At 35.1% G+C, this 57,671-nt stretch carries 53 protein-coding genes and 1 tRNA gene (2 of these 54 cut by a window edge); 35 read left to right on the forward strand and 19 right to left on the reverse strand.

All coding sequences use genetic code 11. The annotated features are described in order from the left end of the window. The 5 genes from BBI01_RS21105 to BBI01_RS21125 all read right to left on the reverse strand — a co-directional run. Nucleotides 1–739, reverse strand: partial view of a TatD family hydrolase gene (locus BBI01_RS21105; RefSeq protein ID WP_065396616.1) — the 5' portion only. It extends 47 nt beyond the left edge of the window; 739 of the gene's 786 nt are visible here — the first part of the coding sequence; it begins with the start codon at nucleotides 737–739; the stop codon falls past the left edge of the window. Between the two features lie 16 nt (nucleotides 740–755). After that, nucleotides 756–1,799 (reverse strand): hypothetical protein, encoded by a 1,044-nt coding sequence (locus BBI01_RS21110; RefSeq protein ID WP_065396617.1) that lies wholly within the window; start codon nucleotides 1,797–1,799, stop codon nucleotides 756–758. Nucleotides 1,800–1,848: 49 nt separating this feature from the next. Further along, nucleotides 1,849–2,676, reverse strand: a complete 828-nt coding sequence (locus BBI01_RS21115; protein WP_065396618.1) for an SIR2 family NAD-dependent protein deacylase — start codon at nucleotides 2,674–2,676, stop codon at nucleotides 1,849–1,851. Between the two features lie 100 nt (nucleotides 2,677–2,776). Next, nucleotides 2,777–3,427, reverse strand: coding sequence for a tRNase toxin domain-containing protein (locus BBI01_RS21120; protein ID WP_065396619.1), 651 nt, complete (start codon nucleotides 3,425–3,427; stop codon nucleotides 2,777–2,779). Beyond that, on the reverse strand, nucleotides 3,420–4,139 hold the full coding sequence (locus BBI01_RS21125) for a DUF434 domain-containing protein (protein WP_065396711.1): 720 nt from the start codon (nucleotides 4,137–4,139) through the stop codon (nucleotides 3,420–3,422). Before BBI01_RS21125 ends, BBI01_RS21120 begins: the two co-directional genes overlap by 8 nt. An 82-nt stretch (nucleotides 4,140–4,221) precedes the next feature. Here BBI01_RS21125 and BBI01_RS21130 point away from each other — a divergent pair, with 82 nt between their 5' ends. After that, nucleotides 4,222–5,079 carry a hypothetical protein gene (locus tag BBI01_RS21130; RefSeq protein ID WP_228394049.1) on the forward strand — a complete coding sequence of 286 codons (858 nt, stop codon included), beginning with the start codon at nucleotides 4,222–4,224 and terminating at the stop codon, nucleotides 5,077–5,079. Nucleotides 5,080–5,195: 116 nt separating this feature from the next. Further along, complete coding sequence (locus tag BBI01_RS22955; RefSeq protein ID WP_065396620.1) at nucleotides 5,196–6,059, forward strand: DUF4822 domain-containing protein; 864 nt, start codon at nucleotides 5,196–5,198, stop codon at nucleotides 6,057–6,059. A gap of 69 nt (nucleotides 6,060–6,128) precedes the next feature. Here the strand turns inward: BBI01_RS22955 and BBI01_RS21140 are convergent, their stop codons facing one another. From BBI01_RS21140 to mce, 9 genes are all read right to left on the reverse strand, one after another. Further along, the gene (locus tag BBI01_RS21140) at nucleotides 6,129–6,461 is read right to left on the reverse strand and encodes a 7(1) septoil knot domain-containing protein (protein WP_065396621.1); all 333 of its coding nucleotides are present in this window, start codon (nucleotides 6,459–6,461) and stop codon (nucleotides 6,129–6,131) included. Nucleotides 6,462–6,502: 41 nt separating this feature from the next. Further along, entirely contained in the window at nucleotides 6,503–7,549 is a 1,047-nt protein-coding gene (locus BBI01_RS21145; protein ID WP_065396622.1) for an MBL fold metallo-hydrolase, read from the reverse strand. Nucleotides 7,550–7,560: 11 nt separating this feature from the next. Continuing rightward, nucleotides 7,561–9,141: a Na+/H+ antiporter gene (locus BBI01_RS21150; RefSeq protein WP_065396623.1), complete on the reverse strand. Its 1,581-nt coding sequence runs from the start codon at nucleotides 9,139–9,141 to the stop codon at nucleotides 7,561–7,563. A 128-nt stretch (nucleotides 9,142–9,269) separates the two neighbouring features. Next, a complete protein-coding gene (locus BBI01_RS21155) occupies nucleotides 9,270–10,136 on the reverse strand; it encodes a helix-turn-helix domain-containing protein (RefSeq protein ID WP_065396624.1) in 867 nt (288 codons plus the stop codon). A 95-nt stretch (nucleotides 10,137–10,231) separates the two neighbouring features. Further along, the gene (locus tag BBI01_RS21160) at nucleotides 10,232–10,921 is read right to left on the reverse strand and encodes a hypothetical protein (protein WP_065396625.1); all 690 of its coding nucleotides are present in this window, start codon (nucleotides 10,919–10,921) and stop codon (nucleotides 10,232–10,234) included. A 97-nt stretch (nucleotides 10,922–11,018) separates the two neighbouring features. After that, nucleotides 11,019–12,767, reverse strand: coding sequence for an alkaline phosphatase D family protein (locus BBI01_RS21165; RefSeq protein WP_065396626.1), 1,749 nt, complete (start codon nucleotides 12,765–12,767; stop codon nucleotides 11,019–11,021). A gap of 163 nt (nucleotides 12,768–12,930) precedes the next feature. Continuing rightward, nucleotides 12,931–13,713 (reverse strand): DUF5694 domain-containing protein, encoded by a 783-nt coding sequence (locus BBI01_RS21170; protein ID WP_065396627.1) that lies wholly within the window; start codon nucleotides 13,711–13,713, stop codon nucleotides 12,931–12,933. A gap of 282 nt (nucleotides 13,714–13,995) precedes the next feature. After that, nucleotides 13,996–14,069, reverse strand: a tRNA-Ile gene (locus BBI01_RS21175). 62 nt (nucleotides 14,070–14,131) lie between these two features. After that, nucleotides 14,132–14,530 (reverse strand): methylmalonyl-CoA epimerase, encoded by a 399-nt coding sequence (gene mce / locus BBI01_RS21180; RefSeq protein WP_065396628.1) that lies wholly within the window; start codon nucleotides 14,528–14,530, stop codon nucleotides 14,132–14,134. Nucleotides 14,531–14,622: 92 nt separating this feature from the next. Here mce and rbfA point away from each other — a divergent pair, with 92 nt between their 5' ends. The 8 genes from rbfA (at nucleotide 14,623) to BBI01_RS21215 (ending at nucleotide 22,794) form a co-directional block, all read left to right on the forward strand. Then, nucleotides 14,623–14,982, forward strand: coding sequence for a 30S ribosome-binding factor RbfA (gene rbfA, locus BBI01_RS21185; RefSeq protein ID WP_065396629.1), 360 nt, complete (start codon nucleotides 14,623–14,625; stop codon nucleotides 14,980–14,982). A 3-nt stretch (nucleotides 14,983–14,985) separates the two neighbouring features. Beyond that, nucleotides 14,986–16,191 carry an ABC transporter permease gene (locus BBI01_RS21190; protein WP_065396630.1) on the forward strand — a complete coding sequence of 402 codons (1,206 nt, stop codon included), beginning with the start codon at nucleotides 14,986–14,988 and terminating at the stop codon, nucleotides 16,189–16,191. 80 nt (nucleotides 16,192–16,271) lie between these two features. Further along, nucleotides 16,272–18,065: an HNH endonuclease signature motif containing protein gene (locus BBI01_RS21195; protein ID WP_065396631.1), complete on the forward strand. Its 1,794-nt coding sequence runs from the start codon at nucleotides 16,272–16,274 to the stop codon at nucleotides 18,063–18,065. A 65-nt stretch (nucleotides 18,066–18,130) separates the two neighbouring features. Further along, on the forward strand, nucleotides 18,131–18,868 hold the full coding sequence (locus tag BBI01_RS21200) for a shikimate dehydrogenase family protein (protein WP_065396632.1): 738 nt from the start codon (nucleotides 18,131–18,133) through the stop codon (nucleotides 18,866–18,868). 77 nt (nucleotides 18,869–18,945) lie between these two features. Next, nucleotides 18,946–20,748: a DUF349 domain-containing protein gene (locus BBI01_RS21205; protein ID WP_065396633.1), complete on the forward strand. Its 1,803-nt coding sequence runs from the start codon at nucleotides 18,946–18,948 to the stop codon at nucleotides 20,746–20,748. Nucleotides 20,749–20,811: 63 nt separating this feature from the next. After that, entirely contained in the window at nucleotides 20,812–21,837 is a 1,026-nt protein-coding gene (gene ribD / locus BBI01_RS21210) for a bifunctional diaminohydroxyphosphoribosylaminopyrimidine deaminase/5-amino-6-(5-phosphoribosylamino)uracil reductase RibD (RefSeq protein ID WP_065396634.1), read from the forward strand. Nucleotides 21,838–21,899: 62 nt separating this feature from the next. Next, complete coding sequence (locus BBI01_RS23225) at nucleotides 21,900–22,067, forward strand: bacteriocin-like protein (protein ID WP_438830676.1); 168 nt, start codon at nucleotides 21,900–21,902, stop codon at nucleotides 22,065–22,067. A gap of 124 nt (nucleotides 22,068–22,191) precedes the next feature. Next, on the forward strand, nucleotides 22,192–22,794 hold the full coding sequence (locus BBI01_RS21215; RefSeq protein ID WP_065396635.1) for an IMPACT family protein: 603 nt from the start codon (nucleotides 22,192–22,194) through the stop codon (nucleotides 22,792–22,794). A gap of 72 nt (nucleotides 22,795–22,866) precedes the next feature. Here BBI01_RS21215 and BBI01_RS21220 read toward each other — a convergent pair whose 3' ends face one another. Beyond that, complete coding sequence (locus BBI01_RS21220; RefSeq protein WP_065396636.1) at nucleotides 22,867–23,577, reverse strand: zinc metallopeptidase; 711 nt, start codon at nucleotides 23,575–23,577, stop codon at nucleotides 22,867–22,869. Between the two features lie 105 nt (nucleotides 23,578–23,682). Between BBI01_RS21220 and BBI01_RS21225 the strand changes: the two genes are divergently transcribed. The 23 genes from BBI01_RS21225 (at nucleotide 23,683) to BBI01_RS21330 (ending at nucleotide 49,684) form a co-directional block, all read left to right on the forward strand. Then, a complete protein-coding gene (locus BBI01_RS21225) occupies nucleotides 23,683–24,816 on the forward strand; it encodes a GNAT family N-acetyltransferase (RefSeq protein WP_065396637.1) in 1,134 nt (377 codons plus the stop codon). Between the two features lie 66 nt (nucleotides 24,817–24,882). Beyond that, nucleotides 24,883–25,059, forward strand: coding sequence for a hypothetical protein (locus BBI01_RS22960; protein ID WP_165602285.1), 177 nt, complete (start codon nucleotides 24,883–24,885; stop codon nucleotides 25,057–25,059). A gap of 386 nt (nucleotides 25,060–25,445) precedes the next feature. Continuing rightward, a complete protein-coding gene (locus BBI01_RS21230) occupies nucleotides 25,446–25,817 on the forward strand; it encodes an NADH-quinone oxidoreductase subunit A (RefSeq protein ID WP_034693436.1) in 372 nt (123 codons plus the stop codon). A gap of 102 nt (nucleotides 25,818–25,919) precedes the next feature. Continuing rightward, entirely contained in the window at nucleotides 25,920–26,480 is a 561-nt protein-coding gene (locus tag BBI01_RS21235) for an NADH-quinone oxidoreductase subunit B (RefSeq protein ID WP_002983540.1), read from the forward strand. Between the two features lie 6 nt (nucleotides 26,481–26,486). Further along, the gene (locus tag BBI01_RS21240; RefSeq protein ID WP_065396638.1) at nucleotides 26,487–26,981 is read left to right on the forward strand and encodes an NADH-quinone oxidoreductase subunit C; all 495 of its coding nucleotides are present in this window, start codon (nucleotides 26,487–26,489) and stop codon (nucleotides 26,979–26,981) included. 73 nt (nucleotides 26,982–27,054) lie between these two features. Further along, nucleotides 27,055–28,278, forward strand: a complete 1,224-nt coding sequence (gene nuoD, locus BBI01_RS21245) for an NADH dehydrogenase (quinone) subunit D (protein ID WP_047096007.1) — start codon at nucleotides 27,055–27,057, stop codon at nucleotides 28,276–28,278. A gap of 105 nt (nucleotides 28,279–28,383) precedes the next feature. Next, nucleotides 28,384–28,893: an NADH-quinone oxidoreductase subunit NuoE family protein gene (locus BBI01_RS21250; protein ID WP_047096008.1), complete on the forward strand. Its 510-nt coding sequence runs from the start codon at nucleotides 28,384–28,386 to the stop codon at nucleotides 28,891–28,893. A 107-nt stretch (nucleotides 28,894–29,000) separates the two neighbouring features. Further along, a complete protein-coding gene (gene nuoF / locus BBI01_RS21255; RefSeq protein WP_027373522.1) occupies nucleotides 29,001–30,359 on the forward strand; it encodes an NADH-quinone oxidoreductase subunit NuoF in 1,359 nt (452 codons plus the stop codon). Nucleotide 30,360: 1 nt separating this feature from the next. Beyond that, nucleotides 30,361–31,272 carry a hypothetical protein gene (locus tag BBI01_RS21260; protein WP_065396713.1) on the forward strand — a complete coding sequence of 304 codons (912 nt, stop codon included), beginning with the start codon at nucleotides 30,361–30,363 and terminating at the stop codon, nucleotides 31,270–31,272. 41 nt (nucleotides 31,273–31,313) lie between these two features. Continuing rightward, complete coding sequence (locus tag BBI01_RS21265) at nucleotides 31,314–32,312, forward strand: NADH-quinone oxidoreductase subunit G (RefSeq protein WP_065396639.1); 999 nt, start codon at nucleotides 31,314–31,316, stop codon at nucleotides 32,310–32,312. Between the two features lie 98 nt (nucleotides 32,313–32,410). Then, nucleotides 32,411–33,475: an NADH-quinone oxidoreductase subunit NuoH gene (gene nuoH, locus BBI01_RS21270; RefSeq protein ID WP_065396640.1), complete on the forward strand. Its 1,065-nt coding sequence runs from the start codon at nucleotides 32,411–32,413 to the stop codon at nucleotides 33,473–33,475. A gap of 57 nt (nucleotides 33,476–33,532) precedes the next feature. After that, complete coding sequence (locus BBI01_RS21275) at nucleotides 33,533–34,090, forward strand: NuoI/complex I 23 kDa subunit family protein (protein WP_040996950.1); 558 nt, start codon at nucleotides 33,533–33,535, stop codon at nucleotides 34,088–34,090. After that, nucleotides 34,090–34,587, forward strand: a complete 498-nt coding sequence (locus tag BBI01_RS21280) for an NADH-quinone oxidoreductase subunit J family protein (RefSeq protein ID WP_065396641.1) — start codon at nucleotides 34,090–34,092, stop codon at nucleotides 34,585–34,587. Before BBI01_RS21275 ends, BBI01_RS21280 begins: the two co-directional genes overlap by 1 nt. Before the next feature lie 4 nt (nucleotides 34,588–34,591). Then, entirely contained in the window at nucleotides 34,592–34,921 is a 330-nt protein-coding gene (gene nuoK, locus BBI01_RS21285) for an NADH-quinone oxidoreductase subunit NuoK (RefSeq protein ID WP_065396642.1), read from the forward strand. A gap of 2 nt (nucleotides 34,922–34,923) precedes the next feature. After that, nucleotides 34,924–36,837, forward strand: a complete 1,914-nt coding sequence (gene nuoL, locus BBI01_RS21290; RefSeq protein WP_065396643.1) for an NADH-quinone oxidoreductase subunit L — start codon at nucleotides 34,924–34,926, stop codon at nucleotides 36,835–36,837. A 2-nt stretch (nucleotides 36,838–36,839) separates the two neighbouring features. After that, nucleotides 36,840–38,333: a complex I subunit 4 family protein gene (locus BBI01_RS21295; protein ID WP_065396644.1), complete on the forward strand. Its 1,494-nt coding sequence runs from the start codon at nucleotides 36,840–36,842 to the stop codon at nucleotides 38,331–38,333. A 151-nt stretch (nucleotides 38,334–38,484) separates the two neighbouring features. Continuing rightward, a complete protein-coding gene (locus tag BBI01_RS21300) occupies nucleotides 38,485–39,864 on the forward strand; it encodes an NADH-quinone oxidoreductase subunit N (RefSeq protein ID WP_065396645.1) in 1,380 nt (459 codons plus the stop codon). A 225-nt stretch (nucleotides 39,865–40,089) separates the two neighbouring features. After that, nucleotides 40,090–41,169: a hypothetical protein gene (locus BBI01_RS21305; RefSeq protein WP_065396646.1), complete on the forward strand. Its 1,080-nt coding sequence runs from the start codon at nucleotides 40,090–40,092 to the stop codon at nucleotides 41,167–41,169. A gap of 40 nt (nucleotides 41,170–41,209) precedes the next feature. Next, a complete protein-coding gene (locus tag BBI01_RS21310; RefSeq protein WP_065396647.1) occupies nucleotides 41,210–41,713 on the forward strand; it encodes a DUF4280 domain-containing protein in 504 nt (167 codons plus the stop codon). 17 nt (nucleotides 41,714–41,730) lie between these two features. Beyond that, nucleotides 41,731–44,844, forward strand: a complete 3,114-nt coding sequence (locus tag BBI01_RS21315; protein WP_065396648.1) for a peptidoglycan DD-metalloendopeptidase family protein — start codon at nucleotides 41,731–41,733, stop codon at nucleotides 44,842–44,844. Beyond that, nucleotides 44,841–45,848, forward strand: coding sequence for a hypothetical protein (locus BBI01_RS21320; RefSeq protein ID WP_123862196.1), 1,008 nt, complete (start codon nucleotides 44,841–44,843; stop codon nucleotides 45,846–45,848). Before BBI01_RS21315 ends, BBI01_RS21320 begins: the two co-directional genes overlap by 4 nt. Nucleotides 45,849–46,083: 235 nt before the next feature. Continuing rightward, on the forward strand, nucleotides 46,084–47,139 hold the full coding sequence (locus tag BBI01_RS21325) for a hypothetical protein (RefSeq protein WP_065396650.1): 1,056 nt from the start codon (nucleotides 46,084–46,086) through the stop codon (nucleotides 47,137–47,139). 232 nt (nucleotides 47,140–47,371) lie between these two features. Further along, the gene (locus tag BBI01_RS21330; protein WP_065396651.1) at nucleotides 47,372–49,684 is read left to right on the forward strand and encodes a GAF domain-containing protein; all 2,313 of its coding nucleotides are present in this window, start codon (nucleotides 47,372–47,374) and stop codon (nucleotides 49,682–49,684) included. Nucleotides 49,685–49,781: 97 nt separating this feature from the next. Here BBI01_RS21330 and BBI01_RS21335 read toward each other — a convergent pair whose 3' ends face one another. After that, complete coding sequence (locus tag BBI01_RS21335) at nucleotides 49,782–50,957, reverse strand: Pycsar system effector family protein (protein WP_065396652.1); 1,176 nt, start codon at nucleotides 50,955–50,957, stop codon at nucleotides 49,782–49,784. A gap of 26 nt (nucleotides 50,958–50,983) precedes the next feature. Here BBI01_RS21335 and BBI01_RS21340 point away from each other — a divergent pair, with 26 nt between their 5' ends. Then, the gene (locus BBI01_RS21340; RefSeq protein ID WP_065396653.1) at nucleotides 50,984–54,703 is read left to right on the forward strand and encodes a metallophosphoesterase; all 3,720 of its coding nucleotides are present in this window, start codon (nucleotides 50,984–50,986) and stop codon (nucleotides 54,701–54,703) included. Nucleotides 54,704–54,732: 29 nt separating this feature from the next. Next, nucleotides 54,733–55,209: a hypothetical protein gene (locus tag BBI01_RS21345; protein ID WP_065396654.1), complete on the forward strand. Its 477-nt coding sequence runs from the start codon at nucleotides 54,733–54,735 to the stop codon at nucleotides 55,207–55,209. 126 nt (nucleotides 55,210–55,335) lie between these two features. Here the strand turns inward: BBI01_RS21345 and BBI01_RS21350 are convergent, their stop codons facing one another. The 3 genes from BBI01_RS21350 to BBI01_RS21360 all read right to left on the reverse strand — a co-directional run. Further along, nucleotides 55,336–56,211: a hypothetical protein gene (locus tag BBI01_RS21350; RefSeq protein ID WP_065396655.1), complete on the reverse strand. Its 876-nt coding sequence runs from the start codon at nucleotides 56,209–56,211 to the stop codon at nucleotides 55,336–55,338. Between the two features lie 58 nt (nucleotides 56,212–56,269). Next, the gene (gene mazG, locus BBI01_RS21355; protein WP_065396656.1) at nucleotides 56,270–57,037 is read right to left on the reverse strand and encodes a nucleoside triphosphate pyrophosphohydrolase; all 768 of its coding nucleotides are present in this window, start codon (nucleotides 57,035–57,037) and stop codon (nucleotides 56,270–56,272) included. A gap of 136 nt (nucleotides 57,038–57,173) precedes the next feature. After that, nucleotides 57,174–57,671, reverse strand: partial view of a DUF5606 family protein gene (locus BBI01_RS21360; protein WP_065396657.1) — the 3' portion only. 63 nt of this gene lie beyond the right edge of the window; only the last 498 of its 561 coding nucleotides appear in the window; its start codon lies beyond the right edge, outside the window — the gene reads right to left on this strand; the stop codon is at nucleotides 57,174–57,176.

The following is a 57,671-nucleotide window of genomic DNA, read 5'->3' on the forward strand; positions in this document are numbered from 1 at the left end:
CTTCGGAAATGCTGATCTTCTTCAGATAGGCAATCGTCTGTGCCACATAAGGTAAAAAAGACGGTTCGTTTCTTCTGTTTTGAATCCTAGGCATATTCTTCGGGAGCATAAATGGTGCATCGGTTTCAATCATCATTCTGTCCAGAGGAACATACCTGATAACCTCTTCCAAATGTTTGAACCTTTTCTCATCACTGATGGCTCCGGTAAATCCTAAGTAAAATCCTTTATCCAGATATATTTTTGCTTCTGCCAATGTTCCGGTAAAGCAATGTACAACGGATTTAGGCAACTTAGAAAGATATTCATCTGTAATTTCATTAAACCTTTTGAAAGCAGATCTTTCATGAAGGAAAAGAGGTTTATCTACTTCGATTGCCAGTTCCAATTGTGCTTTATAGCATTTTTCCTGAACGGGTCTCGGTGAAAAATCACGATCGAAGTCCAAACCACATTCTCCCACTGAGATGACATGATCTTTCTTCAGTAATGTTCTCAATTCATTGCTACTTTCATGATTAAATGATTTTGCATCATGAGGATGAATTCCGGCTGTTGAGAATAAAATATCAGGATAGTCTTCTGCAATTTCTGCTGATTCTTTGCTTCCGCGGACGCTTGTTCCTGTAAGAATCATATGATCTACTCCGCTATCCAAAGCCCGGTTTATGATCTCGTCTTGTTCGTTATAGAACTGTTTATTGGTCAGGTTAATGCCAATATCAATGTACATATTCATTTTTTATTTTTTGTTATTATTTTGCCCGGGTTGTAATTTCCCAGTTTTCATTTTGTTTTGGATTCTCTGTTGTGTTCATCACAAGCCTGAATTCAATTTTTCCTTTGTCTTTAGTGGTAAAAATTTTAAAATAAAGATTCCCTGTTTCAGCATATTCTTCTGATGGCTGGTGAGTAAGATAATACGTCTGAATCGTGGAAAGATCTTTCTGAAGATTAGTATTTTTCACCAAAAAATCCAGGAATTGTTTTCTTTTTTCTACGATTGATTTCGAACTTAGATCAGTTGTTTTATAAGTTCCTTCAAAAACGGCGACCAGATTATCACAGCCTGAAATCTCAGCAGTAGCTTCGAATTTATCAGAAGTATATTTTTCCTCAACCGTTTCTGTGTAATTATGGATATCAATACTTCTTTTATGTTCTGAAGCAGATTTAAAAATCTTTTTATCTTTCCATTTGGCTAGATTACAGCTTGTGAGATAAGATTCTTCGTACACATTTCCGTCTTTATAGACAAAGGAAAGCTCCGTTGATTCTAAACTGTCAGCAGGTTTACTGTAGGAACGATAGTTTTGTGTTGCAGCGGCTTTTAATTTTCCGTTTTCATAGGATAGCCCGTTTATAATATTGTAGGAAAAGGGTGCGTATTCCAGAATTTCATGTCTTTGGCTGATCTTATTGTCTTTTCCCATGATGATATAAAGAATCTCAGAATTGGTATTGGAATTTCCACCCAACATCCCTTCGGAGTTTCTTTCTATGATATAATCTGTAATACCGTCGTTATTAAAATCTTCGGAAGCAATCTTCTGTAAAGTAACACTATAAGGATCTTCATCATTTTTAAAAGAAACCGTATAGTTTTTATAATCTATTTCTTTCGGTTTTTCACTTTTTACCTCTTCGTCCAATAATGTTTTAAGAATATCAAAATCTTTTTGAGCTTGGGTGTTTGGAACAGGTTTTACGGCTTCTAATGAATCTTTTTTAACTTCAGGTTTATGGTTTTCTTTTTTGCATGAAAACAAAACCAAAGCAGCTATTACAATATATTTCATGTGATGTGGTGATTTGTGGATGGTAAGTTAAATCATTTTCAAATAATATTTATGAATGAATAATTTCTTTAAGCATTGCACTCAGTTTCGGAAGTGCAGAAGAGCTGTTCTCCTGTATTGAATTTAGGGTTTTAAAGCCTTTAAGAATATAATGAAAATAAGTATCGTTTTCAGGATTAATAATAACGATGTGTTTAGCTCGTATTTTCACCGTTTCTACAATGTTTACAGGTAAAGCCGTAGATCCTGAGGTTCCTACTACGAATAATATATCCGTATGATCTGCAATATTATAGGCAGTATCAAAATAGTAATACTTTTCATTATAACACTCATCAAACCATAAGGTATGCGGACGTAGCCAGCTGCCACATTTTGTACATTTCAATCCGTCAATATCTTCCTGAGTAAGATCTTCCGTATATTCTTTTTGTTTTACGTTTTCAGGAAAAGCAATAGGTCCACTGCATTCTTTTGAACACCGTACGTTCTGTTTGTTTCCATGAATTTCATAGACCTTCTGTACTCCTGCTCGCTGATGAAGTCCATCGATATTCTGAGTTATCAATCTGAATCTGTCACCTAAAAGCTGTTCAATTTCAGTAAGGGCAAAATGACCTTCATTCGGCTTTGCTTCTTCAATGAGCTTTTTCCAAAAGAGATTGTACTGCCATACTTCCTCTGGTTCCTGTCTGAAATACTTCAAGGTTCCAAATTCTTCCGGACGATGATATTTTGTTCCTTTAATCCAGATTCCGTCTATGGAACGGTAAGTAGGAATTCCACTTTCTGCTGAGATACCCGCTCCGGTAAGAAAAGTAACATATCCTGATTTATTTTTTATAACCTCATTGAGTATTGATTGTAATGCTTCCATGTTTTTAGTTTTTAAAGCAGAATTAAACGGATATATCTGCCGGTCAATTCTATTGTGTGCAAAATTACACTCCAGGAACGCAATCTTTTTGCGCAATACATTATTCGTTAATAAATTTTTCCAGAAAACCGATCAGTTTTTTTCCTCCATGGCTCCAGCGAATCCCATGTCCTTCCTTTTCTCTGACTTCAAAGACAAGTTCATGTTTATAGTGAAAGAAAACGTTCCACCAGGTCTTATTTTCCAGGATATAATGAATTTTCTGCATTACTTTTTCCTGTTTCTGCTGATTATTTCCTTTTACTTCACCCCAAAAATCTTCATCTGCTCTACCGGTATGCTTTTCCCAGGCACGTTGTGCAATGGTAATTTCAGAATTAAAAGGTTCTTTACAGGCTTCAATCAATATCTCATTTAAAGGCGGAATAGCCCGTTCATCACGAATACTTGCAGAAGTAAGTCGCTGTCCTAAAACAATCAGCCAATCTTCAAATGGAATGGCTTCCAGATGTCTTGCTTTTACCTCATCGGTTTCAACACTGTTAAATATGTGGATAAACTGATTGAAAATTTCTTGTCTGCTAACTTTTATTTCTTCATTAAAATAAGGAAGATCTAAATCCAGTGTACCTTTCTGATACTTTTGAATATTTTCCGACAGGTTTTTCATGTGTTGTTCTTCTAAAACAGCATGATATTTTTCTTTCCAGGAGTCTGAAAATAAAAGAATATAACTTCCAAATTTATTCATTATAAGTCTGTATCAGATTAACAAATAGTTTTTCTTCTTCGATCATATAGGCAATAAGATTAAACCATTCTTTGCAATGATCCAGAATCCATGCATCGGAAGAAATTATAATTCCTGACGTTTCAGCAAGAATTTTATCCGGACTGAATTGCAGTTCCGCTTCCCAGTTAAGGTTATGATCCGCAGCAAAATCAAGAATGATCTGTTTAATTCTTCCGCTATTGGAAACCGGCTGATCAAATATCCACACCAATTTCTGAGCATAACTTTTCTGGAAAAAGACAGAAACAAGTTCTATAGCTTTTTGAGTTTGATTTACTCTTTTATATGTACCATGAACTCCGGAAAGATCACGAAAGCAGCCATCTAATCCTTCAAAAATGTATGCTTCAGACAAAAGGCTTTCCAATAGAATCAATACGTTGAAACCATCGAGATAAATAGTCTGATCTTTTAGGTCTGAAATATTTAACTGCTTTAGTTTTCTGCCACGAATCTGTATATCTGATGCCGCAGCGCCTCTCAAAGCCTGTATCTGCCTTGTTTTCAAACGATATCTATTACCCACAAGTTCGGATGTTGCTTTTTCGGCATAACCTCTTGTCAGTAAATACTGCATATCCTGAACAGCCAGTTTTAGCTTACTTATCTGCTTCTCTGAGCCGAATAAAGTATCGTCACCTGTATTTTTCCCGCGGTTTCTGTTATTCATACTCAAAAATAGAGTTTTTAGGGTAAGATTGAGCTTATTTTTTGATCGCTTATTTGTACTTTTAAAGAAAATGCACAAGATCATGAAAATATATAATTCATCACTTCTTCTCTTACTTTTTTTCTTCAGTTTCATTTTTTCAAATTGTGAAAACAAAGGGAAAAATATTACCGCAACTTTCTTATCCAAGAACACGACAAAAAACAAACTGAAAAAGGTAGAAAATTTTGATAAAAACACCCAAACCATCCATGTTCTTGTCGCATTGTGTGACAATAAGTATCAGGGAATAGTTCCAGTGCCTGAAAAAATAGGGAACGGGCAGGATCCTGATCAGAATTTGTATTGGGGCGCAGCATATGGTATCCGAACTTATTTTAAAAAGAGTAAAGACTGGAAGCTATTAAGGTCAGAAAAAAAAGATTCTATAAGAATGGAAAGGCTTATTTTTCAACATGTTTCCAAGAAAAATTATTATCTGGTTGCAGATGCTTATGATGGTCAGTATATTAAAAACTGTACAGCAGATTTTCTTTACAGCAGTTCGGGACAGATGAAGGATGTTCTTACTGTCAATAATACCCGCATCGGTCTTTATGGAAATTCCAGACTTGTTTCTTATATAGGACACGATGGTTTAATGGATTTTCAGTTATCAGAATCTTTTAAAAATACGGATAATCAAACGAGAGACTGTATTATTTTGGCTTGTTACAGCAAAAAATTCTTCTCTCCACTTTTAAAGGAAACTAAAGCCAATCCTTTGGTATGGTCCAGCCATCTGATGGCTCCTGAAGCATATATTCTTCATGATGCTTTAGCTGCTTATATCAATAAAGAATCTGCTGAACAAATCAGAAGCAGGGCGGCATTAGCATATTCAAAATATCAGAAATGCAGTGAGAAAGCGGCAAGAAACCTATTGGTGACGGGCTGGTAATATCATTTTACTTCCTTATGGCAAAGTATGTTATGTTTTCTACAACAAAAGAGATATTTCATACAACGTTTTGATATTTATTCGGGATAAGTTTGCAAAGACTTAAAAATATCCTTATGAATACACTGAAAAAACTATGTTATTTGTCTGCAGCGATTCTTTTATCAGCGCCTTTCGTATCATGTTCCAATGATGATGACACTGAAATTGTTATCGAACAGCAGACTCCTTCGCAGGTTCTTGCTTCTACTCCATGGGAAACTACGGGAGCTAAGGATAAAAACGGAAATAGTGTAGCATTAACTGATGCCAGTGTAGCTGGTTATGTAGGTTTTGCTTACTTTAAAGCAGACGGAAAGTTTGCAATTTACAGCCTGACTGACGTATTAAGATCAAGAGGAACATGGTCCGTAGATGAACATGGAAAAACAAGAACTATTGCTTCTTTAAATCCTGATGGGTCTACAATCTTCACCCGTGATGTGGAAATCCTTGTTCTGAATAAGAATGAATTCACATACAGAATTCGTCCTAATGCAGCTGATCAGACTATTTATTATGATATTATCCATACGAAAACTCCTCATGCTGAACCAACGAACGGACAGCTTACATTAGCTTCTACTCCATGGGAAACTACGGGGGCTAAGGATAAAAACGGAAATAATGTAGCATTAGCAGATGCAAGTGTAGCGGGATATGTAGGATATTCTTACTTCAAAGCAAACGGAACGTTTAAAATCTTTGGGTTAAATGATGTTCTAAGATCTCAGGGAACATGGTCTCTTTCTCCGGATGGAAAGAAAAGAACTTTAGTTGGTTTAGATAGCAATGGAAATGTTACTTTCACTCGTGTTGTAGATATTATTACTTTGAATGCAACTACTTTTACCTACAGAATTACTCCTGATGCAGTAAACAACCCTACTGTATATTACGATATCATCCATACTAATGTGACTCATAATGAGCCTCAGTAGAGATTATTTTTTTGATAATAAGGGAAACCTGCTCAGTGAGCAGGTTTTATTGTTTTTATGATGTTGGTCTTAATTAAACAGTGATTTTTTTTCTTTATTTACCCAGCCTGCTAAGCTTTCATAGTTTACATAATAAATTTTCAGGTCTGCGTTGTAAGTACTGCTAGTAAAATAGATTCTCTTACTGGCGGTAACTGCCTGATTGGTAAAGAACCATTTTCCACGATTGACATCAGCCATCGTACTGTTTGTTACTTTGTATACTTTTAAATCAGCCTGGTATGAATTGTCTACAACCAATACTTTTATATCTGCCTGATTGATGTTCTTAGTTTCAAAAACTTTCTGAGCTTTCATATAAACTCCAGAGAAAAGCAATAATATAGATACTATCAGTTTCATAAAGTATTTATTTTTAAACGTAATAAAAGATACGGATTACTTTACCAATATTCTTCCCACCATTTTTTCCAGACTGTATTTTCCAACTGATCAAGATTTACTTTTTCACCTATAACCGGCAAAGTAATAGGTTGATTATTTTCTTCTGCATTTTTGGATGCAAGTTCTACAGGTTCAAACCATGCATGCTGAGCCAATTTGAATTTCGAGTGGTGTACAGGAATAAAGTTTTTTGCTTTTAATTCCTTTACTTCGCCTATCAATTGATCTGGTAAAGTATGAATGTAGGGCCATTTTTCATTGTATTGTCCACATTCCATAACGGCAAGATCAAAAGGACCATACTTCTCACCTATTTCTGTAAAATGGTTTCCGTAGCCACTATCGCCACCTAAAAATAATTTTTTAGTAGGAGTTTTCAGTACAAAGGAGGTCCAAAGTGAAATATTCCTGTTTAAAAGTCTCCCGGAAAAGTGTCTTGCCGGTGTCAGAGTAATTCTGAATCCTTCGGCGATATCAATGCTTTCCCACCAGTTTTTTTCAATGATTTTTTCCAGATCCCAGCCCCAATATTCAAAATGCTGTCCTGTTCCCAAACCACAAATAACTTTACCCACTCTGTCTTTTAAAGCCTGAACAGTTTTATAATCCAGATGATCCCAATGGTCATGAGAGATCAACAAAAAGTCGATATCCGGCATATGTTCCGGCTTATAATAATCTGCTCCCTGAAATGCTTTGATGGAACCTGGCATAGGTGATGCATTTCCACTGAAAACAGGGTCTATCAGGAATTTCTTACCATCAACCTGTATAAAGTAAGAGCTATGCCCAAACCAGATTAAGACATTCTCTTTCGGGTCAAGTTTCTTCAAATCTGTTACTACAAATGGAAGCGCTGTTTTAGGGGAAGTATTCTCTACTTTACATAAGCTGTTCAAAAGTGCTTTGGTCATACTTTCTCCTTCCAATAGTGGTGGTGTGATAAGTATATTCTGAAATCTCCCATTGATATAATTGGGAAGTGTACTGAAGTATTCCTTTCTTTTTTCGTCAGGAAACTGCCCGAGTTGTTTTACTAAATTCATTTCCTTATTTTTTACATTCTGAGTCTTTCTTCTTCAAAATCAAGTCTCGTTAAATAATGTCTTATATATTCTTCGTCAATATTGGGGTTCCGCCTGTTTTCTTCCCTAAGCCAGATTCTCTGTACTTCTAATGTTGTAAAGTAAATTTCTTTAGCTTCATCAGATAGTTTGTGAACGGAGTCTTCTTTATCTTCCTGCTCCCAACGGTCCATCAACTTATTGAAGTATTCGTTTTCATTTCTTCTTTCTTTATAGTTTTCGTTAAGATATTTTAAAGCTACACGACGCATTCCTTTCCTTAAAAATTGTTCTGATTCCTCTTCTGATAAATATCCACTATTAGAATCTGATAGTTTAAGTTTCTTTATCAAAGTTGGTAATGTTAACCCCTGAATAATCAATGTAGCTAAAATGACAATAAAGGTAATAAACAGAATAAGATCACGATGAGGAAAAGGTTGTCCGTTATCCATCACCACAGGAATGGATAATGCTGCTGCCAATGAAACCACGCCACGCATTCCCGTCCAGCTCATTAATATAGGTGCTTTCATTCCCGGATCTCTGTCTGCGACATTGATAAAATTCCGCATGATCAGCGTAACAAAAACAGCACCAAAGGAAGATAAAAACCTGACAATAATAAGTACAGCAGTAATTAATAATCCATAGGTAACAGCTTGTGCAAGGCTGATTCCTTCTTTATCCAATCCGACCATAATCTCCGGAAGGTCTAATCCTATCAATAGAAAAACTATTCCGTTAATCAGAAATACGAAACTTTCCCAAACGTTGGAACCTTTCAATCTTGATTCTGAAGTTCTGAAAATTTCATGTCTCCTGACAGAAAGAAATAATCCGCCACTCACAACAGCCAAAACTCCCGATGAATGAACTTCTTCTGCGACAATATACATGACATAAGGTGCTACCAGACTAAGAATAGCATCCATATTGACATCAGTAGGAAATATTTTTTCAATTTCAAGAAAAATAAAAGCTAAAACCACGCCTATTCCCAATCCCCCGAATACCATCCATCCAAAGCTTAAAGCTGCATCCTGCCAGATAAATTGTCCGGTAGCCACCGCCACCATTGCAAACCTGAAAATAATAAGGGAAGATGCATCATTGAACAGACTTTCTCCTTCTAAAACGGTAGATACATTTTTAGGAACTTTTACAAATTTTAAAATTGCACCAGCACTCACCGCATCGGGTGGAGATACAATTCCACCCAGGACAAAGCCCAATGCTAATGAAAACCCGGGAATATATGAGTTGGCTACAAAAGCTACCGTTATTGCGGTAAGAAACACAACTATAAATGCAAAACTGGTAATGATTCGCCTCAGCTTCCATATTTCCTTCCATGAGACGGCAAAAGCAGCTTCATAAAGTAAAGGAGGTAAAAAAATAATAAAAATAAGTTCGGGATCAATTTTTATTTTGGGTAATCCGGGAATAAAGCTGATCAGCAGTCCGGCAATTACCAAAATGATAGGATATGCTACTTTTAAACGATTGGCAAGCATAACAGCCCCAATAATTACAAGGACCAATCCTAGATAATAAACGAAATTTTCCACCATCTGTTTTCAATTAATTTTAAACCAATTTAACTATTTTTTGAGAAATATGATGGTATTGAATGAACATCAATATTAACAAATCAATAAAAATACTGCCAGGTTTTGGTTACATGAGAATGTATTTTTCTTTATTGATTTCTAAAAACTTTGGGTGATAATCCTGTTTTTTTACGGAAAAATCTTGCAAAATAATTGGGATAATCGAAGCCGAGGCTGTAAGAAATTTCGCTAACAGAAAGTGTTGTATTTTGGAGTTTATCTTTTGCTTCTTTTATGACATAATCGTGAATGTGATCCAATGGAGATTTTCCCGTAAAATGCTTGATGAGGTCTCCGAAATAATTAGGTGAAAGGTTACTTTTCTGTGCAAAATATGCTACTGAAGGCAATCCGGCAACATTATCATTTTCTCTGAAATAATTATCAAGATTTTTGTAAAACTCATCGATTACTTTGTGATAAATTTCACTTCGGGTATCAAACTGACGATCATAAAAGTCTTTGACATAGGTAAGAATCAGATTGACGTATGAAATGACAACTGTTCTTGAATAATGTTCTTTCTGGAATTCATGATGTGCCTTTCTGAAAAGGTCCCAAAGTATACTCTCCTCTTCTTTTGTCAGAAAAAGAGCTTCATGATTGTTATAATGTACAAAGCTATAATCTTTGGCGTATTTTTCAAGGTATTTTGCATTTATCATAATACAAAGACCGGAAAATGGTGGTGCGATCTCCCATTCCAAGGTATTTTGGGGGCAGTCTGCGTACAAATAGGATGAGTCTGACTGATCTTCCTGCAATTGACGGGATGTAAAGTTAACTTCCATCGGAGGCTTGATTGCGAGAAGATAAAAATCGATGGTAACAGGCTCTGATTTCAGTCTGATATCATTCTGAGTTTCAAAATCTACAATGTGAAGATCGTCACTTTTTAAGTTATCCACATTCAGATAATTACAAAATTCCGGTATGTTTAATATTTTTATACTCATTGTGCAGATTTCAATAATGGGGTAAAATTAAACATTCTGAACTGTTACCTTATGATACAAAATAAGGTAAAACGGATACATTTTACTGATCTGTATTATAATATTGTAATAATAAATATCAACAAGAGACTAAACAGTAACATAACACCTATTGCTACAGCTGCTTCAGCAACATGTCTCATGTATCTTTTTCCGTCAAAAGTAAATTTTTCAGGATGAATACTGAACTCTTTAAATACAAATGGGTCTATTTTCAAATCTGGTCTAAAACGAACGATTCCTTCTATAAATCTTGCCCGTAAAGCTCTGCCGTTTTTGATATAGTGAGTACAACCAATATCTGTTCCGTCAAATACCACTTTAATCACATTACCATCAATTCCTATAGCCAAAACCCATGTTTTAACCTCGGTTGTCAGATAAACCTGATATTCATCTGAAAGGTAGGAAGCTCCCAACTGACTGTAAAGAATTTCTTTTATACTTCCGTCTTTTTTATAAAAATGAATGCCTTCATCATCTACCCTAATCTTTCTTATTGCTACACTCATATTTTTTTTCACATAATGGAAAAATCTATACATTCCTATTGCCCAAACCGGATAATACAGAAGAGCAAAGATGATAAGTATGGGTACATTCCCGGAAGCCAAGAAAGGAAATACAGCAAGCGCAACAAATACGACCAGCAATATTGCTCCTCCAAAAATTCTGATTAACCAGGTCATTACCCAGCCAGGTTTGGAAACCAGCGGTAAAAAATCTTTTCTTATATCCTCTTGCATCTGTTTAAAATACAAAAAAAATGATAATAAAAAAAGAGCCTCAGTGATATTCTGTGACTCTTAACTACAAAAACTGAAAATAAGATATGTTATAAAACTATGCGATTGTGTGTATTTTTTCTGTGGTGACATTATAAGTTTCTGAAACTACGTTATCTACAAACCTCCATTCTGCCACAGCATCCCCAGCCGTATATTTCACATGCAGATAGCCTCTTTTGTAAAGATTCGCATATTCCAAATCATCAATCAGAGATGAAAATGCATCAGCCAATGCTATTGCCTGAGTAGGATCTGAAGTAATCCCCAGATATCCTTCCAGCCCTGGTGAAGAAACGGAGCTGCATGCCAATTCGGTACCAATATCTTTTCCAGTGGCATCAGTTAGCTTTCCTAACCACGCGTTGTGTGTATCACCTGCTAATACGATTACTTTTTTCCCGGCAAGGATAGAATAAAGAGCTTCTCTTTCAATGAAATATCCATCCCACGCGTCAAGGTTATAGGGTAAAGTGGTTTTGATTCTTGCAATCTCCTGAGCTGTCAACGTTGGATCCTGTAGCTGATATCTTTTTTTAATGGTAACCAGCTGAGTAATGGTACTCTGCAAAGCCAGCATGGTAGCCGGTTGTGCGCTTCCGTGTTTTTTTATTTCTGCTAAAATCTGATTAAGCAACATTAATAGTTCTGCAGGAACCATCATTTTGGTCATTAAGATCTGCTGTCCTAAAACTTTCCATTTTGCAGTATCAGAACCGATCTGTGATCCCAACCATGTCATCTGTTCGCTTCCAAGCAGTTTTCTGTTTGGACTTAAAAAATCTGTCTGAAACTGTGATTGATTAAAATTTCCTGCATTATCAAGATAGTCTGAGTATTCCAATTGTTTGTCTCTTGCAATAACTCTCGTATCCATCATATAAAGAGAAAGTATATTCCCGAAGTTGAAACTTCTGTAGATTTTCAGATCTTTTCCTGTTTTAAGAGGAATATATTCACTGTAAGCCTGGAAAGCTGCCATTTTTCTTGCCTGGAAATCACCTTCTTCAGGCTGATGATTTTCTGCTCCGGATTTATAGGTGTCATTTGCAAATTCGTGGTCATCCCACACACAAATGAAAGGCTTTTTCTGATGTGCCAATTGAAGGTTTTTATCTCCTCTGTACTGCCTGTATCTTTCTCTGTAATCGTTTAGGTTAAGAATTTCCTTTGCAGGCTTATGGGCTCTTCCCAATTGATTGGTATAAGGATTTGTTCCATATTGCCCCGGAGCATATTCATAGATATAATCTCCCAGGTGTACCACAACATCTGCTTCAGACTTAGCAATTGCTCCATAGACATTGAAAAGTCCTGCCGGGAAATTAGAGCATGAAACAACCGCCATTTTCACTTCATTTACAGAATCTGCTTTGGAAGGTAATGTAATAGTCTCTCCTATTACACTGGATTCTTTAGTTTTAAGATTATAAAACCTATAGTAATATTTTGTATTGGAAGGAATATTCTGTACATCCACTGCAACTGTAAAATCATTAACCGCTGTTGCATTTGCCTGACCTTTTCTAACCACTTCAGAAAAGCTATTATTTTTACTGATTTCCCACGTAATTTCTGCATCTGTTCCACCTGAATATCTTGTCCAGATAATCACTCCTGTTGAGGTAGGATCAAAACTTGCTACTCCAGTTTCAAAACCAGCATTTTTCAGATCACCAGGAACGCTTCCACTATCTGTGAAATCATCGCTGCAACTTTCGATCAAAGGAGCTATGAATATCCCTCCTACTGCTAATAGTGAGTTTTTAAGAAATCGTCTTCTGTTAAGTGGATTGTTATCTGCCATTATTACTTTTTTTGCAAAGCAACGGCATCTGAAGAAGAAGGTTGTTAACTGAATTTTAATTATTCTTTATGCTTTTTTTAAACATATGTTTAACATAGTATTTTTTTCTAAAGTAATGAATAATTAGAAAAAATTTGAGAGGACTAATTGCCCTCTCGAATTTTTATTTTAGATAATCAAAAACATTTACAATTTGATATTTAGGACTTCGTTTTAAAAACTCACTAAAAAATGCGGCATGAGTAGCCCCGGAAATAATAAGGACTTTATCATTTTCAACAAGTGGAATCTGATTAAGATTAGAATACATTCTCAAGTTTCTTCTATAATATTTGGCAGCTTCATCTGCTCCCTCAAAGTTATTTGCTGTGCTTACATGGGTTAAAATATCAGCATTGGCTGTAATCAAATCCTGTAAAGTAGATTCTTTATTATAATCAATAAGTTTTTCTTTTACAGAGAGATTGTCCCCATTTTTAAGTTTTTCAATAAAGGTGGATATAAAACTTTTATAAGTTGTACTATCTACCTGATTTTTTAACTGATAGCCTAGTCTATAATTGTATTTTCCCGTTTCCTGTTCATCAATTCCGTATATTTTTTTCACATTAGCTATTTTGGCAATCTGATAAGCCAATAGTGAGACTTCACCTTCATATGCTGTTTTAAATTTCTTATTCTTTAAAAAGTTCTGATAATCATTCTTGATCTTTTCATTTTCAGCAGGAAGAAGCTCAACACAAATGATTGTTGGTTTAAACTCTGCAAGCAGTTTTGCTATTTCAAAAACTTCTTTTTGACTTTTCTCGTTTTTAGGATCAAAACTAACTTTTGTGGCATCTGGTGTTTTCCCCATATGGAAAGTTGCAAAATTAAGCACCTCTATTTTTTGTGCTGATAAACACATGCTCATCAGAAATCCACAAATAACACTTACTCTTTTCATGATTTTAATTTATGGTCCAAAAATAGAGCCTGAACAAAAGCAAAACAACCCTATATCGACAAATAGGGAAAATTCTCCGATGAAACAGTAAAAAGTATAGATTTTACTGATATCATTCTAAAAGAACCTATAAACTAAATTTTTAAATTCTTTTTATATGCCTTTTTAATATCAATAAGAAACTTTAGAAATGATAATTGTTGAAATAATAGAATACGAAAACAATATAATAAACTGATACAGTAGTAAATAGAAAAAGCACTCTATTTGAGTGCTTTTCTGTGGTCCCACCTGGGCTCGAACCAGGGACCACCTGATTATGAGTCAGGTGCTCTAACCAACTGAGCTATAGGACCTCAAAACTTGGTTAAATTTTGTGTTTGCAAAAATAGTAAAAATTATTTCACTACAAAATTTTTTATTGCTTTTCTTGACAAAGTTCTACCAGTACACCGTTTGTTGACTTAGGATGAAGGAATACAACTAATTTGTTATCAGCACCTTCTTTCGGTTCTTCAGAGATAAATTGAAATCCTTCTTTTTTCAATCTTTTCACTTCCTCCAGGATATTTTCTACCCCAAAAGCCAGATGATGGATGCCTTCACCCTTTTTTTCGATGAATTTTGAGATCGGACTTTCAGTATTACTAGCCTCCAATAGTTCAATTTTACTCTCTCCCGTTTCATAGAAAGAAGTTACCACTCCTTCTCTTTCCACTGTTTCTTTTTTATAAGATTCTTTTCCTAATAATTTTGTAAAAAGTTCATCAGATATCCCCAAAGACTTTACTGCAATACCAATATGCTCTAGTTTCATAGTTATGAATAAATATAATTAATCGTAAATTTGATACTACTGCTTAATTTCAAAGTATCAATTCAAACAAAAGTACTAAATTTGCATAAATTATGGAAAGTAACAGACAAAGAAAAGTAGCTCAGATCATTCAGGAAGACTTCGCAGAACTTTTTCGCAAACAAGCTGCTGACAGCAAACAAAGTATATTGGTATCCGTTTCAGACGTAAAAGTAACGGCTGATTTGGGTATTGCTAAAATTTATTTAAGCATTTTCCCACAAGAGTTCCGTACTGCTGTAATGAAGGAGATTGAAGAAAACAAACCTCAGTACAGAAATTTCATCGGTCAGAAAATGGCAAAACAGGTACGTATCATTCCACAACTAAACTTCTATCTGGACACGGCTCTTGATGATGTAGAAAGATTGGATAGAGAATTAAGAGGCGAAGGAGACAACCCTGTTTTATAGATTTTGAAGAATATTGCATTTTACATAGCATCCAGATACCTTTTGGCTAAAAAAGGTAGTACCGCAGTTACATTTATTACATGGTTATCCGTAGGTGCCATGATGGTTGCTGTGACTGCAATGTTCGTCATTATTTCTGTTTTTTCAGGACTTGAAGACCTGAATAAAGACCTAATCTCTAATCTTCATGCTGATCTTACCTTAAAAAGCTCAACAGGTAAAACCATTAAAAATCTGGATCAGGTTAAAAAGGCTTTAAACAGTAATAAAGAGATCACCAGCTATTCCCGCGTCATTGAAGAAAAAGTATATATCAGCTTTAATGGTAAAGGTGATATTGCTTATTTAAGAGGTGTAGATTCCGCGTATGTGAATGTAAATCCTATTAATAAGGAAGTTTTCTATGGAACTTATCCAAGTTTCAAATACTCTAATGAAGTTCTGATGGAAAACAGCCTAAATAACAGATTGTCTGTCCCAGTAGACTCTTCCAATCATTATGCAACGGTATTTATGCCGAAGCCAGGAACCGGGATCATTAGCAAGGAAGAAGATATTTACAATAAAAGAGATATTTCAGTAACAGGTGTTTTTCCAGGGAAAGATCAATTAGACAGCTATGTCATCTCTCCTATTGAACTGACCGAAGAATTACTAAATCTTCCCAAAAACTCAGCATACCAGATTGTTATTAAAATAAAAAATCCGGAAAATGCCGACTCAGTAAAACAAAGCTTACTAGCTTCTCTTGGTAAAAATATTGAAATCAAAACCAAAGAAGAAGAAAATGCTGCTTTCTGGAAAATGATCAATACAGAGAAGATGTTTATTTATCTGATCTTTGCATTGGTAATTTTCATTACAACATTTAATCTTGCCGGAGCTATTATTATTCTTCAGCTCGATAAAAAAGAGCAGGCAAAATCTCTTATTTCACTAGGCTTTCCTTTAAGCCATCTGAGAATGACTTATTTCTACACAGGAATACTCATCGTTATTTCAGGTGTAATCTCAGGATTAATCGTTGGAACAGCATTATGCTATTTCCAGCTTTACACCGAATTCTTCAGAGCCAATGAAGCTCTGCCATTCCCTGTCAAAATAGTTGGAAAGAACTATTTCATCGTAGCACTTACCGCTTCTATATTCGGAATTGCAATCTCATGGTTCTTCTCCAAGATCAGCAAAGAGTATATTACTAAAAATTAATATATTAAGTTTATATATTTAACCTAAATAACTTTTAAGGGTTTCATTTTTTCGTACCTTTACGCCCCAATTTTAAAAAAATGAAACGAATTTTATCCTTTTTTCTACTAAGCCTTGCATTAATAAATGCTTTGGCACAAATCCCTGCCGGATATTATAATAATGCAACAGGTTTAAGTAGTGCAGCTCTTAAAACAGCCCTTAGCCAGATCATAACTAATGGGCACTCCTTAAATATCACCTATAATGATCTTTGGAGTGCTTATCAAACGACGGATCGCGATTATGATTATGATAACGATGGGACTATATTAGACATCTACTCTGAATTCCCTGTCGGACCTGATAATTACAACTATCCTTACGGAACATCACAATGTAGTGGAACCAGTGGTCCTGAAGGACATTGCTACAATAGAGAGCACATTATTCCTCAAAGCTTCTTTAATCAAGGCTTGCCTATGAGATCTGATGCCCATTTTGTAAGAGCTACCGATGGAAAAGTAAACGGAGAGAGAGGAGATTTACCTTTTGGAAAAGTAGCAACTGCTAATTACACATCCCAAAACGGTTCTAAAAGAGGACTTTCGGCATCTGCAGGATATTCAAATACTGTATTTGAACCTATCGATGAATTTAAAGGAGATGTAGCGAGAATGATCTTTTACTTTGTAACAAGATATGAAAATAAAATGGTAGAATTCTCTACAGGAGATATGCTGGCAAAGAATACTTATCCTAGCCTTCAGGATTGGGAGCTAACCCAGCTTATGGCTTGGCACATACAAGATCCGGTATCTGCAGCAGAAATCAGAAGAAATAATGCAACGTATATATTTCAGGGAAATAGAAATCCATTTATTGACCACCCAGAATATGTAATGCAAATCTGGGGAGCTCAAACACCGGATACAGAAAACCCTACAGCTGCAACAAACTTAGCGACAAGCAATCCTACTTCAAATTCAATAGATCTTACCTGGACAGCTGCAACAGATAACGTAGGGGTAGTATCTTATAGTGTTTATGTAAATGGAATATTAAAAACAACAATATCAGGAACATCTACCTCTACAACAATAACAGGATTATCTCCATTAACAACCTATAACTTCTATTTAATTGCAAAAGATGCATTTAATAATTCATCACCACAAAGTAATGTAGCATCAGGAGTTACTCTTGACGGACCTGTCGGAACAGGAGGTTGCGGAACAGAAAATTTCAATACTATTACAGATAATGATAGTTCTTATAGCGAAAGAATATGGACAAACAATGGTATCACATGGAAAGCAACAAACACAAAAGTAGATCAACCAATTGGTACAACAAAAGCTATAACCATCAGAACCGGAGAACTTACAAGCTCTTCTATCGCGGGAGGGATTAAGAGTTTAACGTTAACAACTAAACGAATATTTTCAGGTTCAAATGGTAGTTTAAATGTTTTGATTAATGGAACTAATGTAGGTACTATTCCCTACACTACTACAGCGACCACAACAACAATTGACAATATCAATATCAGTGGGGATATAATAATCAAAATCACCAGCACAACCGGCAACAGACCTACAATGGATGACCTTAGCTGGACTTGTTACAACGAATCATTATCCACTTCTGAAGTTAAAAAAGACAAATCTCAATTTACGATCTACCCTAACCCGGTTAAGAACAACGAATTATTTGTAAAAGGTGAAAACCTAAACAAAATTTCAAAAGCTGAAATCTATGACCTTTCTGGCAAGATGATTGAAGTGATTACAAACCCTTTCAAAAATTCAAACAAAATCAATCTGAAAGGACTCGTAAAAGGAACTTATATATTAAAAACAGATCATTTCTCTACCAAATTCATTGTAGAATAATTATTACAAAATATTTCACACTAAAAGACCGGATTTTTCCGGTCTTTTTTTATAATTTTGATCATATGGATTCCAATAAAAAATTAGGATTGATAGGACGTAATATTTCTTATTCTTTTTCTAAAAAATTTTTCGAGAATAAATTCCAAAAGCTTATGCTTAAGGACTTTTCTTACGATATTTTTGATCTAAATGAAATCAGCGAGGTAGAAAAACTTTTCTCATCACCTGAACTTTTAGGATTCAATGTAACTATTCCTTACAAAGAGCAGATCATTACTTATCTTGATGAATTAAGTGACGAGGCTGAAAAAATAGGTGCGGTAAACTGTGTTTTAATTCAGGATGGAAAAAAAACAGGGTATAACACCGATGCATTCGGGTTTGAAAAAACCTTACTCCTTCATAAAAAAACAAATCAGGATAAAGCTTTAATTCTAGGAAACGGAGGCGCAGCAAAAGCAGTAAAATATGTTTTGGATAAACATAACATTCCTTCCCAAACCATTTCAAGAAGCACCGAAATCAATTTTGAAAACCTGGATAAAGAAACCGTTCAGGAACATACGATTATTATCCAATGTACTCCAGTAGGGACATTCCCAAATGTGGAAGATTGCTTAAACTTTCCTTTCGACGGACTTTCTACAGAACATTTGGTAATCGATTTAATATACAACCCAAACTACACTCAATTTATCATCAATGCTTCAGAAAAAGGAGCAAAAACGGTAAACGGTTATTATATGCTTGAGCAACAAGCAGAAAAAGCTTGGGAAATTTGGAATTTTCAAAAAAAATAACATAAATTAGTACTTTAATTGACTTTACAGCTATATAATATAAAGGATATTAACGCCACTCACATAAAAGATTTGCTATGATTACAGAAAACAATCTTTCTGAAAACGAAGAAAAGAAAAATCCTAACGAAGTATCTCAGGAAACATCAGAAAATACAAATTCTCATGATGCAGTTTCCCATGAAGATGATGCGGAACACCTGGAAGAACATGAAGATGTAGATATTTCTTTGGCTGATGCCTTAAAGGAAATGGAAAAAATAATCAACACTCCCAATGCTGGTGAAAACTTCAAGAGATTCAATCAGCTGAAGGAAAAAGCAAGTCATTACATCCATGATGAAGTTGAAGATAAAAAGCATGAATATGCAGAGGCTGGAAATGCTCCCGAAAATTTCAGTTACGAGCATCCTCTACAAACAAAATTTTCAGCTTTGGTAAACATCTTCAAAGAAAAACATGATGATTTCCAAAAAGGTCAGGAAGAAGAACAGAAAAAGAATCTTGACCACCGTCAGAATATCATTGAAAGATTAAAAAATCTATATACAAACTCAGAACCAGGCACCAACCTTTTCAAATCTATTCGTGAGATCAAAGAAGATTGGTCAAAAGCAGGACAGGTTGCTAAGTCAGAATTTAAAATTCTTAACAATAACTATTTCCACCACCTGAACCAATTTTATCAGATGCTGGATTTGAATAAAGAATTTCTTGAACAAGAATACAGCCACAATCTTGAAAAAAGACAGCACATTATCGCCCGCGCTCAGGAATTGGAAAATGAACCGGTAATTCAAAAGGCTTTAAATGAGCTTCAATACCTTCACAAACTATGGAAGGAAGAAGCAGAACCTGTAGCTGAAGAATTCCGTGAAAAAACTTGGGAAGAGTTTAAAGAAATTTCTAACAAAATTCACGAAAGAAAATCTGAACTTTCAGCATCTATTGAAAAAGAACAGGCTGCTAATCTCGAAAAGAAAAGCCAGATCATTACTGAAATCAAGAAGCTTTCTGAGCCATCGGAAACTCCTAATCACAACTACTGGCAAAACGCCATCAAAAGAGTTGAAGATTTACGTTCAGAATTTTTAAAAACCGGAAGTGTGCCGAGAAAATTATCCAATCAAAACTGGAATGATTTCAAGACGACACTCAGAGGTTTTAATACTACGAAAAATAACTATTATAAATCGTTAAAAGGTTCTCAACAGGCTAATCTGGAAGAAAAACTAAAACTTATCCAGACTGCTCAGGATAATCAAAACAACGAAGAATGGGACATTGCTGTTCCGTTGTTTAAAAAGCTTCAGGAAGACTGGAAAAAGATAGGACACGTTCCAAAGAGCATGACCAATAAGATCTGGGATGAATTCCGTGATGCTTGTAATGCATTCTTCAACAATTACAGAGAGAAAAACAATACTTCCACAGACAATTGGAAAGAAAACTTTAAAAATAAAAGAGCTCTTCTTGACGAATTAAAAACGGTAAGCAACGAAGAAGGCAGTATTGAAAAGATTGAACAGATCAAAACTGCATGGAACAATATTGGAAAAGTTCCAAGAGATAAAATTTCAATCAACACTGAATTCAACAAGACATTAAGAGAGAAACTTAAGATCAATAAAATTAACGAGCTTGAACTAAAAGAAGAAGGTTTATCTGAAAATCAACTTACTGATAAAGCAAGAAAGATTAAAAACCAAATCTCTGACCTGGAAGCTGAAATTGTAAAACTGGAAAACAACCTTTCATTCTTCAACAAACCATCAAGAGAAAATCCTCTTTTAAAAGATACTTACAATACTATTGATGAGAAAAAAGCTCATTTGGAAACATTAAAGCAAAATCTTCACAATATTATTGCCGGAGAATAAATCTTAATAAAACAAATAAAAGCGGAGCAAAGCAATTTGTCTTCGCTTTTTCTTTTTAAATCTATGAACAACGACGAATTTTATATTAAAAGGTGTATCGAACTAGCTCAAAAAGCTCTGGGAAAAACCTATCCCAACCCACTTGTCGGTAGCGTAATTGTCCACAATGGGGAAATCATCGGCGAAGGTTATCATCACAAAGCAGGAGAAAATCACGCTGAAATCAATGCCATCAATTCTGTTAAAAATAAAGAACTCATCCCTGAATCTACCATCTATGTGTCATTGGAACCATGCGCACACTACGGAAAAACACCACCTTGTGCTTTAAAAATTAAAGAACTGGGGTTTAAAAAAGTAGTGATCGGAGCGATGGATTCTCATGATAAAGTAAATGGAAAAGGGAAAAAAATCATTCACGATGCAGGAATTGAAGTCGTTTCAGGAATTCTTGAAAACGAATGCATTGAACTGAATAAAAGATTTTTCACTTATCACGAAAAGAAAAGACCTTACATTATTTTAAAATGGGCAGAATCTGGTGATGGATTCTTGGATAAGGATTTTAAACCTACAGCAATTTCAAATACGCTAGTTAATCAATTTGTACATCAATTAAGAGCTAATGAACATGCTATTTTAGTGGGAACACAAACCGCTTTAACTGACAATCCGAGTTTAACCGTAAGAAATGTTGAAGGAACGAATCCAGTCAGAATTTTAATTGATTTTGATTTAAAAGTTCCTGATGACTTTAAAATTTATAACAATGAAGCTAAAACACTTGTTTTAAATATCATTAAAGAAAGCACTGAAAGTAATATTCATTTCATTACAATAGAAAAGGAAAACTTTTTGAATAATCTGATGAATGTTTTATACAGAGAGCAGATACAATCTGTTATTATTGAAGGTGGACGCTTTACATTACAGCAATTTATTGATGCTAAGCTTTGGGATGAAGCAATCATTATTAAAAATGAAAATCTCATATTAGAAAACGGCACAAAAGCCCCTGAATTTAGCAATACAGCCTATAAAACAGGAAATTACAGAGATAATAAAATTTCTTTTTATAAGTCGAATTAACATATTTTATCACTCATAATTGAAATAATTTCTTTACATTAGTAATATCAAAAAATATTATCATGAAAAATTTAAAGAAAGTTTCAAGACAAGAGTTAAAAAAAGTCAGCGGAGGTATTGCTCCTAAGTGTTGTTCATATTACCCACCACAATGGCAACACTGCTGTCCAACACCTTCAAGTATGAGTTGTCCACCACCTTGGGAAGAAGGAAGTTTCCCATCATGCTAAAATTATTTAAATAAAAAAATCAAAGAGAGCGTTTTTCGCTCTTTTTACGTTTAAGACTTTTCAGGATATTACCTGATACTAAATTCTAAAGTTTTAAATTTGCACCACTAATTGCTGAGAGGTCATGTTCGAATACAAAACCATAGAAAAACCCATAGAAAACACTTTATTAAAAGAAAAAGGAAGCAAGTTTATTGGATTTGCTTTCCCCGTCACCAATGAAAAGGAACTCAAAGCTGCATTGGAAAAAATCAGGGAAGAACATCCAAAAGCAACACACCATTGTTATGCTTTCAGAATGGGATTAAATGGTGAAAATTACAGGGCTAATGATGATGGTGAACCCTCAGGAAGTGCCGGACTCCCTATTTACAATCAACTCTTGGCAAATGAAATCACCAATGTTCTTGTTATTTCGGTGCGTTATTATGGGGGCACAAAGCTAGGCGTTTCAGGTTTAGTAAAAGCTTATAAAGAATGTGCAAAAATCACTCTGGAAGAAGCCAATATCATTACAAGAGAACTGGAAACTGAAATCGAGATTCAATTCAACTTCAATCAACAGAATACCATCTTTACTCTACTTTCAAAATTTGACGCCAAGGTTTTAAACTTTGATGCAAATGAAAACTGTATTCTTACCGCTTCTTTAAAGCTAGCACAAAAAGAAAGCATTTCAGAAAAACTATCAGAAATGCAACATGTCTCATTTGAATTTAATGATTAAACCTATCAAGAAATAATAAAAAACATCTCAGAAAATATCTGAGATGCTATATATTTCATATGAATCTTAAGATTAATCCCTTCTTCCACCAAGGAGTAATGATCCCCAATAAAGAAGTTGCGCCAAAGATCCTAATGCTGCAACAACATAAGTACGCGCTGCCCATTTTAAGCTGTCCTGTACACCAACAAATTCTTCGGTAGTTACAGTTCCTGTATCTTTAAGCCATTTCATTGCCCTGTTACTTGCGTCATATTCCACAGGAAGTGTTACGAAAGCAAATAATGTTGTCATGGCAAACATTGCTACACCAATTGCAAGAACCGTGGTATTTCCATTTGGATTCTCTATTGATCTTGAAGCTGCCATAACAGCGATACCTGCTATAAGAACAAACTGCATCAAATTGGAACTTATATTAACAATAGGAACAAGTTTTGAACGTAAATTCAACATTGAATATCCTACCGCATGTTGTACGGCATGTCCGCATTCATGAGCTGCAACTGCTGCCGCTGCTGCATTTCTTTGCATATAGACTCCTTCTGAAAGGTTTACTGTTTTATCTACCGGATTATAGTGGTCCGTCAGCTGTCCGGGAACTGATATTACCTGAACATCATTAATCCCGTTATCTCTCAACATTTTTTCCGCTACTTCTTTCCCCGAAAGTCCGTTTCGAAGATGTACATTGGAATAATATTCAAATTTTGATTTCAACCTGGATGAAACCCACCAGCTCACCAGCATTGAAATACCAATAATGATATAATAACCCGCCATTTTATATAGATTTTGTGTTCAATTTTTAAGCATAATGATATAAAAACTGTGCCAAAGTATCCGATAATATTATTTATATTTGTTCTCAAATTACTCTCAAAAAACATGTCAACAGTTTCAATTATTGAAGTAAAAACTACCGGTCAGCTCAAGCAATTCGTAAGATTCCCCATGGATCTGTACAAAAATAATCCGTACTATGTTCCATCTTTTATCAATGACGAAATCAACATCTGGAATGCTGATGAAAATCCTGCACTTCAATATTCTGAAGCCAAACAGTATTTAGCCTATAAAAATGATAAAATTGTAGGGAGAATTGCAGTTCTTATTAACCATAAAGAAGAAAAAGAATTAGGGATCCAAAAAGTACGTTTTGGATGGATTGATTTTATTGATGATGAAGAAGTTTCTCAGGCATTGATTCAAAAAGCAATTGATTATGCAAGAGAGAAAAACATCAACAAAATTGAGGGTCCTATGGGCTTTACCAATCTTGACAAAGCAGGAATGCTGATTAAAGGGTTTGATCAACTGGCAACCATGATTGGTATTTACAATAATGATTACTACCCAAGACATCTTGAGAAACTAGGTTTAGTCAAAGAAAAAGAATGGGTAGAATTTGAAATCAAGTTCCCTGAATCATTACCTGATAAAATCCATAAATTCAATCAGCTGATTTCCGAGAAATACAAACTTCATGTATTGAGATTTAAGAATAAGGAAGAAATTATCCGTTATGTAGACCCTATGTTTGACCTTCTGGATGAAACATATAAGCACCTTTCTACCTACACTCCTATTTCTGACGAACAACGTAAGACATACAAAGAAAAATACTTCAAGCTTATTGATAAAGATTTCATCGTTTGTATTGCTGATGAGAATGATAACCTTATATCTTTTGCAATTACAATGCCTTCTTACTCAAAAGCATTGCAGAAATCCGGTGGTAAACTACTTCCTTTCGGTTGGTGGCATTTTTTAAGAGCCGGAAAGAAAAACGACAGAGCCAATTTTTACCTGATCGGTATTCATCCTGACTACCAAAGAAGAGGAGTAACATCTATTATCTTCAAGGAAATATTTGATACTTTCAAGAAAAAAGGAGTTAAAATACTAGAAACAAACCCTGAATTGGAAGAGAACAAAAGTATTCAACTGCTTTGGCAGGATTACAATCCGGTAAATCATAAGCGAAGAAGAACTTACTCATTAGAGATAAATGATCAGTAACCACAATGATTCATTACATTATTTTATTGATTCTAAAACTTCCCCACCCTTAAACACTCTTACCTCATGAAACCACAACTTATCGTATTCGCTGTTCTGATTGCTGCATATATTATTTATAACTTCTTTTTCCAGATTGCAGATGACAAAACAAATACAGCAATTAACATTGGTTTTGGAAGTATTCTTTTCGGATATATATCATTTATGGCTTATTCTCTTCTCAAAAAAATGAAAAAGTAAGCTTTATTTTCATTCTATGGTTCATTGAAATAAAATGTTGATTTTACGTCATAAATAATCATATCCGCTTTCTTTTCGAGATAAGTTTTGATTGTAAGAAATCTCATTTATAAAGTTCTTGAATCGCACTGTAAGACTTGCTAAAGAATTTTCAACTCATACAATTCAGAGGTTTTAAATATCTCAGATGTATCAAATGAAGTATACTTATTGGTGCTGGATACAAAAAAAGGTGAAAAGTATACAAAAAAAAATAATCACCAGGAACTAATTTTTATTGATTCTAAATTACTGGTTTAACTCATTTTCATCCTACTTTTAAGCTGATAAATTTCATGCTTTCTTGTTTATTCGCTAAATTTGCAAATTGAGATAATAATGCAAAAATGAATTTACCTGAAAGTTATATTCCAATACTTATCCAGGCAGGTGTAGCAGTAGGATTTGTCGCTGTTTCATTGCTTGGTGCACATTTCTTAGGTCCACAACAGAAAAAAGGAAATTCTGTAAAAAACCAGAGCTGGGAATGTGGGGTTCCTGTAGAAGGAAATGCAAGAACACCGTTTTCTATTAAGTACTTCCTGACTGCGGTATTGTTCGTACTATTCGATATTGAAATCGTATTCTTTTATCCATACGCAGTAAACTTCAGAGAATTCGGTATGGAAGGTTTCCTTGCTGTACTTACGTTCGTTGCGATCTTCTTCGTAGCGTTTTTCTATGTTTGGAAACGAGGTGCGTTAGATTGGGATAAATAAATTTTAACATTAAAAGATTGAATTTATTTAAGTAATTTAAAGATTTCCAAGATCTTGTTTTTTTAATCTTTAAATATTTTAATCTTTAAATATTTACTAAAAATGTCAGATAAAAAACCAGTAATAAGAACAGATGCACCTGCTCCCGAAGGCTATGAAGGAGAAGGGTTTTTCGCAACAAAACTGAGCAGTGTAATCGGAATGGCAAGAAAGTTCTCGCTTTGGCCGTTACCTTTTGCTACCTCTTGTTGTGGTATCGAGTTTATGGCTACCCTGAACCCCACTTATGATGCTTCAAGATTTGGAATGGAAAGAAACTCATTCTCTCCAAGACAAGCAGATATGCTGATGGTTTGCGGAACTATATCAAAAAAATTAGGACCCGTTTTAAAAGAAGTATACACTCAGATGGCTGAACCGAAATGGGTAGTAGCCGTAGGTGCTTGTGCTTCCAGCGGTGGTATTTTTGATACATATTCCGTTCTTCAGGGAATTGATAAAATCATTCCAGTAGATGTATATGTTCCGGGATGCCCTCCAAGACCTGAACAGATCATTGAAGGAGTAATGCAGGTACAGGCTCTTGCAGAAAGCGAAAGCATCAGAAGAAGAGATATGCCTGAATATCAGAAATTATTAGATTCTTACAACATAAGCAACTAAACGGAAATGACAAACGAATTTGTACTAGAAGCAATCACCAGAGAATTTCCGGAATCTGTTATTTCAAGTTCAGAACCTTATGGAATGTTGACTATTGAGGTGAAGAAAGAAGACATCAAAAAGATCATTCATTATCTTAAAGATTCAACACTGGAAATCAACTTCCTTACAGATGTATGCGGAATCCACTACCCTGAATTCCCTGAAAAGGAAATAGGTGTTGTATATCACCTACATAATATGATGACCAACTTTAGATTACGTCTGAAGATTTTCATGTCCAGAGAAAACATCGAAGTAGACTCTCTTACGGATCTATATGCCGGTGCCAACTGGATGGAAAGAGAAACGTATGACTTTTATGGGATTAAATTTAAAGGACACCCGGATCTTAGACCTATTCTGAATATGGAAGATCTTGGATACCACCCAATGTTGAAAGAATATCGCCTTGAAGACGGTACAAGAACCGATAAGGATGATAATATGTTCGGAAGATAAAATAATGCAATAAGCAATATGCAATAAGCAGTAAGCTTAAAGCCTATAGCCTATAGCCTAAAGCATTTAAATTATGAAAGATAACTCATTATCTAATATACTAAACCAATACGAAAGTAAGGAACAGATTGACGGGCAACTATACACCCTGAATCTAGGACCTACCCACCCTGCTACTCACGGGATTTTCCAGAATATCTTAACGATGGATGGAGAAAGAATCCTTCACGCTGAGCAAACAGTAGGATATATCCACAGAGCATTTGAGAAAATTTCTGAAAGAAGAAACTATTCTCAGATCACTACCCTTACAGACCGTATGAATTACTGTTCAGCACCAATCAACAACTTAGGTTGGCATATGACAGTAGAGAAGCTGATTGGCGTTAAAGTTCCAAAACGTGTAGACTATATGCGTGTTATCTTAATGGAGCTTGCAAGAATTGGTGATCACCTGATCTGTAACGGGGTAACCGGGATGGACTCAGGAGCTATTACAGGTCTTACTTACATGTTCATCGAGAGAGAGCGTATTTATGATATGTATGAGCAGATTTGTGGAGCAAGGATGACAACCAATATGGGAAGAATCGGAGGATTTGAAAGAGATTTCACTCCTAAATTCCATGAGTTACTGAAAGACTTCTTAAAGACTTTCCCACCAAGATTCAAAGAATTCTGTACCCTATTAGAAAGAAACAGAATTTTTATGGACAGAACCATCGGTACAGGAGCTATTTCTGCCGAAAGAGCGTTAAGCTATGGTTTCACTGGTCCTAACTTACGTGCAGCAGGGGTAGATTATGATGTAAGAGTTGCACAACCTTATTCCTCATACGAAGACTTCGACTTCATTATTCCTGTAGGAACTTCAGGAGATACTTACGACCGTTTCATGGTTCGTCAACAAGAAATCTGGGAATCAATCAAAATTATCAAACAAGCATACGAAAATCTTCCGGAAGGACCATTCCACGCGGATGTTCCTGATTTCTATCTTCCTGAAAAGGCAGATGTATATCAGAAAATGGAAGCATTGATCTACCATTTCAAAATTGTAATGGGAGAAACTGATGTACCGAAAGGAGAAGTTTACCATGCTGTAGAAGGTGGAAACGGAGAATTAGGTTTCTATCTTGTGAGTGACGGAGGAAGAAGCCCTTACAGACTTCACTTCAGAAGACCATGTTTCATCTACTATCAGGCATATCCTGAAATGATTACAGGTTCTGTAATTTCAGATGCTATTGTAACGATGTGTAGTATGAATATTATTGCGGGAGAATTAGACGCATAAAAAAGAAGATGTCAGACGTCAGATTTCAGATGTTAGACTCTTCGCTTTATATATAAATTTAAAATCTGATGTCTGAAATCTGACATCTGAAATCTTAGATAAAAAATGAGCGAAACAATAGCTTTTAAACCGGAAAGTTTAGCACAGGTACACAAAATTATCGCAAGATATCCTGAAGGAAGACAGAAATCTGCTCTTCTTCCTGTACTTCACTTGGCACAGAAAGAATTCGGAGGATGGTTAGATGTTCCTGTGATGGATTATGTTGCCGGACTATTAAGTATCAAACCTATCGAAGTATATGAAGTGGCAACTTTCTATACTATGTTCAATATGAAGCCTGTAGGTAAATATGTTTTGGAAGTTTGCAGAACAGGACCTTGTATGGTTTGTGGAAGCGAGAAAATCCTGGATCATATCAGAACAAAACTGAACATTAAAGACGGAGAAACTACTGAAGACGGTATGTTCACCTTAAAACCTGCTGAATGTCTTGGAGCATGTGGTTATGCACCGATGATGCAGCTTGGTAAGTTCTTTCATGAAAATTTAACAATAGAAAAAGTAGATGAAATCCTTGAGCTTTGCAGACAGGGACAACTTGCTTTAGACTAATGGAAATTTTAAATTCTAAATTTTAGATTTTAAATTACTTGGTTAATTTTTTTAATAATTATAAAAAGCTGGAAGCCAAAAGCCGATAGCGAAAAGCATAATAAACAATGAGTAAAAAACTTTTACTTAAAGACGCACATATAGAAGGTATCCGCTACTTTGAAACATACCGTAAACAGGGAGGTTACACTGCGGCTGAAAAAGCCTTGAAGATGACTCCTGATGAAATTCTTGAAGAAGTAAAAACTTCAGGACTAAGAGGACGTGGTGGAGCTGGTTTCCCTACAGGGATGAAATGGAGCTTTTTGGCAAAACCAGAAGGCGTTCCAAGACACCTTGTGGTAAATGCGGATGAATCTGAGCCTGGAACATTCAAGGACAGATATCTGATGGAGTTCCTTCCTCACCTATTGATTGAAGGAATGCTAATTTCATCTTACTGTTTAGGTTCCAACACTTCTTATATCTACATCCGTGGAGAATATTCATGGATTCCGGATATCCTTGAAGAAGCAATTGAAGAAGCTAAAGCAGCAGGATTTTTAGGTAAAAATATTTTAGGAACAGGTTTCGATCTTGAAATCTATGTACAGAGAGGTGGTGGAGCATACATCTGTGGTGAAGAAACTGCATTGCTAGAATCCCTTGAAGGAAAAAGAGGTAACCCAAGATTAAAACCACCATTCCCGGCTGTAAAAGGACTTTGGGAGAGACCAACAGTGGTAAACAACGTTGAGTCTATCGCAGCAATTGTTCCAATCATTGATATTACAGGTGCTGAGTATGCTAAAATCGGTGTGGGAAGGTCTACAGGTACAAAATTGATTTCTGCTTGTGGAAACATCAACAAACCGGGTGTATATGAGATCGATATGACCATTACGGTAGAAGAATTCATCTACTCTGATGAATATTGTGGTGGTATTAAAGATGGTAAAAGATTAAAGGCTTGTATTCCTGGAGGAAGTTCTGTTCCGATTGTTCCTGCTAACTTATTGCTGAGAACAGTGAACGGAGAGCCAAGATATATGAACTATGAATCATTAGCTGACGGTGGTTTTGCTACCGGAACAATGATGGGTTCAGGTGGTTTCATCGTATTAGATGAAGACCAGTGTATTGTAGATCACACCATGACTTTGGCAAGATTCTACAACCACGAAAGCTGTGGACAATGTACACCGTGTCGTGAAGGTACAGGATGGATGTACAAAATCCTGAAAAAAATTGAAAAAGGAGAAGGAAAAATGGAAGATATCGATCTACTTTGGGATATCCAGAGAAAAATCGAAGGAAATACAATCTGTCCATTAGGAGATGCAGCAGCATGGCCAGTTGCAGCAGCCATTCGTCATTTCAGAGATGAATTTGAGTGGCACGTGAAAAACCCTGAGTTATCTCAAACTCAAAACTATGGATTAGCACATTATGCAGATCCTATCCCTGCTGTTGAAAAAAATGCTTAGAATGAAAAAATTATTGGTAGTTGGCTTAATGATGTCAAACTTTGTATTTGCACAGAACACAAAAAGTGATAGTACAAAATATGACAGATCAGTTGAAGAGGATTTAGCATATGCAAAAAGCGAACAACAAAAGACTAAAGCTGAAAAAAAGGAAAAACCTTTACCATTAAGCAAAAAAGGTCAGGTTTTCGTTTTTTATGGATGGAACAGAGCGGCTTATAGCAATTCTGACATTCATTTTACAGGAAACGGGTACGATTTTCAATTGAATAATGTAACTGCTCAGGACAGACCTACAAAATTCGGAATTGTCTATTTTGATCCAAGCTGGTTTACTGTAACGCAGTATAATTTCAGAATAGGATATTTTATTAAAGATAATTTGGCTCTTGTTTTAGGAATTGATCACATGAAATATGTGATGGATCAAAATCAAACCGTTAACTTTAAAGGACATATTTCAGACCCTGAATATGCAGCAATGGTACAAAACGGGCAAGTAAACCTTGCAGATGAGAAGTTCCTTACTTTTGAACATACAGACGGACTTAATTATGAAAACTTAGGTCTTGAGAAATACCAAAATCTTATTCATAAGAAAAATATAGATTTAGTATGGTCTTATGGAGCCGGTATCGGATTCATGTTCCCGAAAAGTAATGTAAAGCTTTTTGGTAACGAAAGAAGTGACCGTTTTCACGTGGCGGGTATGGGAACCGATATCAGATCCAGCATTAACTTAGTTTTCTGGAAAAACTGGATGCTAAGAGTAGAAGGAAAAGCCGGTTATATCAATATGTGGGATATTAAGACTACATTGAATAACAAACCTGATAAAGCACGTCAAGACTTTGTCTTTGGACAGGTTCTAGCAGGAATTGGATATACATTTAATACGAAAAAATATAAATAACAAAGCCTATTGCTTAACGCATAAAGCTTAAAGCATATCATATGAGCGAAGAAGTTAAAAAATTCAAAATAACTATAGACGGACAGACTACTGAAGTTTTGCCTGGTACTTCTATTCTGGAAGCTGCGAGACAAATCGGTGGTAAATCTGTACCTCCTGCTATGTGTTACTACAGCAAACTGGAAACCAGCGGAGGAAGATGTAGAACTTGTCTTGTAGAAGTTTCAAAAGGATCTGAAGCTGATCCGCGTCCTATGCCGAAGTTGGTAGCAAGCTGCAGAACGAATGTAATGGACGGTATGGAAGTAAAAAACCTTACTTCTGAGAAAGCTCAGGAAGGAAGAAAAGCGGTTACTGAGTTCTTATTGGTAAATCACCCGCTAGACTGTCCTATCTGTGATCAGGCTGGTGAATGTCATCTTCAGGATCTTGGATATGAGCATGGAAATCTTGAAACAAGAACAGAATTCGAAAGAAATACTTACGAAGCTGATGATCTTGGACCACATATCAAGTTAAACATGAACCGTTGTATTCTTTGTGCAAGATGTGTATTAGCAGCTAACCAATTAACAGGGGAAAGAGAACACGGTATTCTTTTCAGAGGAGATCACGCTGAAATTTCTACTTACTTAAATAAAGCTTTAGACAATGACTTCATCGGAAACGTTATTGACGTTTGTCCGGTAGGAGCATTAACAGACAGAACAGCTCGTTTTACAAGCAGAGTTTGGTTTACAAAGCCAATGAATGCTTCTTGTAAATGTGACAAGTGTTCTGGAAAAGCTGTAGTTTGGATGAAAGGTGATGAAGTCGTAAGAGTTACTGCCAGAAAAGACCAGTGGGGTGAAGTTGAAGAATTCATCTGTGATACATGCCGTTTCGAAAGAAAATCATTATCTGATTGGAATATCGAAGGTCCTAGACATATCGACAGACACTCAGTAATTTCATTGAACCACTACGAAAAACCAAAGGATGAACTAAGAGTTTTAGACAATCCAATGGCGAAGGAAATCAGTGAAAAAGACGAAAAATAATTTTAATAAAGACAATTAGATTTCAGACACAAGACATCAGACTTAACCTCATATCTAGTATCTGACATCTCACATCTAAAAATCTTTACAACAAAAAAATGGATTTACTTACATTTAAACTTATACTTGTATTAGCACTTTTCCTGCTTTCGTTAACGATTGCAGCCTACTCTACCTGGGCAGAAAGAAAAGTAGCCTCTATCATGCAGGATAGAATTGGTCCTAACAGAGCTGGACCTTTCGGATTACTGCAACCTCTTGCTGACGGTGGAAAATTCTTCTTTAAAGAAGACTTTACGCCTGCCAATGCTGAAAAATTCCTTTTCGTATTGGGACCGGCTTTAGTAATGTTTATTTCATTGATCACAGGAGCTGTTATTCCTTGGGGTAAAAGTTTAAATATTGCAGGTACTTCTTTTGATCTTCAGGTTGCTAACATTGACGTTGGTGTACTTTTCATCATCGGAATGGCTTCAATCGGGGTTTACGGAATTATGATCGGAGGTTGGGCTTCGAACAACAAATATTCATTATTAGGTGCTATCCGTGCTTCTTCTCAGATGATTTCTTATGAATTGGCAATGGGACTAGCACTTCTTTCTATTATCATGATGTCTGGAAGCTTAGATTTGAAGGAAATCACAGAAAGTCAGACTACTGGAAAATTATGGGGAGTTATTCCTTGGGTTTCAGGGATGAACTGGAACATTTTCTATCAGCCGATTGCTTTCCTTGTATTCTTTGTAGCAGCTTTAGCTGAAACCAACAGACACCCGTTCGATTTACCTGAGTGTGAATCTGAATTGGTAACAGGATATTCTACAGAATACTCTTCCATGAAATTAGGTTTATATATGTTTGGGGAATACGTGAACATGTTTATTTCTAATGCTTTCATGGTAGTACTTTTCTTTGGAGGTTACAATTATCCTGGTATTGAATGGGTAACGCAGAACTGGGGAGAAAATGTTGCAGGAATCTTAAGTATCGTAGCATTCTTAACGAAAACTGTAATCGGAATTTTGATCTTCATGTGGATCAGATGGACGCTTCCAAGATTCAGATATGACCAGTTAATGCACTTAGGATGGAAAACTTTAATCCCAATGGCATTAGTAAACCTATTAATTACAGGAGCTGTAATTTTAGCATTTGCAAACTAAGAGATAAGAATATATTTTTAATGCTGAATATAGGTTCAGCCTAAAAAAATTAAATAAATGAAACTTACAAACAGATCAAAAGTTGTTTCCAATAAAGAAATGACCCTTGCTGAAAAAATCTACTTACCTGCTATCTTTACAGGGATGGGGATTACATTTAAGCATGCTGTAAGAACCGTGATAAAAGGTGCTCCCGCAGTATATTCGTATCCGGAAGTACAGAAGCCAAGAACTACCATCTGGAGAGGTCAGCACGTTTTGAAAAGAGACGAAGAAGGCAGAGAAAGATGTACAGCTTGCGGACTTTGTGCGGTAGCTTGTCCTGCAGAAGCCATTACAATGACTGCTGCTGAAAGAACTAAAGAGGAAAAAGGACTTTACAGAGAAGAGAAATATGCTTCAGTATATGAAATCAATATGCTAAGATGTATTTTCTGCGGAATGTGTGAAGAAGCTTGTCCTAAATCTGCCATCTATCTTACTGACAGATTAGTAGACGTAGAAACCAACAGAGGTTCTTTCATCTATGGAAAAGATAAATTAGTTGAAAAAATAAATGAAAGGATTGACATCACAACAAGACAATCCGAGAAACAAAAAAATGCGGTAAAATAATGGATCAGTTTTTATTTTTCTTGGTGGCGTTTTTAGCAGTGTCGAGTGCAGTTTATTTTGTATTTGCAAAAAATCCTCTATATGCTATTTTGTCATTAATTGTTACGATGTTTTCAATTGCCGGAATGTATATTCTTCTGAATGCTCAGTTCCTTGCAATTATCCAGATTATAGTTTACGCAGGTGCTATCATGGTACTTTTCCTTTACATTCTTATGATGCTTAACCTTAATAAAGAAGACGAAAGCAAGAAAGGAAATACTTTAAAATTTGTTGGAGTATTTACAGCCGGGCTTCTTTTAATAGGAGTATTAGGAGTATTCAGAGGAGTTCAGCAAAACCACATTGTTGTTGAGAATGTAGACAGAGGTGTTGGTCTTACTAAAAACCTTGGTAGACTTTTGTTTAATGAATATGTTTTACCGTTTGAGCTTGCTTCCATCCTAATTTTGGCAGGTATTGTGGGCGCGGTATTAATCGGTAAAAAAGATTTATAAAATTATGGGAGAAGTAAATACATTTATACAAAGCATCCCTTTGGATTACTTCATTATCCTTTGTTCAGTATTATTCTGCTTAGGAGTGATGGGAGTATTGCTTAGAAAAAATGCTATTGTGATTCTGGGCTGTGTAGAGCTTATGCTGAATTCTGTAAACCTTTTATTGGCAGCTTTTTCAGCATATAAAGGCAACGGCGACGGACAACTTTTAGTTTTCTTCATTATGGTGGTAGCTGCTGCTGAAGTAGCAGTAGGATTGGCAATTATTGCTATGCTATATAGAAACACCCGTTCTGTAGATGTGAGTATATTTAATAAATTAAGAGGATAAGAATGGAGAATTTAGTATATGCAATAGTACTTTTACCACTTTTAGGGTTTCTTATTAACGGTTTATTCGGAAAAAATCTTCCAAAAATATTGGTAGGTTCTTTAGCTACGGCAATGGTTTTCGGATCATTCTGTATCGCTGTAAGTATTTTCATGAATTTCAATTCTGAAAGCCAGCCTGTAATCGTAAAAGCTTTTGAATGGTTTAGAGTAAATGGTATTCAAATTAATTTTGGATTCCAGATTGATCAGCTTTCTTTAATGATGGTAATGATCATCACGGGTATCGGTTCACTGATCCACTTATACTCTATCGGATATATGAGTCATGACAAAGGATTCTACAAGTTCTTTACTTACCTGAATCTTTTCATCTTCTCAATGTTACTTTTAGTGATGGGAAGCAACTACCTTATCTTATTCATCGGATGGGAAGGTGTAGGTCTTTGTTCTTACCTGTTAATCGGATTCTGGTATACCAACGAAGAATACGGTAAAGCAGCAAGAAAAGCTTTCATCATGAACAGAATTGGTGACCTTGCGTTATTGATCGGTATCTTTATGATCGCTTCTCAAACTAACGCTGTAGATTACCTTTCAGTAGCAGAGAACGCTTCAAAATTTGAATTAGACGGAACAGTGATCATCTTTATCACAGCGAGTTTATTCATCGGTGCTACCGGTAAATCTGCTCAGGTTCCATTATATACTTGGCTACCAGACGCGATGGCTGGACCAACTCCTGTTTCTGCGTTAATTCACGCGGCAACGATGGTAACAGCGGGTATCTATTTAGTAGTAAGATCTAACTTCTTATTTACTTTAGCACCTACTGTACAGGGAGGAATTTTATTCATCGGATTCTTAACGGCGGCTTTAGCAGGATTCTATGCATTACGTCAGAACGACATCAAAAAAGTATTGGCATACTCTACCGTTTCACAGCTTGGATTTATGTTCATTGCTTTAGGATTGGGAGCTTATACAACAGCAATGTTCCACGTAATGACACACGCTTTCTTTAAAGCATTATTATTCTTAGGTGCAGGTTCTGTAATCCATGCTATGAGCAACGAGCAGGATATGCGTTTTATGGGAGGTCTTAAAAAATATATTCCTCTTACCCACGCTACATTCCTTATCGGAACATTAGCAATCTCAGGTTTCCCTCTATTATCAGGGATGATCTCTAAAGACGAAATTTTAGTAGCAGCTTTCGCTAAAAACCCTGTTTACTGGGTAATCCTATTTGTTTTAGCGGCAATGACTGCAACGTATATGTTCAGACTATATTACCTGACTTTCCACGGAGAGTTCAGAGGTACTGAAGAGCAAAAACACCATTTACACGAAAGCCCGTCTAATATGACATTACCACTGATAGTATTGGCTATTCTTTCTGTAGTTGGAGGTTTCATCAACTTGCCACACTTCATCGGTCACGGGCACTATGCTAAACTGATGGAATGGTTAAAGCCTGTTCTTACAGAACAAAGCTACAGCCAGATGGAAGCTACTCTTTCCGGAGTGCCTTTCAATACTGAAATGATCTTATTAGCAGCTACAGTATTAATGTTCTTCTCTGTATGGTTTATCGTAAGAAATACCTACGTGAAAAAGAAAAAAATGGCTGTGGCAGAAGAAAACTATACCGGATGGGAAAAGCTTTCTGCTAAGAAATTATACGTTGACGAACTTTACAACGCATTGATTGTAAAAACTGTTGAAGGATTAGGACGCGGAGGAAAGATGTTTGATAAGGGTATCTTAGACCGTTTTGTAAACTTTGTAGGTGATGGTGCTGAAGACAGCGGAAAAGCTATGAAGCGTGTACAGAACGGAAATGTAGAGACGTATATTCTTATCATGTCTTTAGCTGTGGGAATTATATTAATTGTTAACTTTTTATTACAATAATAATGTCTTGTTTATTATTAACATTATTACTATTACCTCTAGTAGGTTCGGGATTAGTTTTTGCATGGAAGAGTAATTCCAGCAAATATTTGGCACTGGGAATTGCATTGATTCAAATGCTTATTACCTTCTACATTCTGGCAGATTTCGATTTTGCTCCGACTGTAGACAGCGTATTACAGCACGAGATCAATTATCCTTGGTCACAATTCATGAAGAGCTCTCTTCACTTCGGTATCGATGGAATGAGCATGCTTCTTTTATTGCTGACGAATATTCTGGCGCCAATCATCATTTTATCTTCTTTCAACGAAAGTGTAAACTACAGAAATACATTCTATGGATTGATTCTGTTGATGCAATTCGGTCTTGTAGGAGTATTTACTTCTTTAGACGGATTATTGTTCTACATTTTCTGGGAAGTAACTTTGATTCCAATTTGGTTTATTGCCGGACTTTGGGGACAAGAGAATAAAAGGTTTGAATTTACTACGAAGTTCTTCGTATATACATTCGTTGGATCTTTATTTATGTTAGCCGGATTGATCTATGTGTACAACCACTCTGCATCATTCGCATTAACTGATCTATACAATGCACAACTGAACGAGACACAACAGACTGTGGTATTCTGGTTTATTTTCTTTGCTTTTGCAGTGAAATTACCGGTATTCCCTTTCCATACATGGCAACCCGATACGTATACCTACTCTCCTACTCAGGGATCGATGTTGTTATCTGGTATCATGCTTAAAATGGCGGTGTACGGTGTAATGCGTTATTTACTTCCAATCACACCACTTCCTATTGCAGGAATTTCCGGACAGATTGTAATCATCCTTGCTATTGTGGGAATTGTTCACGGAGCATTGATCGCGATCATTCAATCTGATATGAAGAGAATTATCGCTTATTCATCTTTCTCTCACGTAGGATTGATGGTAGCTGGTATCTTCGCTTCTGCAGTAGTTACTTTAAGAGGAACTTTCAATGTAGAAGGTGCTGAAGGAGCTTTGGTACAGACTTTCGCTCACGGTATCAACGTAGTAGGATTATTCTACTGTTGTGATATTTTATACAAGAGATTTAAATCAAGAGACATCAGACAAATGGGAGGCTTAGCTAAAGTAGCACCTAAGTTTGCGGTATTATTCCTGATTATTATATTAGGTTCAATGGGAGTTCCATTGACGAATGGGTTCATCGGAGAATTTATCTTGTTGAAAGCAGTATATGACTTCAACGGAACAGCAGCAGTAATTGCTGGTCTTACGATCATTCTTGCAGCTGTATATTTATTGAGATTCTACGGAAAAGCAATGTTCGGAGAAGGAAATGCAGAAGTATTGAGTACAGCAAAAGATTTATCAGGTGTAGAATTTTCTGTATTGGCTAGTTTAGCGGTTTTTGTGATCTTACTTGGTATTTTCCCACAACCGGTAATCGATATGGTAGGTAGTTCAGTGAAGTTTATCTACACAGCGATGGCTAACTAAAAAATTAAAAGATTTAAAAATTAAAAAAATAAGAGATTAGAGAGAATAAAGATAAAAGACGAAGAGATAAAGAATGGGGACTCTTACCCCGGAACTTTAAACTCCAACCCTTGAACTTTAAACTTTAAATCTCACATCTCAAATCTATATTATGAGTGTTTTAATTATTGTTTTCCTAACGGCAGTTATTGCGTTATTTTCAGGAGTTTTCGAGCAAGGAAAATTCGCAAGATACATTGGGATTTTGGGTTTAATCATCGCATTGTATGTAAGTTTTATGCCTGAATGTTCGTTCTTCGATCAATACAAGCATATGTATGAATACAGTGCCAATACTGCATTATTCACCAAATTAGCCATTGTAACAACCTTATTATTATTCTTCCTTGGAGGTTTTGCATTCAGCAATCACAGAAGCCACCAGTCAGAATTATATGCATTGATGCTGTTTGCATTATGCGGAGGAATTGTTCTTTTCGGATACCAGAACTTGGTAACAATGTTCTTAGGTGTTGAAATTCTTTCTATTCCTTTATATGTAATGGCAGGTGCCAACAAAACTGATCTGAGATCAAACGAAGCTTCAATTAAGTATTTCTTAATGGGTGCATTCGCGACAGGTTTCCTACTTTTCGGGATCGCATTCATCTATGGAAGTGCAGGAACCTTCGATCTATATAGAATCCATGACTTTGGAGTAGCGAATACAGGAAATGTAATGTTCATCTTAGGAGTATTATTAATCCTTTGTGCATTGGCATTCAAAGTTGCCTTAGCACCTTTCCATATGTGGAGCCCTGACGTATATGCAGGTTCACCTTCATTGATCACAGCTTTCATGGCGAGTGTGGTAAAAATTTCAGGTTTCTTCGCATTGTTCAGATTAATGACAATCGGATTTGTCGGAGTTACTCACGAATGGATCAATGTTCTTGGAGTATTCTTAATCATTACATTACTTTTAGCAAACGTTATGGGTCTTGCTCAGACGAATGCAAAAAGAATGCTTGCTTACTCTTCAGTATCTCACGCTGGATACATTGGATTGGTATTCTTCGGAATGACAAGCCTTTCTACTTATAACTTAGCGTTCTATTTATTTGCTTATTCTTTATCTACAGTAGGAGTTTTCATGTGTCTGATCTGGGTAGAGAAATTAAAAAGAGAAACTTCTTTCGGAGCTTTCAAAGGACTGGCAAAAACAGAACCTTTATTGGCTACAGCGGCGGCAATCTCTATGCTTTCAATGGCAGGAGTTCCATTAACAGCTGGTTTCATGGGAAAATTTGCTTTATTCTCCCAGGCAATGAACGGAGCAGCTTTCCTTGTATTGGTAGCGGTATTAGGTTCAGCTTTATCTATTGCTTACTATTTGAGGCTGATCATTGCAATGTTCTTCTTTAAAGAATCAACATTCAAATCGTCTGAAAAAGTAACTCTTACTTACAACATCATTGCAGTAGTGGTGATCGTACTGATCATTATCCTGGGAATCTTCCCGGATCTGTTTGCAAGAATGTTCGGACTGTAAAAAGTTATCCAAACAATATTAAAAACCTTTCAGAATTCTGGAAGGTTTTTTTGTGTTTGAACTAAGTATATCTAAAGTATGAAATTACTCCCTGATTTCAGGGATAATCACTTTATTAATAAACCTTTCACACGATTTGGAATGTTTTTTTGTGAGATTTTTTCTAAATTACGTACGGAAAACTTTCTCAGTATTTTAAACAATAATCATTAATAACCCAATCACATGATTACTTATATGACTCTTCCGGGCGATACGTTGGAAAAGATTGCTTCTGATCTTAAAGTAGAGAACCCTGACTACCTCAGAAAGTTCCACAACAAGCACTGCGCCGTATACGACAGACTTGTAGAACCTATACAACTAAAATCCGGGACGCTCCTTTTGATTCCTTTTGGTGAAGAGATCAGTAAATTGAATAAAGAAATCAATGAAAACGGAGACAGTCTGTACTTCCATCCACCACAAGGAAAAATTACATTTCCTATTCCTTTATTGGGTGGTATCTATACTATCAGACATCAAAAATTACAGGATGGCGAAATACTATCCAGCTATCAGTATGAGACAGAGCTGAAATATCTGAGAGCTGAAAAAAATGATCATTTCCTTTCATTACAGATTTTTGGATCCAGAAAAGACGGAATAGAATCTGATTCTAAAGTTTCCAGCCTTGCTAAAGCCTGTGCTGCCCTACTCTTTCCCGTAGAAATAAAAGTAAATACAACCGGAAAACTGACAGATGTAAAATTCTTTCATTCGGAATCAGTAATCAAAAATGAATTGGAAGCTTTGAAGAAATATTTTACGGATGACCTTTCAGCAGCATATGTAGATCAGGTAAAAGCAAAAATTAAAAATAATGATCATATTATAAGTAGTATTCAACATACATTACCGGTTCAGTTTCTTTTTGGGTCTTTCTACAGAGCAAAATATAAAGACTGGACAGATTCTGAAGCCTATCAGGAATTTCTTCCATGGCTATCCAGCGCCTCTCCTATTCGTTTTGAACTCTATAACCGTATTTTCCCGAAAAACCAGAACAGTAATGATGATACTTTAAAAATTACACAAACCGGAACTAGCTGTGATTATCGGGATCTTAATCAGCTTTATGATAAAAACCATGATTATTACGAAAAATACGTGGCTGGAAACAATCCGATTACCTGTCGTCACGAAGCTGAATATATTTTTGACAGAACCAATTTAATGATTCAAAAAGTTACAGGAAATTTCGAACTACAGATTGGTGATGTAACAGAAAATGAAGTTTTTATAATGGAAAAGCAATTAAAATAAATTAGTATCTTTGGAGCAACACCAATAAAAAACGCAAAATATGTCCGGATCCGCATCACCACATGACGGAAAGCACTTTGTAATACAGAAAGGGAAAGCTCAATGTAACCAAGGTGACCAATTTCCACAGTTTAAAGTAACTTCTCATCAGAAACATTATTGGAATAACGAAGAGGGGCAGGCAGATTTTCTGGCGGTCACTGAACAGGATCTTCAATTCAATCCTCAAGGTCCAAGCTTTGGAAAATGCAAACTGAAACCTACAGCAGGAGGATATCTTCCCTGCGCCTATGCTCCTGCAGGAAAATGGCTGAAAACATATGACAAAGTAAAGGTAATGGGCAATAGTTGTGTCACTGAAATTTCAGAACTTATGTGTTCTACAGGCGGTAAAATCACCATCATGGAGCATGGACAAACCGCAGCTATGAACAAGCAGAGTGTAAAAAAAGCAGATCCACAGGAACAACATAACATCAACCCTTTTGTAGACTTCAAAGAATTTCAGAAAGAAACAGAAGGCGATGAAGTAGATGCCTATTAACCTTAAACTTTTCGGTCATGCCAAAACAAGGAATTTATAAAATATCGGGAAATACAAAACCAAAAGTAGGTGAACTGGCTACTTATAGAATTGATGAATGGTATCCTGCCACACCAATGCACAAAAGGAATCCGGCACTCGTTACCTGGCATTTATTTAAAAAGGTAAACGGAAAATTTGTTCCTACTACTATCAAGAAAGTGGGTGTAAGCAGCTTTACTTTTAATACAAATGCTTACAAGGATACCTTTAGAGTGGAAGCTTATCTTCATAGCCCGGAAGAAAGAGCACCTATGGCACTTGAGGTACAACCACAACCTAATGATATTCCTAAAATTAATAAAGTAGAATTAAAATATATAGACGACACCCCTGGAACCGTTTTCAGTTTTACAGAAAAACTAGTTGCTGAAGCCAGTTGTATGAATCTGGAAGGTCAATATCTGATGTTTACTCTTTGGGAAGATGATGCCACAGATTCTGGGCATAATAATAGTAATCAGTCTATAGAGAACAAAAGGGCAAAAGTCATTAATGGAACTGCCAGAGCTGAATTTATGCTGACTAAGGCACTTATGAGGAAAGCTATGGAAGGAGAAATCAATCCTCAGCAAATGGAATTCTATGTAACGGTAGAATACTATGCTCATAAAAAACATGCGACCAATAATGTAAATATCAACACCCCTGCAGAATTACGTACTCCAGCAGGACAACCACAACCTCAACAACCTACACCCCAGCCCCAACAGCCAGCTCCGCCTCCGCCTCAACAACCACAGCAACCTCAACAACCAACTCCCAGTCCAAATCCTACTCCAGTCCCTGATCCAGTATCAGCCCATGGACAAGCACATAATACTCAGCCGGCAACACCTCCGCCATCCGGCGGAGTATCACCTACCACTGTCAATCCAGTGAAGATAGAAGAACTTCTGGATGCTTATTTTGCAAAAAAAGAATACACCAAACAAACCGGAGAGGAAGATGGTACTCATACTTACACTTTTGGAGGAAGCAAAAGTGGTAACAAAACCTCTACTGCCGAAGAGAAAAATAAAGTAGCTCAGACTATTCTTAATAAAATTAAAGACAGTCTGAAAGCTCAGAAAAAATATACCACCCTTGAAATAATTGCCGCCTCATTAACTGCTCAGGCTTATGGTAAAGATACAGCCAATGAAAAAACCGTTACTTTTAAAACCTTTAAACTAGGGGTAGACTTTAAGAAAGTAGACAGTGCTCCATTGGATGAAAAATTATATCTGGTAGCCAGAACTATGTTGCTGGAAGGAAAACAGGTGACTATTTCTATCAAAGAAAAAGATGGTCTCATTAAAGGTGCTCCAGATTCCCTTCTTCCTGTTCTTGAAATTACAGAGGAACAAATGGAACAAAAAACGCCTGCCGGACAAGCAGTGCCTGGAACTGAAAAAACAGTATTCACAGGAACTGTAAAAGATAATATAGTCAAAATTCCGATCCATCTCCGTCCAAAATCTGAAGATGAATTGAAACAATGGAAAGATAAAATCAGCAAAGGAAAAGAAGACGGAACATACACCTATACATTCGGAAGTACAACAAACATAACCAATGAAACCCAAAAAGCATCTATAGCTAAAGTTATTCTTGCCAACGCTCAAAAAGGAAATGCCAAAAATCCTAAAATAGAAAACGGCAAAACTTCCAGTGAAGAAGAAATAAAAAAAGTTTTAGAAATCAAGAACTACAGCGAAGGAAACACCATAACCTTTAAGCTACTGAAGAACGTACCCGAATTCCTATACCTTCATGCCAAAGCACAGGGAGAAAAACAGCATGATAAAGAATTTCTCAAAAAAGAAGGCGCTTATTTCCAGATTGGTAAGAAATGTGATTGTGAAGCAAGAGTAAGAGCATTTATAAGGATGCTACGTGTAGGAGAAGGCACTGGAGAAATCATTAAATCTTATGATAGAAAACAGAAAAAAATCATTTATATTCCTCATGATTTCCAGAGAGGATATACTATAGCATTTGCAGGTAATATAATCACAGATTTAAGCACTCACCCTCAACTCATCTACAAAGGTAAGAATGATAAACAAGGATCTTCTGCGGCAGGCGCTTATCAGGTAATGAGATACACATGGTGGGAACTATCTGGATTTGAGGTCGTAAAGAAGAAAAAAACAGGTAAATACTTTGAGGAAAGAGATCTTTTGAAAAAATATAAAATTCCAGACTATACACCCGAATCTCAGGATAAAATATGTATTGCTCTGATGCAAAAACAAAGAGAAGATCTTCTTGGTAAAATAATAGCCAATAAAATTAGAGAAGCCATACAGCAGGATGCCTGCTACATCTGGGCAAGCTTACCTGAAACAGAAACAGAAAGTCACTATTTTTACAATGGCTCTAGGCAACCTGCAACACCTTTAACTACCTGTATTGAACATTATGATCAGTTTCTACAAGAAGAACTGAAGGGAAATACTAATCTACATTTAAAAGAAGGCTTTTTAAAAGATTTTGGAGTAAAATGCTGTAATGAAGGTGAAGAATCATCAGGAGTATGTCCCGATGACAGATCGCAATGTTTTGAATATTCAGATGTTGTCTCAAGCCCAAAACTTAACAACCAAAGTGACAATGTGAATAAGAACAGATGGCATCGTACAAAACGTTATAATAGCACCCATCCAAATGGATATTACCACACCGGAACTGATATTCTGGCTTCTTCAGGCACAGCAGTAAAATCAATGATGTGCGGAACTGTTTCGGATTTGGTAAAAACATTTTCTGCAAATGAGTACAGAGAGAATAGCCTCGGTAATTATATTGTGATTAAATCAAAAGATAAAAATGGTAATGATGTCTATATAAAGTACTGCCATTTAGATGAAGTTTCTGTTATTAAAAACCAAAAAGTAAAACATGGTGATACAATTGGTAAATCGGGAAGTACCGGAAATGCAGCTTCAGTTTATAAAAACGGTAAACTTATTCATGGTATCAATCCTATTTACAGACATATACATATAGAAGCTGCTACAAGCTCAAGTTTTGGAGCTACCCGCATAGATCCAGAACAATTTATGAAAACAAAATTTGACGAAACGACAAAAGGAAACCCAAAATGAGAATAAAATTCGTATTACTTTATTTACTATTTTTTCTATTCATGCTTAGTTGCAATGGACAAGAAAAATCAGCAACATCTATATCCACTAAGAACGATAAAGTAAAATCTTCGTTAACAGATAATTTTAATAAAACTTCAAATTTATATTTTGATTCAGAAAAAAAACTAGTTTTCTCTTCTTCTATTATTAAAGAAATAGGAAAATTTACTGTGTATTATATTCCAAACTCAAAACAGGAAATTAATTACTATCAAAATTTTGAAAAGAGCAATCATATTATACCTTTATATGATGAAGAAAATTCATTGAATTATTATTCTGCCACTGACCAGAAAAAAATTGATAAAATTCTCAAGGAAAGAGTAAAGTCTGAAAAAGATTTTAAAATTATTGGAACATTTATTCCCAAAAATTTCATTACCATAGAGAATGCTGAAGAATATAATCTAAACTTTCCTTATTTACAAAAATACTATCAAAAAGAAAATGGAAAATGGATTTATCTTTCCGAAAAAAAAATCATAAATGCTGAAGATGAAATATCATCTAATTCTAAAAATAATCTTCTTTCTATATCAACAGATAAAAAAGACCTACAAAAGCAAGATATACAATACTCCCTTAATGGAACTTGGCAAGTAGACTGTAAAACAGGCGCTGGTAATATATCCATTACTGATAAAGAAGCATCTCTAACACTTCTATACAACCAAGTTTATATTGATATGAAAGAACTCAAAAGATATGATTTTGAAAAAGGAATTGCTTATACATTAAAAGAAATTCCGGAAGACATTGGAAATATAGGAAGAGATTTGAACTGGAATGAATATATCAATAATGAACCTATAGCATATCTGAAAATGATTGATGATAATACTATGTATTTTTATTGGTATGGTTTTTATAATAAAAAAAGTAAAAAAAGAGAATTTAAAGAATCTAGCTTCCAACAGGAAAGTAAAACAAAAGAAATCATTCTAAAAAAATGTTCTCCTTAAAGAAATGATAAAAAAACTATCAAAATTTCTGTTATCTCTCATAATAACATTTATTTTTTCATGCAAAGCTCTGAACAATATGATAATTCTGCAAGAATAAAAAGTAATACCCCCTATCAATTTTATAAATTCTCTCTAGAAGAAAATAAAAATTAAAACCCAATCATAAGTGATAGGCAATATTTTTATTTATCTGGAAAAATCAAATTCACTAAATAGTACACTATAAATTTATATGAAAAGCCTTTTAATCTTACTTTTATGGGTATGCATTTCTTGTAAAAAAGCTAATTCATTAAACACCACAAATGAAAAAACTAGTATAGGAAGTACTACAAATAATACAAAAGAAAACTTATATACGGAAGTTTTAAATATGAGTAAACAAACCGATTACGATCTAAACAAGCCATTTCAAAAGCTAGATTTAAATCATAATTCACTTACTGTAAAAATTAGGTATCTCTCTGAAAGAGCTTATATTTCTATTGAAAATAATAAAAAAGAGTTTGTTTCCTGGAAGCCTGTTCATATTAATTTTTTTTATGACACCTCACTTGAACTTGCAGAAAAGGACATCCATATTTTGTTGAAACAAAATGATCCTTCTGAAGGATATTTGTTATTACCATCATTTACAGAACAGTTTTCTACTTATTCTCTTTATCATTTTAGGAAAGATACACTTAATTTCATAGGAATATATGAAGTTTCAGAATTTGTGAAAGGTACTTTTTCTTTTGATGAAAATTCAAAAAATGTATATATACACTCCTCTCCTTCTAAAAAATTAAAACTTAATAAAATTGAGCAAAATCAGGACGAAAAATTTAACAATATTAATGAGGATATCAAATTATTAGATGGAAAAGTAGAAGAAAAAATATGCCAGTCAGATTTAAAAGGAACCTGGGCAGTAATTTGTGAAAATGAATTAACTGAATTAGAAATCAATAAAAATGAAGGGTTCTTATCTTTGTACAGCGTTAACGCTATCTATATTAATCTTAAAGTAGAAAAAAGTTCAAACAAAAATGAATATATTTTAATGTATGCAAGTGTTTCTTCACAGCGTAATTACTACGAAAATGAATTAAAAATTGTGGATGAAGATATAGATAAAAACAAACCTATTGGAAAATTAACAGTATTAGAAAATGGAAAAGCAAATTTAGATTGGATAGGTTTATATAATCGTAAAAAACAAAAACTAGAGTTTGTTGGAAAAGATTTCTTATTAATAAGCGAAAACGGAGGTAAAACGCCACTGATACTTGAATCATGTAAATAATATAAAGAGAAAAATTTATTCTTTCTCATATTTCTGTAAGCCTTATTTATTAAAAAAATCACTTACAACTATAGTATTATCAAAAAGTAAATCACAAACATAGAATGTTCTATTCTTTTTAAGAATTTCTTTACAAGAATAAAGCAAAACAGCTCATAAAGATTGCAATAACCCATCTGAACACCATTTGGAAATAGTCTTTTTTTTATAACTTTACTCTAAATTTCAGTTGTTGGCAAATTTCTACAAAAAAGACGCTCCCTTTAAGATTTTCATCTCATTCAAAAAGTATTTGGATGTTTTGGAACACATCCGCTATAATGATCGTCTGGAATATCGTGTCAATTATGTAGAATCCCTGATAGAAAAAACCAAAAATTTCCAGGAACTGAAAGAAGGCTTTCAGGATATTTCGTTATTAGAAAAAAATGAAGAACTCATCAGACTTTTACTTGCTGATCTCTTCCCAACCGGACTTACTCATAATGAAATCAAAGCTGCTAGTATTCCGTTTTCAAATATTACTTTTAATTATACTGAACGGTTTAAAAGCATTCTTAAAGATGCCGGAAAAGACTTTGAAATAGAAATTAGAAACATAGACGATGACGAAATGTACATATTCTGTTGTTGCCTTATTTTGCAAAATTATTTCAAGAAAGATATCAGAACAACCATTCCGCTTTATTTTGATATTCCGAATAAGAACGGAATCATGAAACATTATAAAATCACGGTAAACTCTGATTTTACTGAGATTTTTCCTACCGAAAGATCTAAAATTCCGACAGATGATGTTTTAGACATGCTGCTGGAGAACATGGACGATGCCAAACTATGGAAAAAGTATTTTCCCTCTGAGGCATGGATTTTAAAAGGTTTTACTATTATTTCTTTAGTTGATTGCACCTCTGAAGTAGCATTATCTGATCTGAAATCAAGCATGATCAAAATTGATCTTGAAAATCTGACTCCTGATGAAAATCTCATCGAAATCTTTAAGTCTTACTTTGATGTTTCTGAACTGAATTTTGGTTTGATGCTCTTCAACAAAAAAGATCAGAAGCTGGAAAAAGTTCCTATCTACGAAAACGTTTTCACCAATCATATTCTTGACTTTTGGATCAATACTTTTGATGAAGAAATTCGTAGAACGACTTTCAATAACTTAAGCCATAATTCCAAACCAATTGTGATTTCCAATGTGGATAATCTGGATGAAAATATTAAGCAGCTTTCCTCTTTCAGTATTTTAAAGGATAATAATATTAATAGCTTTATGGTAATTCCTATCATGCAGGATAATGAACTTCTTGCCATCATGGAATTTACCTCACCTGTTGTCGGAAGTTTCAATGGTTTAAAGCTCAAAAAAATGGAGTTTTTCACTGATATGATGTTATTTTCACTTAACAGATTCAGTTTTGAGAAAAATTATCAGATTGAAGCTATTATCCAACGTGAATACACCTCTATTCACAACAGTGTTGTATGGAAATTCAGGAATGAAGCTGAAAAATACTTCACCGCATCACTTGGTAAAAAAATATATACCTTAAAGGAAATTTCATTTAAAAATCTTACGCCTTTGTTTGGAGTTTCAGACATCCGTTCTTCTTCTGAAAAACGTTTCAATCTGATGCTTCAAGACATTAATCAACAAATTGAATGGCTTAAAAATATTCTGACATTAACGAATTCTGATTCAGAAAAATACCTTCTTGCCCTTGAAGTTTTCGAGAATGAGCTGAATCATGAAATTAAAGCAGATACTGAACAACGCTTTCAAAGATTATTGAGAGAGGAAATACATCCTTTTTTACAGGGGAAACTGGAGATACGAACGTCAAAGGACATTAAATATATGATTCAAAATTACTTTGCACTCGTATTGACACAAACCGACTTATTCTATAATCACCGAAAAGATCTTGATAATTCCATCACTTTAGTCAACAGAAAGCTGGCTGATATGTTGGATGAAAGCCAGATTAAGGCTCAACAGATTTTTCCACATTACTATGAAAGATTCAAGTCTGATGGTGTAGAGCATAATCTTTATATCGGGCACACGATTACTCCAGACTTACATTACACTTCAAAAGTTGTTCACAAGCTAAGATACTGGCAGTTGAAAACCATCTGCAAAATGGAACTTGAATTCCAATCTTTCAAAAAAGATCTCCCTATCCAGTTGGATATTGCCTCTCTTATTTTTGTTTACAATGAGAAAATAGACATCCGTTTCAGAATGGATGAAAAACGCTTTGATGTAGACGGAGCTTATAATTCTTACTATGAGATTATCAAAAAACGTCTCGATAAAGCTCATATTAAAGACTCTTCGGAGCGCATCACTGCTCCTGGCAAGATCACCATCGTTTATTTCGGAATGGAAAACCAGAAGGAATACCTGGAATACATTACAAAACTTCAAAAGAAAGGTATTCTGGAACATGATGTAGAATTCCTTAAAGTTGAAGATCTACAGGGAATAACGGGATTGTTGGCGCTGAGAGTTTCATTATGTCAGGATCAATCCTGAACAATTAACTAATCCAAACTTTATCGTACAAAAAAACTGCTTCGAGTAAGTTTTATTTAATCCTATCAGAAGCAGCTCTATTTTATGTTTTTTTCAATTAAAGGCTTAGAAAAGCAAATCCAAAAGACAATACGGAAATAATAATCCCTGCCATAAAGATTTTATAAGTAATTGATAACAGTTTATATTTTCTATCTAAAACTTTTCCTAGATAATACAAATCCTTCACCATAGAATCATAAATATAGTCTCTATCCTTGATCAGGTCTTTCATTGCATTATGATAATCATCAAACAGCATTTGTTGGAAATTTCCGAAGAATAAAAGATTTACCTTTCTGTTGGCGATATCCTGAGAAGTAAATGTTGTTTTAGTTACATTCGGTTTTGTGGATAAAATTGCAAATATAATGGTCAAAACACTTGATAATAACAATATAAAACTCGGAAGAATAAGGTGTGAATTTTTCGGAGCATCAAGCTTAGGAACCAATACAGAAAGACAAACCGAAATAATGATTGCATTTACAGACAACAGAATATTAGCTTTACTGTCCGCAATATCACTTAATCTTGTGTGATTGTTAAGCGTAACTCTGAAAAGAGTATCTACACTTCTGTCCGATTTCTCTTTATCTTTTTTGTTATCGGATTTACTATCGGAGCTGTCTTTCTTTTCCTCTTCTTTCATTAATTTTTTTTCAATTTTCTTGATATTTTTCTTTTTCAAAGGCTCCCAGTTTTCCTTTGCATAATCTGTGTAAAAATGATGCTTGTTTTTCAGCATATCAAGATTTCCGGCATTCCATTCATCATTAGAAAAACATTTTACGTTGGTAAGCTCCCACTCTTTTCTCAGGCAATCTGAAATATCATTATAATCGTGTCCTGCAAAATGACTGAAGTCAGCATCTTTCACAATTTTTTCCAATAAATTCTGAGGTTCGTAGGTAATTTTAGTCGCAAGAATCAGTTTTTCTACATCTGAAATATAGCTTTCCTGATAGTTTTCCTGTTGTAAAAAGCCTTTCATAATTTCCACGCTTCTTTCTTCATGATTCTGGGCACATTCTATATACCCGGTATCATGAAACCATAACGCTACAAGAACTTTCTCCTGATCCTCTTTAGAAACAGGCGTGTTCTTCATGATTTCCTCAGCCTTATTGACCGTATAGGCAGTATGAATAAAATTATGATAAAAATATACTGAAGATAACTTATCTTTGAATAAGGTTTCAACATAATTTTTAGCTTTGTCTAGAATGTTCATTCCTGAATTTTTGTTAATGTAAATTTATGAATTTATCCTTTAAAACTCATCTAAAAAATACTTCTATTGTTCTGAGAACAGTCATGTCCGCCGGAGTAATGTATTCCTGTGCAACATATAACGTACAAAAGGGCAAAAACTTATTCGAAGTAAAAGATTCCGAGATAAAATCTGAAAATGACTTTAAAATTTTCCTGATCGGGGATGCCGGAAACGCGGATGAACCACAGGCACAAAAAACATTAAATCTGTTGAAAGGCAAACTGGATTCTGCCGACAGCAATTCTATGCTGATCTTTCTGGGTGATAATATTTATCCCAACGGAATGCCTAAAGAAACAGACAAAGATTATGAGTTAGCAAAACAAAAACTCGAAAATCAACTTTCTATTACCAAAAATTTTAAAGGGAAAACCCTTGTAATCCCTGGAAATCATGATTGGTATAATGGCTTGGATAGGTTAAATGCACAGGAAGCATTCGTGAAAAAATATTTTGATGATAAAAAAGCTTTCCTTCCCAAAAACGGCTGTCCAATTGATGATATCAACATTACCAAAGATATTAAGTTAATTGCTATTGATACGGAATGGGTTATTGCCAATTGGGATAATTACCCTGGAATCAATAAAAACTGTAATATCAAAACCCGTGAAGATTTCTTTACGGAATTTAAAGATCTTATCATTAAAAATCAGGGTAAGAGAATTATAGTTGCTCTTCATCATCCTATCATAAGCAGTGGAACGCATGCCGGATTTCATTCTGCAAAGTCACATCTTTTCCCACTCAAAAGTAAAGTTCCGGTACCTGTTGTCGCAAGTATGATCAATATCCTTCGAAGCTCTTCAGGAATAAGCCCGGCGGACCTCAACAATCCACACTATGCCGATCTTGCCAATAGACTAAAAAGTTTAGTTCAGGATAAAGAAAATATTATTTTTGTTTCCGGACATGACCATAATTTACAATATCATGAAGATGGAAATATCAGACAAATCATTAGTGGAGCTGGTTCAAAAACAGATCCGTCTACCATTGCAGAAAAAACAGATTTCTCTTACGGTGGAAATGGTTTTGCTGTTTTGAATATAAGAAAAGACCAGAGTACTGATGTAGAATATTTCTCTACAAAAAATGAAGAATTAAAAAAACTGACTCAGATTTCTGTGATTTCCAAACCGGATGTATTTGTAAATAATTTTCCTAATACATTTCCTTCAACCTTCTCATCAAGCATCTACCCGGTTCAGCTTACCCAAAAAGGAGGTGTTTACCGATGGTTATGGGGAGAACATTACAGGAAGTATTACGGAATTCCTATTGAAGCTCCTATAGCCAATCTTTCCGAACTTAATGGAGGTTATATTCCATTTAGGGAAGGCGGTGGAAACCAATCGAACAGTTTAAGGTTATTAGCCCCGGACGGGCAGGAATTTGTGATGCGCGGAGTAAAAAAGAGTGCCGTAAGATTCCTTAACAATATGGCTTTCACAAAGAGTACTTTCGGAGAAGAACTTACGGATACATTCCCTGAAAAATTCCTTTTGGATTTTTATACGACCAATCACCCGTTCACTCCGTTTTCAGTTGGAAATATGGCGGAAAAACTAAACATTTTTCACAGTAATCCGAAACTGTATTATATTCCTAAACAAAAGACTTTAGACCGATATAATCAAAATTACGGTGATGAAATGTATATGATAGAAGAACGTTTCTCATCGGATCCGAAAACACTTGCTTATCTGAATAATGCCAAAGATATTCTTTCAACAGATGATGTTCTGAAAAACCTCAGCAAGAACACCAAATATTCTGTGGATAAGGAATCCTATATCAGAGCAAGACTTTTTGATATGCTGATTGGTGACTGGGACAGACATTCCGATCAATGGAAATGGGCAGAATATGAAGATGGAGATAAAATTATCTACAAACCAATCCCTAAAGACAGAGATCAGGCATTCAGTAAATATGACGGAGCTGCATTTAGGCTGATTATGAATGTTCCTGCAATTCGACATATGAAAACCTTTACAGATGACATCAGCAGTGTAAAATGGCTGGCTATGGAACCATATCCAATGGATCTGGTATTCTTAAAAGGTTCTACACAGGAAGAATGGGAGACCCAGGCAAAATACATTCAGGAGCATTTAACAGATGCGGATATTGATGATACATTCCATAATCTTCCAAAAGAAGTACAGGACGAAACAATTGCAGATATTCAAAGAAAACTGAAATTAAGAAAAACAAAACTACAGAAATACGCTACCGATTATTACAATGTATTACAGGAAAAAGTACCTTTAGCCGGGACTATAAATCCTGATAAATTCGTCATTACCAAAAAAGGACACTCTGTACAGGTACAACAATATAAATTAGGAAAAAATAAGGATAAAAATGAGCTTGTTTTTGATAAAACCTATCATGATTCAAAAACAAAAGAACTTTGGATCTACGGTCTTGAAGATGATGATGTCTATGAAGTAGTAGGAATCGGAAGACCTAAAATGAACATCCGTCTAATTGGAGGAAATAATCATGATGTTTATAAAGTTGAAGATGGCAGAAAAGTAAAAATTTATGATTTTGCTTCTCAGAAAAACACATATAGAGAAGCTGGTAATGCAACTAAAAATATTTCGGACGATTATGAAATCAACACTTATAATTATAAGCATCCGAAATACAATGCTGTAGCAGGTTATCCCAACGCAGATTACAACCCCGATGACGGAGTAATCCTGGGAATGCTTGTCAATTATACAGTTAACAATTTCATCCGTGATCCCTTTACTCAAAAACATAGTTTAAAAGCTAATTTTTATACTGCTACAGCAGGTTTCAGTCTTGTTTATAAGGGAATTTTCAAGAAAGCTATTTCTGGATGGGATTTTAACTTAGATGCAGCTTATACGACTCCGAGGTTTTCCCAGAACTTCTTTGGACTTTCCAACGAAAGTGTTTATGATAAAGAAAATACGGAAAGAGAATACAACAGAGCAAGGATTTCCAAATTCAATGTTGCTCCATCCATTTCTCAGAAAACATGGATGAATTTCAATCACCAGATTCAGCTTACTTTTGAAGATAATAAAGTACAGCGAAAAGACGGCAGATTTATCAATCAGTCGCCTGATGTACGACCTGAAGTTTTCGACAGTCAGCAATTTTTAGGAGCCAACTATACATTCAGCTATAAAAATGCAGATAACGTCGCTTTTCCTACCTTAGGAATGGAATTAATGTTAAATGCAGACTGGAAAGCTACGTTCTCAAATTTCAACAGAAACTTCCTGACTCTGAAAGGTCGATTGGCAATTGATCATAGAATTGATAAGAAAGGAATTTTTGTATTTGCCAATGCCAGCAATGCCATGTGGATCAATAATCATAATTTTGAATTCTATCAGGCGGCAGCTATTGGTGGTAACAACGGAATGAGAGCCTTCCGAAATGAAAGATTCTCAGGAAGATCATACTTCGTCAATAATTCTGAAATACGATGGGATTTTGGAAGAGTTAGAAATAATATCGTTCCAGCCAATATGGGAATTCTTGTAGGCTACGATATCGGACGTGTATGGAATGACGGAGAAGACTCAAGAAAATGGCACCAATCTGTAGGAGCCGGAGTATGGCTGAGCATCGTGGAAATGATGTCTGCAAGATTAAATTATTTCTATGGCGCAGATGGCGGAAGAATATCTGCCGGTGTAGGAATGAAGTTTTAAATGAACACCAATATCAAACATAATAAAAAATGAAAAGTCCCATCTTACCGATCAGTTTTATTTTTCTGTTAATCAATATTAATTGTAATCATCAGAGTAAAAATGAAAGTGCTTCTCCAAAAACGGTAGCATCCTCACAACAGAGTAAAATTGAGAAAATACAATTAACAGAACAGACAAGAGGAAGTAATACCATTATTACTTACACTCCCTCATCTAAACTAAGCTCCTATAATGGTGAGGAAAGCAATTCCCCAATGTCTGCATCCGAATGGGGAAAAATCACAAAACAGGCAGAAGCAATAGATTTATCTAAAATCTCCACACTTCAGTCTCCTACTACAGACAGATATACGGATCGAGCTCTGATAGCGACTATTATCATCACCAGTAATGGTACAACTTACACCTCAGCAAGCTTTGATTCTGGGAAACCACCTAAAGAACTTGAGGAATTGTATAATTCAATTCAGCCATTGAAGAAAGTTCAGAAAAGAAAATTTTAATTTCAGCATAAAAAAACCACAGAATGTTCTGTGGTTTTATCTTTTATTATAATGAAATAAGAAAGTATAACCTGGTCAATTGCAGTATAACTATAAGTTCATTGACGAATTGAAGCCAAGCATTTTTTACTGGTTTAGTAAAAATTTATACACATTTCCGCCTTCCTCTTTTCCTTTCTCGTCAGCAATCATTAACGTTTTATCATCGAAGAATACAATGGCTTCTTTTTGAGAGTTATGATTCAATGAGATTTTCTCAATATTTGCTGTATTGAAGTTATCAGGAGTAAATCCTGTAAGAACATGTACATTTTTATGGGTCAGTAATACAATCTTATCTTTTGTACTGTTAATTGTAGCAGAAGTAATCGCTGCATCATTGTATCCACCCTGAAGCTTTAATTTCCCAATCAACTTTGCTTCAAAAGCACCTTCTTTGTTAGGAACTTTAAACACCAGGAATGTTCCGTCAAAACCTTTACTTCTGTTTTTTGTAAACAGGTAAAAATTGCCATCCATTTCTACAAAACCTTCACAATCGTATAGAAGATTTGATTTTTTTGGTGGAAACTCTGTTTGCCCTTCATAATGAAATTTAGTTGTCTGAATAACTTTTGTGGTTGCTTGAGCAGCATCTTTCAGATCAGTTTTCAAAATAGCAAGATCCTGTCTGTTATTATCATTATTACCAAAATCTCCGATATAAATATTTCCCTGTACATCAGAAATAATATCTTCCCAATCTGTATTTTCAGCGTTTTCTACGGGCACTTTGGCAAGCATTTCTCCTTTTTCATTAAGACCATAAATTGCATTTTTATTTCCTCTGTCCTCTATTACCCAGATCGTTTTTTTATCTTTTGATAAAGTAATACCAGAAACTTCCTTTAGCTTTTTAGGTAAAGAAAATTGCAGTTGCAGATCATCTCCTGACGCAGGTGAATTTTGAGCTTTAGGGTTACAGCTTAATAAAAATAGAGGTAGTATAAGAAGTCTTAGCATGTGTTGTGGTTTTAATTTAAACTGAAAATAAGAAGCATTAATTGTTCCTATTAAGAAACTATTGTAATTGTTTTGCTTTTTCCCAAAGAACATCCATTTCTTCCAGCGTCATATCCGCCAGCTTAGCATTTTGTTCTTCAGCAAGCCCTTCCATTTTTTGAAATCTTGAAATAAACTTCAGGTTTGTTCTTTCCAGGGCGGAGTCCGGGTTAATTCCGGAGATTCTTGCATAATTAATCAATGAAAAAAATACATCTCCCAGCTCCTGTTCTTTTTTATCCAGGTCTGTTTCAGCATGAAATTCCTGGATTTCTTCATCTACTTTTTTCCACGCATCTTCTGCATCGTGAAACTCAAAGCCGATTCCTTTCACCTTATCCTGAATTCTGTAAGCTTTGACCAGGCTTGGTAAACTTTTCGGAACACCTCCAAGAATAGATTTATTTCCTTCTTTTAATTTCAGCTTTTCCCAGTTCTGCTTTACTTCTTCTTCATCTTTCACTTCAGTATCACCATAAATATGCGGATGACGGAAGATGAGTTTTTCATTAAGAGAATTAATAACATCTGCTATATCAAAGCTTTCTTTTTCAGAACCTATTTTAGAATAAAAAACCAGATGAAGCAAAACATCACCTAATTCTTTTTTGATTTCCTGTAAATCTTCCTGTAAAATAGCATCAGACAATTCATAAGTTTCTTCAAGGGTAAGATGCCTCAATGACTGCAACGTCTGTTTCTGATCCCACGGGCATTTCTCACGCAGATCATCCATAATATCCAACAACCTTCCGAATGCTTCTAGTTTCTCCTGTTTTGTATTCATAATTTGAGAATTCAAGTCTTACAAATTTAAGAATTGTTTCCGGCATTCTTGCTATACAATCATTTCAACCTCACAGCATAAAAAAACCTTCCAGCGAACGAACTGAAAGGTTTTGTATTGTAAATTCAAAAATGAATTATCCTTTTTTAGTATGAGTACTTTTAGGAGCTGCTTTTGCTGCTGAAGTAGCTTTTACTTTTGGAGCTGCAGGCTTTTCCGCTTTAGGAGCTGCTTTTTTAGCTTCTTTTTCTACACTTACTTCTTCTTTAGCTGGCTCACCTTCTAAAGTTTCAGGCTCTGCTTTTACGAAGCTTTCCGGAGTGATGTACCCAGCTTTGTGAAGGATGTTATACCACTGAGCTAATTTCTTGATGTCTGAAGAATATACTCTTTCAGTATCGTAGTTAGGAAGTGAAGTTAACATAAAGTCTTTCAACTCAGCATCAGTAGATTTGTGAGAAATCGTTTCTTTGTACTCGTTGTTTTTAGCAATATTTTCAAAAACTTCGAACAAAGGAACTTCCTTATCAAATGTAAACATTGCGATATTGTCTAATAAGCTTACCTGGCTAGAGTTTCCAATGCTTACTTTTTTCTTATTGGTAACATCTTCAATGATGAATCCGTTTCTTAA

Origin of the sequence: Chryseobacterium artocarpi, from assembly GCF_001684975.1 — a bacterium.
Classification (GTDB): domain Bacteria; phylum Bacteroidota; class Bacteroidia; order Flavobacteriales; family Weeksellaceae; genus Chryseobacterium; species Chryseobacterium artocarpi.

Coding starts and splice junctions, on each gene's coding strand:
- BBI01_RS21165 (WP_065396626.1), bottom strand. CDS start 12,767: ATGGCAGATAACAATCCACTTAACAGAAGACGATTTCTTAAAAACTCA.
- mce (WP_065396628.1), bottom strand. CDS start 14,530: ATGAAACTAGAGCATATTGGTATTGCAGTAAAGTCTTTGGGGATATCT.
- BBI01_RS21345 (WP_065396654.1), top strand. CDS start 54,733: ATGAAAAGTCCCATCTTACCGATCAGTTTTATTTTTCTGTTAATCAAT.
- BBI01_RS21170 (WP_065396627.1), bottom strand. CDS start 13,713: ATGAAAAGAGTAAGTGTTATTTGTGGATTTCTGATGAGCATGTGTTTA.
- nuoK (WP_065396642.1), top strand. CDS start 34,592: ATGGGAGAAGTAAATACATTTATACAAAGCATCCCTTTGGATTACTTC.
- BBI01_RS21115 (WP_065396618.1), bottom strand. CDS start 2,676: ATGGAAGCATTACAATCAATACTCAATGAGGTTATAAAAAATAAATCA.
- BBI01_RS21300 (WP_065396645.1), top strand. CDS start 38,485: ATGAGTGTTTTAATTATTGTTTTCCTAACGGCAGTTATTGCGTTATTT.
- BBI01_RS21125 (WP_065396711.1), bottom strand. CDS start 4,139: ATGAATAACAGAAACCGCGGGAAAAATACAGGTGACGATACTTTATTC.
- BBI01_RS21295 (WP_065396644.1), top strand. CDS start 36,840: ATGTCTTGTTTATTATTAACATTATTACTATTACCTCTAGTAGGTTCG.
- BBI01_RS22955 (WP_065396620.1), top strand. CDS start 5,196: ATGAATACACTGAAAAAACTATGTTATTTGTCTGCAGCGATTCTTTTA.
- BBI01_RS21350 (WP_065396655.1), bottom strand. CDS start 56,211: ATGCTAAGACTTCTTATACTACCTCTATTTTTATTAAGCTGTAACCCT.
- BBI01_RS21130 (WP_228394049.1), top strand. CDS start 4,222: ATGAAAATATATAATTCATCACTTCTTCTCTTACTTTTTTTCTTCAGT.
- BBI01_RS21235 (WP_002983540.1), top strand. CDS start 25,920: ATGTCAGATAAAAAACCAGTAATAAGAACAGATGCACCTGCTCCCGAA.
- BBI01_RS21120 (WP_065396619.1), bottom strand. CDS start 3,427: ATGAATAAATTTGGAAGTTATATTCTTTTATTTTCAGACTCCTGGAAA.
- nuoH (WP_065396640.1), top strand. CDS start 32,411: ATGGATTTACTTACATTTAAACTTATACTTGTATTAGCACTTTTCCTG.
- BBI01_RS21240 (WP_065396638.1), top strand. CDS start 26,487: ATGACAAACGAATTTGTACTAGAAGCAATCACCAGAGAATTTCCGGAA.
- BBI01_RS21155 (WP_065396624.1), bottom strand. CDS start 10,136: ATGAGTATAAAAATATTAAACATACCGGAATTTTGTAATTATCTGAAT.
- BBI01_RS21265 (WP_065396639.1), top strand. CDS start 31,314: ATGAGCGAAGAAGTTAAAAAATTCAAAATAACTATAGACGGACAGACT.
- BBI01_RS21340 (WP_065396653.1), top strand. CDS start 50,984: ATGAATTTATCCTTTAAAACTCATCTAAAAAATACTTCTATTGTTCTG.
- BBI01_RS21315 (WP_065396648.1), top strand. CDS start 41,731: ATGCCAAAACAAGGAATTTATAAAATATCGGGAAATACAAAACCAAAA.
- BBI01_RS21220 (WP_065396636.1), bottom strand. CDS start 23,577: ATGGCGGGTTATTATATCATTATTGGTATTTCAATGCTGGTGAGCTGG.
- rbfA (WP_065396629.1), top strand. CDS start 14,623: ATGGAAAGTAACAGACAAAGAAAAGTAGCTCAGATCATTCAGGAAGAC.
- BBI01_RS23225 (WP_438830676.1), top strand. CDS start 21,900: ATGAAAAATTTAAAGAAAGTTTCAAGACAAGAGTTAAAAAAAGTCAGC.
- BBI01_RS21150 (WP_065396623.1), bottom strand. CDS start 9,141: ATGGTGGAAAATTTCGTTTATTATCTAGGATTGGTCCTTGTAATTATT.
- BBI01_RS21325 (WP_065396650.1), top strand. CDS start 46,084: ATGAAAAGCCTTTTAATCTTACTTTTATGGGTATGCATTTCTTGTAAA.
- BBI01_RS21305 (WP_065396646.1), top strand. CDS start 40,090: ATGATTACTTATATGACTCTTCCGGGCGATACGTTGGAAAAGATTGCT.
- nuoF (WP_027373522.1), top strand. CDS start 29,001: ATGAGTAAAAAACTTTTACTTAAAGACGCACATATAGAAGGTATCCGC.
- BBI01_RS21145 (WP_065396622.1), bottom strand. CDS start 7,549: ATGAATTTAGTAAAACAACTCGGGCAGTTTCCTGACGAAAAAAGAAAG.
- BBI01_RS21230 (WP_034693436.1), top strand. CDS start 25,446: ATGAATTTACCTGAAAGTTATATTCCAATACTTATCCAGGCAGGTGTA.
- BBI01_RS21200 (WP_065396632.1), top strand. CDS start 18,131: ATGGATTCCAATAAAAAATTAGGATTGATAGGACGTAATATTTCTTAT.
- BBI01_RS21215 (WP_065396635.1), top strand. CDS start 22,192: ATGTTCGAATACAAAACCATAGAAAAACCCATAGAAAACACTTTATTA.
- BBI01_RS21205 (WP_065396633.1), top strand. CDS start 18,946: ATGATTACAGAAAACAATCTTTCTGAAAACGAAGAAAAGAAAAATCCT.
- BBI01_RS21260 (WP_065396713.1), top strand. CDS start 30,361: ATGAAAAAATTATTGGTAGTTGGCTTAATGATGTCAAACTTTGTATTT.
- BBI01_RS21195 (WP_065396631.1), top strand. CDS start 16,272: ATGAAACGAATTTTATCCTTTTTTCTACTAAGCCTTGCATTAATAAAT.
- nuoD (WP_047096007.1), top strand. CDS start 27,055: ATGAAAGATAACTCATTATCTAATATACTAAACCAATACGAAAGTAAG.
- nuoL (WP_065396643.1), top strand. CDS start 34,924: ATGGAGAATTTAGTATATGCAATAGTACTTTTACCACTTTTAGGGTTT.
- BBI01_RS21250 (WP_047096008.1), top strand. CDS start 28,384: ATGAGCGAAACAATAGCTTTTAAACCGGAAAGTTTAGCACAGGTACAC.
- BBI01_RS21160 (WP_065396625.1), bottom strand. CDS start 10,921: ATGCAAGAGGATATAAGAAAAGATTTTTTACCGCTGGTTTCCAAACCT.
- BBI01_RS21335 (WP_065396652.1), bottom strand. CDS start 50,957: ATGAACATTCTAGACAAAGCTAAAAATTATGTTGAAACCTTATTCAAA.
- BBI01_RS21280 (WP_065396641.1), top strand. CDS start 34,090: ATGGATCAGTTTTTATTTTTCTTGGTGGCGTTTTTAGCAGTGTCGAGT.
- BBI01_RS22960 (WP_165602285.1), top strand. CDS start 24,883: ATGAAACCACAACTTATCGTATTCGCTGTTCTGATTGCTGCATATATT.
- BBI01_RS21110 (WP_065396617.1), bottom strand. CDS start 1,799: ATGAAATATATTGTAATAGCTGCTTTGGTTTTGTTTTCATGCAAAAAA.
- mazG (WP_065396656.1), bottom strand. CDS start 57,037: ATGAATACAAAACAGGAGAAACTAGAAGCATTCGGAAGGTTGTTGGAT.
- ribD (WP_065396634.1), top strand. CDS start 20,812: ATGAACAACGACGAATTTTATATTAAAAGGTGTATCGAACTAGCTCAA.
- BBI01_RS21140 (WP_065396621.1), bottom strand. CDS start 6,461: ATGAAACTGATAGTATCTATATTATTGCTTTTCTCTGGAGTTTATATG.
- BBI01_RS21275 (WP_040996950.1), top strand. CDS start 33,533: ATGAAACTTACAAACAGATCAAAAGTTGTTTCCAATAAAGAAATGACC.
- BBI01_RS21225 (WP_065396637.1), top strand. CDS start 23,683: ATGTCAACAGTTTCAATTATTGAAGTAAAAACTACCGGTCAGCTCAAG.
- BBI01_RS21320 (WP_123862196.1), top strand. CDS start 44,841: ATGAGAATAAAATTCGTATTACTTTATTTACTATTTTTTCTATTCATG.
- BBI01_RS21310 (WP_065396647.1), top strand. CDS start 41,210: ATGTCCGGATCCGCATCACCACATGACGGAAAGCACTTTGTAATACAG.